Source organism: Paenibacillus sp. R-74696, from assembly GCF_055814915.1.
Genome location: NZ_JBPULM010000046.1, coordinates 461,187 through 518,857, shown reverse-complemented (window position 1 = coordinate 518,857; position 57,671 = coordinate 461,187). Strand labels below are relative to the sequence as shown.

The following is a 57,671-nucleotide window of genomic DNA, read 5'->3' as shown; positions in this document are numbered from 1 at the left end:
AAATGGAATGCGCCAAGTTTTTGCATGAACAATCAAGATAGAATAACCTTCAACTTCCGGGTGAAAGAAGGGTTTCGACTTGTTTTTCATTGTGGTTCCAAGAAAACAGCATACGAGAATAAAGGTCCCCTTTTTAAAGATGAGACCGAACTATTGGATTGGGTTACGGGTGATAGAGCAACCATACATATTACATCTGCCAGTGATTTTGAAGATAAACGAAATAAATTAATCGAAGTGGCAACCAATTGGATAGAAGCGACAAAAAATATTTGAAAACGCAGCGGGCATGAAGGGCGGAAATCATTTGATTACGGTTAAGACTCAGATTGAGATCTCTGCACCTATTCAGGTTTGTTTTGACTTAGCAAGAGATATAGACGTACACACAAAAACAGTCTGGAAACACACAAAAGAAAAAGCCATCATGGGAGCTGCCTCAGAACCGATCGGCTTAGGTCAAATCGTAACTTTTGAAGCCACTCATTTCTTAGTAAGGCAAAGGCTGACCTCGAAAATGACGAAATATCAGGAGCCTTTTTTATTTGTCGATGACATGCAAAAGGGAGCGTTTAAAAGCTTAAGGCATGTGCACGAATTCAAACAACTAGGGGATAAGACTATAATGACGGATACGCTGTATTTTGAAGCCCCATTTGGATTAATTGGAAAAGCAGTTGAAAGACTTATACTTAAAAAATATATGAAAAAGTTTTTAGAGCATCGAAATCAACAATTAAAAATATGGATCGAAGAACGTTAGGCGAAATCACTGTCAGTAACAAGGAGAAAACATGAAAACAATAAATGACCTGCAAACGAGACCATCAAGTCGCTTTGATGAATATGATCCTGATCAGGATGGAAATAAAAACACGAAATTCGCTGATTTCATTATTGATGGCAGATCGATTTATCAAATGCTCAAAAAGCATGATATGGTTCCAACTCTAGGGTGGGGTAGCGAAGAGAATCAAAGACAAATGATTGATTATTTTCTATTGAAAAAACAACATGATTATATGTATTCTAGATACCCCATACTAGTCTGCCCTTGGTGCGGGGATGAAGAATGTGGCTTTATCTCCGTTAGAATCGAAAGGGAAGATGATATTGTTATATGGAGAGACTTCAGGAAAGAGCCGGACAATCAACGTATTCAACTAGGGCCTTATTATTTCAAGTGGGATAACTATGAGAATGTCATTAATGATACTTTTGGGACTGCAGGAATTCAATAATATGAAAGCTATAAGCAAATATAAATGAATAGTAAAGGTTAGTTCTAATAAGGATTTCCGTCGTAAAATACTATATCCATGTTGCGCGGCATCAACCACTTGGTGTGCCGAGGTATTTAGCGGACATTTAATTAGAAGGCATCTTTCACAGGTTTCAGAAAGAATGTGTGAAATGAATTCTTATCTTTATGGTGAGATTATACCAAGTATAAGTATTGGTAAGTATCGTCTTGGTATTAAACTAAATGAACTTTTGAAAGAGATAGATGTTGAATATACCTTAAAGAAAAGCAGAAGTAATACGTTTACTCATGTAGTTGATATCAAGGGAATGTCATTTTTCTTTGATTTTTCAACAGAAATACTTATTCAGATTACAGTTTCATCAGGTTATAAAGGAAAATACAAAGGGTTAATTGGAATAGGATCAATTTTAATAGAATATAAGGAACAATTATTATATCAACTAGATGAAGATGATAATGACTGCGGTTTGTTTATACCTGATGTACCCGGTATATGGATACAAACTGCAAAATGGGGTGACAATAGCGCACCTATCGAATTAATTAGTGTAAACAAGATACGTAAGAATTACTGATAGCTGATCCATTTCGATCCACACATCAGCTATCAAGCAGGATTAAGATGAGGTTTTGATGAGATAATCATACCAGAATCGATTGTTTTGATATACTCGTAGGAAGGTGATTGCTATGTGCAGATACGCCATGTATGGTCCCTATAAAGATATCTATGCCTGTTTCAGCTGTAGAAAAGTATTCAAGCAAACATCTGATCAAGAACTAAGCAAAGCCGAAATAGGGAATAGGGATTATAAATGTCCGCAATGCAGCGAAATTATGAAGGATATGGGGCATGACTTTCAAGCTCCTAAAAAAGACGATATTAAGCAATGGATGAAAGTAGAAATTTTATATCGTAATGGATTTACTTATCATTCTTGTGGTTGTGGCGTAGGTTATAGACCAGCAGCTGTATCCGAAGTGGAACAATTTTTGGAGAAAAATAGAGTGTTTCAGTCCGCTGGAGAAGCGTTATTAAACCGTCTAACGATGAAGCAATAATTTATATGGAGATGAGGTAGGGACACTATTGATCAACGAATTAAAACAATGGGCGATTTAATATGACATTGAAAAGACAACTCTTGCTAGCTTTTGGATATGCTTTAACAACTATATTGAAGAAGAGCCAATATTCTTGAATAAGGGTAGTTTTATGCGTCTACCAGATTTAATCAAAATAATATATTCAAAAAGCAGAAGGTCCTATTCATACAGGGGTTTCTGCTTTTTGGTTTATATGAGGACTTTACTTGCGTTATCACGAGTCGCATATGCTATTAAAATGATTGAGAATATATTGCCTTATTTTCCAATAATATGTTATTGTGTTGAGGGGGAGACGGATGATTCCTTTGGTTGATTATGCTTGCAAATGTCGATCCTTGATTACAACGCAAGCTAGATTGGTGAAGAAGGGAGGCGTGGGATTCTTGTATCGTTAACTATGAGTAATCATGGTAACGGTTCTGTTTGTTGCACGGCCAAATAACCTTAGCGGAGGTTTAGACATGCTCGCAAAAATGAAGAAATACGGCGTTTGCAGTTTAGCTTTTTTCTTGCTGACTACCATAGTTTTTACGGGATGGAGCGCTCAGGCATCGGCAGCAACACCAATTACATCCGATTTCAGGTCATTGCAGGCTTCGCAAATCGTTTCCGAAATGGGTGCAGGATGGAACTTGGGCAATCAGCTTGAGGCGACGGTGAATGGTACACCAAGCGAGACAGCCTGGGGCAATCCGGTCATTACAGCAGCGCTGATAAAAAAGGTGAAGGCAGCAGGCTTTAAAACGATTCGCATCCCCGTCTCCTACTTGAATCATATTGGAAGCGCTCCCAACTATACGATTAATTCCGCCTGGCTGGACCGAGTGAAAACGGTCGTTGACTATGCCTACAATGAAGGTCTATATGTTGTTATTAATATTCATGGCGATGGCTATAATTCCATCCAAGGTGGATGGTTGCTGGTCAATAGCGGAAATCAGGCTTCCATCAAGGAGAAATACCAGCGTGTTTGGCAGCAAATCGCCAACAAGTTTATCAACTATGACGAGCGGCTTATTTTGGAATCGATGAATGAAGTGTTTGACGGTACTTATGGGAATCCAAATTCGGCCTACTACGCTAATCTTAACGCATACAATCAAATCTTCGTGGATACGGTCAGGAAGACTGGGGGCAATAACAGTGCCAGATGGTTGCTGATTCCAGGCTGGAATACGAATATTGACCATACCGTTGGCAATTATGGCTTTGTCCTCCCAACGGACACGTATAGGTCCTCTACAATCCCTATCTCGGAGAAAAGAATCATGATTTCCGTACACTATTATTCCCCTTGGGATTTTGCAGGCGAGGAAAACGGAAATATTACGCAATGGGGAGCCACTGCGACGAATCCTTCCAAAAGGTCTACTTGGGGACAGGAGGATTACCTGAACGCACAGCTAAGTTCCGTGTATAATAAGTTTGTGACTCAAGGCTACCCTGCTGTAATTGGCGAATTTGGCGCGATTGACAAGACTGCAAATGATTCCACAAACAATTTGTACCGCGCAGCATTCGCCAAAGCCGTTACATCAACCGCCAAGAGATACAAAATGGTTCCTGTATACTGGGATAACGGCCACAATGGCCATCACGGATTTGCGCTGTTCAATCGTTCCAACAACACCGTAACACAGCAAGGCATTATTAATGCAATTATGCAAGGCATCCAATAATTGCTCATTAGATTGCATCGATGAAATCGGCGTGTTCCTTGCAAAAAGGAGCGCGTCGTTTTTTTTAGAAATTGTTAGGATGGACGATATAACCTTTTAGACGTTAAAATGGAAAATGTACCTATCATACGGCTTTAATTATGCTGTATCCCATACTCCAATTGTATATCGAGCAAATCAAATAGATCAACAACGAAAGGGTGAGCAGCCATGTTATGCATTTCTGTCGAAAACATTCAAACGCTCAATCATAAAAATAAACGAACAAAAGAAAAGGATGGTTCTTGATTGGAAATTAAAAATAGCAGTAATGTACCTATACGATTTTTCATTAATGACGAAATTAAGCTTGAAAAAAATGCGTTGGCAGAGCTGGACCAGCTCCTGACGGTGAATGAATCGGTCGAAACACTGAAGCGGCACCAACCCGGCTATTTTTCCAATGCGGATGCCAAGATCGAAGAGGTTTCGATCACGCCGGACTTCCATAAAGGAAGCGGCATCCCGATAGGCACGACCCTCCTGACAAAAGGCTTCGTCATACCCCAAGCTGTAGGCAATGACATTAACTGCGGCATGCGGCTGTACACGACTTCGCTTCAGGAGGACGACATTCGTTCCAATCTGAAAAAAATCGAAGCGGACATTCGCCACATTTTCTTCGAAGGCGGACGCAATATCCCGATGACAAGGTCGCAGCGCGAAGCGATTTTCAAAGAAGGCTTAACGGGTGTTTTGGCATCGCAGCAAGGGAGCAGTCGCGAAGGTCTATGGGGTTTTTACGATGCGAATCAGCAAGAGCAAGACCTTGCCAGAGTAAACCGCTCTGGCTCGTTCTTTGCCGACGAAGTAGACGGACTGGATAGCTTTCTAGGCAGCCCGGGGCTTTCCTATGACAGCCAGATTGGCTCGATTGGCGGAGGGAACCATTTTGTAGAGATACAAAAGGTAGTTAATATACGCAACCATGCCTTGGCTAACGAGTGGAATATTAAGAAGGGCCAAGTGGTTGTGATGATTCATACCGGTTCCGTATCGATTGGACATCATGCAGGCCTCCATATAAAAGAAATGCTGAAAGACATTTATCCAGCATCATTAAAGCATCCAAGCAATGGCATCTATGTGCTGCCGCAATCTGAGCAGTATGCGCTGCAATGGAAGCGTTACTGGAATCTCCTTCACAATGCGGCTAATTTTGCTTTTGCGAATCGCTTGTTTTTGGGACTTATGCTGCAAAGAGCATTGCATCAAAGCTTGAAATCGTTCGATTATCAATTGCTGTACGATGCGCCGCATAATTTTGTTTGGGAAGAAACGATCGATGGCAGTGCGGGTTTTATCCACCGCAAAGGGGCCTGCACAGCGAAGTCGGCAGAACAAATGATGAATACGCCTTTTCAATATACGGGGGAGCCTGTATTCATCCCGGGATCGATGGGTGCAAAAAGCTATATTCTTGCAGGACTCGGCAATCGGGAGAGCCTGTTCAGTGCCAGCCACGGCGCGGGCAGAAGTCTTTCCCGAGGCGACTCCATCAAGGTGGATGATGCTTTATTCCGGGAGCTTATTGCCAAGTTTAATGTGGTCACGCCGATTGATCCGAATCGCAACGATATTAAATCGCGGCCGGATATTTTAAAGAAATGGGAAGAGGAATTAAAGAAGGAAGCTCCCTATGCCTACAAGGATATCAATGCCATTATTGAATCCCATGAGGAGCACGGCATGGCCCAAGTCGTAGCGGAAGTAGAACCGATTTTAACGATTAAAGGCTAACCAACCGTGTATAGCTTTAAACCCCAAAAAACCGCCTGTCGAATGTCGAAAGACAATGACAAGCGGTTTCTTGATGTTACAAGATATTGCGCGATGTTGCACGTGCCGCAAACCCAAGCTTTAAATAGCCCGGGCAATCAGTGCCGCCAGCGCTTTCGCTCCTTTAGCTGTCAGATGGACACCATCCTGTGAAAAATAGTCGTCTTTGCCAGAGCTGGCCGTGTGCCAGTCAACGAGAACCATATTTTTGCCCGCTCTGGCTGCTTTGGCTAGAGCATCGTTGACGATTTGCTCCCACGGCCGAGGGACCCTCGTGTTCACCAATATAATTTTTTTATTATTTTTAAGCAGATCAGAAATTCGCGAAAGCTGCTTGCTTGCAAAAGCGCCGTTCGTTCCGAGCTCAATAATAACGGTGTCGCCAAGTGTGCCTTGCTGCTGAAGCTGTTCAAGAATAGGTGGAGCCTCAGACATTTGCCTGCCGATTTGACCATCTACCGCTATGCTGGGAACGAGCTTTTCCAGCTCGCTCTGAATGTCGAGCATGACGGAATCTCCAATTGCGGTCACCTTCGTTTCGGAATGAGAAGGCTGTTCTGCCCCATGCTCTGGCGCCGTCTTGCCCCCGTCCCCACCCGACTCGGTCGGTTTCACTAACGGACTCGGCGTCTGCTCTGGTGCGGCTGATTCTGCTCCCGTCCCAGCACCAGAGCTTCCTTCAACACCGGGCTCCGTCCCCGGAGCTTCGGCATCTCCAGCGGCGTAATTACCCGACGCCTGCACATGTGAGAGCGGCTTATTGCCCCAGATCGAATCTAACCAGTCCATTCGAAGGGCAAACGAAAACGTGACGAATAAGCACACGCTGAAGAAGGCGATAAAGGCTCTTCGATAGGAATGGGCGGCTATCCAGGCGGGGAATTGCCTGCACTGCTTTCTAATGCTTCCGTGACGAAGGGGCTGTTCAACATATTTATAGGATACGGTGGCAAGCACAAGCATCAACACAAGCTGCAAACTTAGGCGCATCATCGAAATTTCACCCGTATCCACAGCCGGACTCGTCAAAATTATGACCGGATAATGCCACAAATAAAGTCCATAGGAACGAACGCCGATAAAACGAAGCGGCGGAATCGATAATAAACGACCGATTCGGCTGGCTGGATGCGCCGCTGTCATAATGAGCAGCATCGATACAAAGGACAGCAGCAGCATGCCTCCAAGATATAAGAAGGGCTGATACTCATTCGTATACCAAAAAGCAAGCAGCGAGATAAGCAGCGCGGTTCCGCCGATTATATCAAGCGTAAGCTTCGCTTCGTTGGAAACGCGTGGTTTGAGCTTATGAAAAGGCCATATTAGAGCGAGCGCAGCCCCGATGAGCAGGCCGAACATGCGCGTATCTGTTCCATAATAAACACGGCTCGGATCACTGTCAGGCTGGTATAGCCATGCCATAGCAGCTGCCGACAATAGTGCCAGTGCGAGTATGCCCAGCAGCAGCGCACGGCGCCGTTTCAAAAAACGAAGACCCGCTAAGAGCATAAGCGGCCACACCAAATAAAACTGTTCTTCTACAGCAAGTGACCATAAATGGCCGAGCGGCGAGGCGGGGCCAAAGCTTTCGAAATAAGAAACATTATGTAAAATAAGCCACCAATTGCTCACATATAGCAGCACACCAGGTAAGTCGGTTAAAAAGGGAGACCAATGCGGAAAAGAAAACAGCAGGGTCGCTGCCCCGGTGACCGTAATCATAAACAGCATGCCGGGAAGCAATCTTTTTGCCCGACGGATCCAAAAAGCTTTCAAATCTATTTTTCCATGTCGTTCTAGCTCATACATTAATATACTAGTGATCAAATAGCCGGATAGGACAAAAAAGATGCCTACACCGAGCAGTCCGCCCGGCATCCATCCGGGATGAAGATGGTACACAATAACCGCAATTACAGCGATTGCCCTGATTCCGTCAAGCCCAGCCCTGTACGTTTTGTTTCCCTGTTGCTCATGTGCACTTCGCGCGATATGTCCTTGTGACTGCTTGCTGTTGTCCATTTTGCCTCTTACCTGCCTATGTCTAATTTTGTTGCGCAACATTTAAATCGAATGAGGGCTGTAACCTTTATTATCATAATGATTATAGAAAAATGCAAAGGATAAATAGTTACAAATCAGTTATTTAAATTGTGTTCTTTTACCATGCAACTATTTAGGGATAAGATTCGTTTTGGTGGATGAAGGGTATTAAGAAGGCAGAGTCAAAATGTTTATTAAACCACCTACGAAGCAGGAGGACATTCATAATGAAAACATCCACACGATCGATCTCCAAAGGGAAAACCATGATGGCAGCAGCGGCTATTGCGATTGGCTTGGCAACGATATTGCCGACAGCTGGGGCAGCGGACGCTACAGCTGGACAGGATTTGTTTAGTGGAAAGCCGGCAGGCGACAGCGCCTACCATTTTAGCGATATTCAATTTTTAAATGCAACGACAGGACGGGCTGCCGGCAATGGCTTTCTCATCGGGACATCTGATTCTGGCTCCCATTGGCAGTCGATATATAAAGGGACATGGCAGTTCACACAGCTCGATTTCATCTCCAATACAACAGGCTGGGCGCTAGCAAAATCTGCGAGCAATGGGCCGAACGCTTTGCTGTATACGACGGATGGCGGAAGCAAGTTTACGAAGCTGCCTACTGGCACCCTTCAACTGCAGCGCATTCATTTTATAGATAAAAATAATGGCTTTGGTTATACGAATGCCTTTGCCTATAAAACGAAGGATGGCGGGAAAAGCTGGGCGAAAATCGCAACCCCGGCAAATACGCGCTATGCGGAGTTTGTAAATGACAAGCAGGGCTGGGCTCTAGTCATCCTGCCGGGTCTCGGCTATAACCTGTCTAGAACGACGGACGGAGGCGTGACCTGGACGACTTCCCTTCATGTGAAGGCAGAAGAGCTGAGCGGTGGCAAAATCGTTGCAGATGGCACTGGGGTATGGGCGCAATTTAATGGTGGAGCGGGCATGTCGCAGCAATCTTATTCGGTATACGCTTCGGCTAACAACGGTGCAAGCTGGCGCAAGGTCATTAGCCAGAGCACAGCGGGCGGTGGCAGCGCGCCTGGAGAAGCAAAGGGACTTGTTTCACAAGGGCCGGCATCACCGGGCGGACATCCGAGCGACCTTGAGCTGGTGGGGGGCACAGCGATTTTGAGCGCGTATTCCCCAGCGGCGCAGCGCATCGGCATTGGACGCTCCTCCAATGGCGGACAAACCTGGTTTGCGCCGTCGGATACGGTCGGTTATGCCAACACCATCTCGTTTACGAGCACCTATGTCGGGTTTATGGCGGACACTAGCCTAAATTCCCCAGCGATTTACAGCACAGTGGATGGCGGGAAAACCTGGTATACCAAACTTGAAATTCCGACTAAGCCATAGGCAGCTTTAGACTATATGCAGCATGAGCAAACTGACAATCTTTCTAACATAGCCGCCTTCAGCACGGGCTAAACGGTCGGCTGCTGTCTGGACAAAATAACCTCTTGGCAAATGGCCAAGAGGTTATTTTGGTGTGCTTCTCTTTTTGATGAAATTCCAATTCAAATATAAATTTACACATTTTAACCATAAATCTGTATTCAACAACTTATGAAAACGCTTTATCATTTGTGAAGAACGTGAACACGCATGCCAATAAAAACAAGGAGGTTTAACTTTCATGGTTTTTTTGCGCAATAAGCTTTTACGAGATGTCATGGCAAGCACGATGGTGCTGTTGCTGTGCTTCTCTGTTGTGTCCCCGGTGTTTGCAAATGATGAGCATACGATTTATACAAATGCGGAGGAAGTTGTAACAGAAGCTGCTGTATCAGAAACGGCTGACCCAACTGCTGAAGAAATGGTCACTGAAGATATAACTCTTGATGAAACAGCTCATGAAGAAGCAACAGCTTCAGCAGTCTCTGCTGGTCTGCTGCTTCATTACAACTTTGATGAAACAGCAGGCAGCACGGTGAAAGACCGCTCTCCGAACGGGAATGACGGCCTATTATCAGGAGGAGTGGCCTTCACGGCAGATGGCAAAATAAACGGAGCCGTTGATTTAAATGGAACGGATGGTTATGTTAAACTGCCCGATGGTGTGCTTTCGTCCACCCATGATATGACCATTGCCACTTGGGTGAAGGCGGACAGCTTGGGAACGTGGGCGCGAGTGTTTGATTTTGGCACCAGTACGACAAATTGGATGTTTCTGACTTTGAAAAATCATTCGGGCGTTGCCCATTTCGCGGCGCTTCCCCAAGGCAACGGTGAAAATGCTTTGGCTGGCCCGGTTTTTCCGGCCTCCAGCTCATGGCAGCATGTAGCGGTTGTCATTTCCGGCAACACGTATACGATGTTTATCAATGGCATTCAAGTGGCCACCGTAAGCAATATGCAAAATGATCCCTCCGAGCTTGGCTTTACGACGAACAATTATATTGGCAAATCCCAGTTTGCGGCTGATCCTTTTTATGATGGCAAAATAGACGATTTCCGCATCTATGACCGAGCTTTGTCTGCAAGTGAGCTTGTCTCACTGGTCGGAGAGGCGTTAAGCGATATCGAAATCATTGCGTATGATAAAAACTGGCTGGAGCTGGGCGATACGACGCAGCAGACGAAGGATCTGTCACTACCGGCGGCGGGCCCTGGAGGAACGGTCATTTCTTGGACTTCTTCTGACCCGGCAACGGTAAGTGCAGAAGGGAAGGTAACGCGTCCGGAAGCGGGACTTGGCGATAAGACGGTCATCCTTACAGCGACGATTGCCAAAGGGGCCGAGCAGGATACAAAGTCCTTTACCATCGTAGTATGGGAGCTGGATTCGGCATCCTATACCTTGAATATTAATGGCAGAGAGGCGGCTCATGAGGTGAGCCCTACGCTATACGGCATATTCTATGAGGATATCAACTATGCGGCGGATGGCGGGTTATATGGTGAATTGGTGCAAAATCGCTCCTTCGAATTCGGCACCTCTTTGTTTGCTTGGAGCAAAGTCGCATATGGCGGTGCTTTGGGCGAGCTCGCCACCGCGACCGACGAGCCGCTGAACGCCAGCAATCCGCGATTTGCGCGCCTGACGATTACGAATGCGGGCAGTGATACGGGAGCAGCGGTTGGGCTAGCGAATGCAGGCTACTCGGGCATAGCTGTTGCCAGCGGCGAAACATATAATTTCAGCGTTTATGCACGGAGCGCAAGCCCTTTGACGAAGCCGCTAGTTGCCCAGCTTAGAGGACAAGACGACGTGGTTTATGGCTCCTGTGAGGTGACGGGCCTTACAGCTGATTGGCAGAAGCTTGGCTGTGCCATTCAAACGAATGCCGCCAGCACGAACGCAAAGCTCGTCGTTATCGGAACGGAGCTGGCGGTTATCGATTTGGATATGGTGTCGCTGTTCCCGGAGAAAACTTGGCAAAACCGCACAAACGGGCTGCGCTACGATCTAGCCGAAATGCTTGACGATTTAAATCCGGGATTTCTTCGTTTTCCAGGCGGCTGTATCGTGGAGGGCGGCTCTCTTGAAAATCGCTACAGATGGAAAAATACAATCGGCGACGTAGCAGAGCGCCAACTCCAGCGGAATCAATGGGCGGCCAATTATTATCAATCGTTCGGCCTCGGCTTTCAGGAATATTTCCAGCTGTCTGAGGATATTGGCGCCGAGCCTTTGCCGATTATTTTTATCGGTCAAGTGTCCTGTCACGGCAATCCGCCGAAAGTGCCAATGAACGAGCTTGGCCCCTATATTCAAGATGCGCTCGATCTCATAGAATACGCGAATGGACCAGTTGATTCTACTTGGGGGGCAGTGCGCGCTGCGAGTGGTCATCCGGAGCCATTTAATATGAAATATCTTGGCGTTGGCAATGAATTGTGGGGCCAGGATTATTTGGACCGGTATGAAGTTTTTTATGATGCGATAAAAGCAAAATATCCCGACATTCAGCTGGTGCTGAGTGCGGGCGCTTTTCCAGAAGATTCGATGTTCCATTATGCTTATGATTGGCTTGGAAGCAATGGCAATAAAGCGGATTTGGTCGATGAGCATATGTATCAGAGCCCGCAGTGGTTTTACAATAATGTCAATCGGTATGACCATTACAGCCGCAGCGGGCCGAAGGTTTTTGTAGGCGAATATGCAGCGCACGGAACGGGCAAAAAAAACAATATGGAAAGCGCCCTCGCCGAAGCGGCATTTATGACGGGGCTTGAACGCAATTCGGATGTTGTGGCGATGTCTTCGTTCGCGCCATTATTTGCAAGGCAAGGCAACACGCAGTGGACGACCGATTTAATCTGGTTTGACAACAGCCAGGCGTATGGGACACCGAACTATTACGTGCAGCAGTTGTTCAGCCGCCATGTCGGTCAGCAGCTTATGCCGTCCCAGCTTCAGAAAAATAAAAGCTATAGCAGCAGCACCGTCCAAGGCTCGATTGCACTCGGCTCTTGGAACACAGCTGTAGAGTATGATGAGGTAACGGTTACGGCTAACGACGGTACGATTTTGCTGCAAAATGATTTCAGCGATCCGTTGACGCTTTCGCAGTGGAGCAGCTTCAAGGGCGCTTGGTCGATTGACAGCGGCGTGCTCAAGCAAACCTCGTCCAGTACAACGGATGCGCGGCTTCTATTGAAGGAAGGCCAGCAATGGAGCAATTACACGCTGCAATTGAAAGCGAAGAAGGCGGCGGGCTCCGAAGGCTTCCTGATCGGATTTGGCGCTAAGGATACCGACAATTATTATTGGTGGAACCTTGGCGGCTGGAACAATACGTTGACCGTCATTGAGCAGGCGGTTGGCGGCACCAAGTCGAACCTCAGCAATTCCTTGAACAGCGGAGTTGAAGCCAATCGTTGGTATGATATTAAAATCGAATTGCAGGGCTCGCTCATCCGCTGTTATTTGGATGGCGTTTTGGTGCATGAGGTCGATCGGGACCCCGGCCCACTGTACAGCGTGACAACGAAGGATGACAAGACAGGTGATCTGATCGTCAAGGTCGTGAATATTGGCGGCAGCGAGCAAACCTCAATCGTAAATGTGGATGCTGATTATATCGACGGCAGCGCTACCGTGATGGAGCTGAAAGCGGCATCGGCGGCGGAGGAAAACTCGTTTGCCACACCGGAAAACGTATTGCCGGAGGTGAAGGAGGTTACCGGATTAGGCCAATCCTTTACGTACGATTTCCCCGCCTATTCGGTCACTGTTTTAAGACTGAGAACGGCGCCTGGAGCGGTCATAACAGCAATAGATCCTATACAGGTCAGAGCGGCTGTAGGAGCAGTACCATTGCTTCCAGCTTCCGTTTCCGTCAGCAGGAGCGATGGCAGCGAGCAAAATGCAAATGTGCAATGGGGAAAAATAGATGAGGAGCAAGTGAGCAAAACAGGCCTTTTCAAGGTGAAAGGCGAGGTGGCCGGCACCTACTTGACGGCGGAGGCAACCGTCATTGTTTCGAAGGTGGATGGGGGTCCAACACCGACTCCTACGCCGACACCGACGCCTGAGCCGTCTGCAAGTGCGACACCAGAGCCGACGCCAAGCAGTACAACGCCGCAGCCGACCGCGAGTGCGACACCGAATCCGACATCTAGCCCTTCGGGCGGTTCGAGCTCATCGCAGCCTACTGCTACGCCTAAGGGATCGGAAGGCGGCAAGCAGTTGGTGGAGTTGGATGAAAATACGGTGAAGGCCGCGCTGGAAAGCGCCATTGATGGGAAAATCAAGCTGAAAATCAATTCAAATGCAGAGGCAAATGAATGGCTAGTAAAAATCCCACTCACGCGATTATTGGAAGCTGCAAGCACAGAGAAAGCTGAGTGGCTCGAAATCGATACGGGCTTTGCCATCGTAACGTTATCCTTGAAATGGCTTGAAAATAATAAAGCCACAGCTCTAAAAAGCTTGAGCCTTACGATTACGAAAGCGGATATTTCCAAGCTGCCTGCTGAGACGCAGCAGCAATTGACTGGCGCAGTCGTTTATGACTTTCAGCTGGAAGTGGATGGGGTGAAGGTCAGCGATTTTGACGGGCGAGAGGATATTGTTGTAGCTATTCCATATTCATTGCAGCCTGGTGAAAATCCGTATCAAATCATTATTTGCTATATTACGGATAGTGGAGCGCTGGAAGCTGTGAAAAATAGCAAATATGATTCATTAAGCGGTAGCGTGGTGTTTAAGTCCAAGCATTTCAGCAAATATGCTGTCGTGTACAAGAAAGTCGGCTTCAAGGATGTAACGAAAGCATGGCAGCAGCAAGCGATTGGTGCGTTGGCTGCCCGCGATATCATCAGCGGGACTGGCGAAAGACAATTTAAACCGGAAGCTGCGGTGACGAGAGCGGAGTTTATCTCCATGCTGATGAATGGACTGGATTTGACGGAGGCGAATGCTCTAACACCGCTGAGTGATGTCCGGCAAGGGACATGGTATTATGACGCCGTGGCCACAGCCTATAAGCTCGGAATCGTTAAAGGAAAATCAGACGGCAGCTTTGGTGTGTATGACAAAATCACGAGACAAGATATGGCGGTCATGGCCTATCAGGCTGCAAAATATGCGGAGCTCGAGTTAGCTAAGGAAGCAGCAGCACCATTTTCAGACGAGAATGCAATTTCGGTATACGCCAAAAAAGGTATTGCTGCCATGCAAGCGGCTGGAATGGTGAGCGGCATGGGCCAAAATGAATTTGCCCCTCAAGCCCAAGCAACACGGGCACAGGCTGCTGTAATGATCTACAAGCTTCTGGGCTTGCAAGTCGAATAACGAAAAAAGGATTTCCGTCCCCTGCTGGAATGCAGTTGGAATGGAGATCCTTTTTTTGCTGCTCTATAGTGCTGCTTGCAGCGGCTGCTAAATGCCGCCTATTTTTCGGCCTGCGCGGAATTGCTTGTACCAGAAATATACGGTGCAGCCTACGCAATAGCCGAGCAGGGCGGCGCTAGCGGCTGCCAGCAGCATAATGGAGAACGCATACGCTGCAATGTCCCAGCCAAACGCTGCGGATGCCAGCGCTAAAGTAAGGAACAGCACAGCCAGCACATTGTTGAAACGCTGCAGCTCAGCCGCTTGCGTCTCCGTGCCTGATCCTTTGAAAATCAGCTTCGCGATCCGTACAAAAAGATTAAGCTTCCCCGCGGAAGCAAGGCCAGCCACTTGAATGATCCATAATATCCCCAATAGCAAGGGCTGATTAAGGACAAAGGAGAGAAGAACAAAAGTAACGATTCCAACCTGGTTCGCTTTAACATAGCGCATAGGCACTTCACGCATCATCGTTCACCTCTAATTCCAATTTACTTACTTGGTATTATTGTATGTGCTAGTTGAAATTTGAGCAACACAAATATTTTGTAGCGTCATCTAAAGGAAACAAGCTTTAAACTGGGCTATAAAGGTGCTATATTTTAGCTACTATAAAGCGAGCGCAGAGGTGACGAATGCCGATTATAAAGACTGAGCTATACATCAAGGCGCCCGCCCAGCTATGCTTTGATCTGGCCCGCAGCATTGATATCCATGCGGAATCGACTTCACAGACGAGAGAACGCGCGATTGGCGGCGTGACGCAGGGGTTAATTGAGCTAGGACAGTCTGTGACGTGGGAGGCTGTGCATTTTGGCATTAAGCAGCGGCTGACAGCGCGCATTTCCGTCATGGAGGCTCCGCATTATTTTTGTGGACGAGCAGGTTAGCGGGGCGTTTAAGCATTTTACACATTCCCATGAATTTATCATCTCTGGCGACGGAACCTTAATGATTGATACGTTTGATTATGCCTCGCCCTTGGGAGTGCTGGGAAAGCTTGCAGATTTGCTGTTTCTGGAGCGCTATATGCGGGTATTTTTGACAAGACGCAACCTTTATATTAAAAATGTCGCCGAGCAGCGCGCAGTAGCGGTGAAATGAATATAGAAATAACACTCGAAATAATGCTTGCAAAACAGATGCAAAACGCTTGAAAAAACATTTGAAAAAAAGATTTTACTTTTGCATTGCTGTGTGTTAAATTAACTTATGACCAATTGACCGAAAATGAAATATAGTCAATTTTGATCATTAAGCTGAACAATGAACGTTTGAAACGCTTTTTGCAAGGGAGGTAATGGGGATGGCGGTTGATCGCAAAACATTGATTTTAGAAGCGGCGGCGCAGTCGTTTGCACAGTTTGGCTATAAAGCGACGACGATGGATCTCGTATCCAAAATCGCAAATGTAGGCAAAGGGACGATTTACACCTTTTTCAAGACGAAGGAAGAGCTGTTTGAGGAAATTCTCGGCAAAGCCTTTGCAGAGCTGCAAAGCATTATGAACGAGGGAACGGAGCAGGACGCGGCGTTCGTCGACAATTTGTTTAATGTGCTTGATTCGATTCTCGATTTCCGCTCTGACCATGAGCTGGCGGTGAAGCTCTCCCAGGAGGTTCGAGACATTGGAACGGTGCAGGCGCTGGAGGGTATTCGCCGAATGGAGCAGTTCGCGCTGGACTTTCTTAAGCAGCAGCTGGAGCGGGCGATTGACAATGGCGAGGTGAAGCCTTGCAATCCTGAGATTGCCGCGTTTATGATTTTTCGGCTGTACATCGGATTGACGTCCGATTGGAATAAGCTGAGCGCGCCGCTGAGCAAGGATGAGATTAAACAAAATATGCTTTCCTTTATCACATATGGCATTGTAGCCGAGCCAGTAAAGTAATGGGCAAAGTCAAAGCAAGACGGCGATGCCTATTTTTTTGGGAGAAATTGACCAATAAACCGAAATGGTCATTGGTTCAATATATGAGCAGCATAGATCAGCATATTGAAAAAGGACGTGTTCGCGATGGGTGTATTTCAAGTGTTTTGGAAGGAAATTAAGCTGCTTGGCAAGAAGCCGATGGTGCTGCTGACGTTAGCGGGTGTTGCCCTGCTTCCGATGCTGTACAGCAGTTTTCTAGTAGAAGGCTCATGGGACCCTTACGGACAGACGAGCAAGCTGCCGGTAGCGGTTGTTAATCTTGACCAAGGGGCAGACTATGAAGGCAAGCAGTTGCATATTGGCGAGGATTTCGTCGATGAGCTGGGGAAAAATACTGACTTTAGCTGGTCATTCGTTACGCAGGATCAGGCAAAGACCGGCATGAGCAATAATCATTATTATATGACGATTACGATTCCTGAGCATTTTTCGCAGGATGCATCGACGCTGACGGAGGCTGAGCCGAAGCAGGCGGAAATTATTTTTGAGCCGAATAGCGATTATAACTTTGTAGGCGCACAAATCGGCAGCAGCGCAATGAAAGAACTGAAGTCGAAGCTGTCCGTGCAAATAACAGAAGCCTATACGCGCAGCATGTTTGAGCAAATCGATAAAATTTCCGATGGGCTTGGTAAAGCAGGCTCAGGTGCAACGGAGCTTCAAGATGGGGCAGGCAAGCTAGAGGGCGGCATTACGACGCTGAAAAAGAATCTGAACAAGCTGGCGAGCGGCACAGCGGACGTTCAGATAGGTGTGAAGCAGCTCGCGAGCGGCGCGGGCGACCTTGCCAAAGGCGCAGGTGCGCTGAAGTCGGGAACCGCGACTTTGTCGAGCGGGCTCAGTGAGCTGTCTGCGGCCGCTGCCAAGCTGGATGCAGGGGCAAGCAGCGCGCAGGATGGCGCTGCTAAGCTTGAAGCTGGCTTGCAAGCGGCAAGCGTTGGAAGTGGGAAGCTGTCCGCTGGCTTGACGGCTTCGGAGAAGGCCAGCGCGCAGGTTGCGGCCGGCGCAAGCCAGGTCGCTGACGGTTTGGCGCAGCTCGTAGCGAGCAGCCCGGAGCTGCAAAGCAATGAGCAGCTGGCAAAGCTGCTGGCGGCTAGCCGCCAAGTGGCGTCCGGCAGCGAGCAGCTGCATGACGGACAGAAGCAATTGCTAACCGGCAGCACAGAGCTTGCGAAAGGACAGAAGCAGCTGCTGGATGGAGCAGCTAAGCTTAGCAGCGGACAGCAGGAGCTGGCTAAAGGGCTGCATACCTTCAGCACCAAAATGAAGGAAGCTGCGGCAGGCGGCGAGAAAACAGCAGAAGGTGCCTCAAGCCTTCAAGCAGGCGCTGCAAAGCTGCAAACGGGACTTGGAAAGCTGAACGGCGGCGTTAGTGAACTGGCCGACGGCTCGAAAAAACTTGACGATGGCGCAGGCCAACTGGCCGATGGCTCCGTGAAGCTGGTTGACGGATCGGGCGAGCTTGCGAGCCAATTAAATGAAGCGGCTAGTAAATCGTCAGACGTGCAATCAGGAGACAGCACGGTTAGCATGTTCGCTGCTCCAGTCAAAGTGACAGAAAACACCGATCATAAGCTAAGCCATTATGGACTGGGCATTACGCCATATTTCCTGTCACTGGCGCTATTTATGGGAGCGCTCGTGTTTACTACGGTGTTCTCTTTGAGAGAGTCTGGCATTGCCAGTGCTACACCTATGCAGCGTTTTGTCAGCCGGACGCTGACGTTTACGATGGTCAGTCTCGTGCAGTCGGTCATTGCCGACACGGTTCTGCTATACGTCCTCAAGCTCGAAGTTCACAGCAAGCCATTATTTTTCTTATTCACAATTATAACAAGCCTGACCTTCACTTGGATCGTACAAATGCTCGTCACATGGCTTGATAACCCGGGCCGCTTTGCGGTCATCGTGCTGATGATTTTGCAGCTTACTTCAAGCGCAGGAACGTTTCCACTGGAGATGCTGCCGGACTGGATGCAGAAGGTAAATCCTTGGCTGCCGATGACACACAGCATTATCGGCTTCAAAGCGATTGTAGCAAGTGGAGATTATGGGGTAATGCGCGAGCAAATGTTGATTTTAGGCATCTTTGCGATTATTGCGCTCGCCTTGACCTTCCTGTATTTCTTTCGCCAGACTGGCAAAAATGAACAATTACAAGCCATTACCGCATAATGAAGCAGCAGAATAAATGAAGAAGAATAATCGGAAGGAACCTCCTCTTTCATTCAACTCGCAAATGCGTTAATATAATCTTAACAATTATCGTTAAGGAAGCGGCCATCACGTGTTGATGGCTTCTTTTTTTTAAATATAAGCATTTATAAGTTACACATTTATCATATTAACGTGGAATGCGAGAGAGTGAGTGAGGCTTATGCAGCAACTGATGTTTGGAGAAAATAAGCAGCGGTCGCCTTTTTTTCTTGTTTATGCAGCGCTGCTGCTCAAGCTGGCGTTATTTCGCTATTTTATTTTTGATACGATTGCAATGAGAGATGTGGCGATGGACGGCCTAGGCTTGCTAGGCGTGTTATTGTTGTTCGAGCTGGTTGCCCCCGGCAAACGCAAAGGTGCTCTTTTTTTACTCGTTAATGCGCTGCTGTCGCTGCTGCTGTTTGCCTCGACGGTTTATTTTGATTATTATGGCTCGGTGCCGACGTACAATGTGCTTAAGTCGATTAATCAAGTCGGTCAAGTGCGGGCAAGTGTTCAGTCGTTAATTCAACCTGTCTATTTCGCTTATTTTCTTGATGTGGCGATTTGGCTGGCGGTGTATGCAGTAAGGCGTTTTCGAACACGAAAAGTATATGAATACAAACGTATGGGAAGAGTGTCGGTGCTGCTTGTCGTGCTAATCGTCAGTACATCGTTTTTCAGCCGCCAGGTTTATATGGATCAAACGATTGTAAATGAGCTGGAGCGGGCGAAAAATCTCGGGTTTATCGGCTTTCAGGCATCTGCGGCTTGGCAGGCTGGCAGTGAAGCCATCGAGACCGAAACCGGCAGCTTGCCAGAAACGATTACTGAAATTAATGAGCTGCAAGCAAGCTATCCTTATGCTGATACGGGAGCTAATAAGGATGTACAAGCCAAGCAAGCGGAGAAACAACCTGTTCAATTTGGTAAGGCAGCAGGTAAAAATTTAATTGTCCTGCAAATGGAGGCCTTCCAAAACTTTCCGATCCACCTTAAGGTGGACGGCCAGGAAATTACGCCGACCATTAATCAGCTGGCGGATGAGGGCTATTATTTTCCTCATGTGTATCAGCAAATTGGCCAGGGCAACACATCGGATGCCGAGTTTATGTCGAATACATCGATTTATCCGGTCGGCAGCGAAGCGATGTCAAAAGGGTACGGGGACCGTGCGTTCCCAAGCCTTCCGAAGCTATTGCAGGAGCAAGGCTATGATACTGCCACCTTCCATATTAATAACGTGACGTTCTGGGATCGCGACAAGCTGTACCCGGCGCTTGGTTTTAATGCTTATTATGATAAGCCCTATTATACGAATGACCAATTTAATGATTTTGGCGCCTCGGATGAGGAGCTTTACCGGGTTGGAGTCCAAAAGCTTACCGAGATGAAGCAGCCGTTTTACGCGCAGTTCGTTACAACGTCCAGCCACTTTCCCTTTAAGGTGCCGGCTGACCGCGTAACACTAACGCTGCCGGATTCGCTTGCAGGCACTCAGCTGGGCGACTATTTGACGGCAATCCATTATACCGATTACGCCATTGGCACATTGATCAGCAAGCTTAAGGAGCAGGGATTGTGGGACAATACGGTGCTGGTTATGTACGGCGACCACTTCGGCCTGCAGCCTGACAAAATCGATCCAGAGCAATTTAAGACAGAGCTTGGCATGACGTATGATGCACGGCTCAGCCGCTTCAATATTCCGTTTATCGTTCATATGCCGGGCGGTGTCAAAGGCGGCAAAGGGCAGGTAGTAGAGCAGGTTGGCGGACAGCTGGATATGATGCCGACGATTGCTAATTTGCTTGGTCTTCAGCCGGAGCTGTCGGGTGCTACACTGTTTGGCCATGATCTGCTGAACATCAATCGGAATGTGCTGGGGATGCGTTATTATTTGCCGAGCGGATCATTTTTCAATAATGATATTTTGTTCGTTCCCGGCAAAGGCTTTGATGACGGCACCGCTGTATCGCTTGATACGATGGAGCCAGTTCCCAATTTTGAGCAGTACCGCAGAGACTATGATTATATTATGAAGCTCATGAGCTTATCTGATAAATACGTGCGAATGCTGCCAAAGCGTGAGCTTGAGGCAAATTAATGATAATAGATGAGTGAGATAATTACTATTTTATTGTAAAAAAGCTCCGCCTATTGGCGGAGCTTTTCACAATTACTATTCGAATTTTTCCACTTTTCAATGGCTTCGCTAACTTCTTTATCGCGTTGTTCGTCTTTCGGTCCAGGTATAGTCGGGGAGACTTCATAAACATTGAAACGAGTGTCTGCTATATCTATGCGTCCTCTGCGGGAGCTTCTTACAAAGTTGCTGCCGTTCATTTGAAATCCACCACCTTTAATTTAAGTATAACCTAATAAGGTTAAACCCAGCAACGTTAGGAATAAACATACGACTGCTGCCCATAGAAACAGCACCATATTCATTGACGTAATGATGAATAAGTCCACTTTTTGCTTCAAAAGCTACAAATCCGTCACCACCTTGCTCAATATGTCGCTGAGCAGCATAAGCAAATAGATGGTGGGCCACGAATTTATATTTTTCTTTTGCTCCACGATTATGTGGTGCCTTTTCAATTAAGTGTATTTGGTCGCATTCCTTTTACATCATCTATACTCATTTTTGTTATGTATATTGGAATACGGTAGCCTGTCTCGTTTTCTATAAGCATAAAACCACCTCAAGAACTATCATACCATCAAAAATAGTGGGATTCAGGAAGAATTATCTGAATTACATCATGAAAAGCACCTCCAGCGCTGCGCTGTATTGCCGCAGCTGGAGGTGCTTTTTTCAAAATATAGGAAAGCATATGATTTCGCCATACTTTCTCTATTTTTCGGACTGAAACGCGCCGCGCCGCCAGAGGACGGCGGAAGCCGTTTCACCTTGGCTTTTTTGAAAAAGAAAACGGCAGAACAGGCAGGCGGCTACTCCCGCGAAAAGCCTTCCTCTTCCAAATATTCGACAGCCTCTTCGTAAGTTTCGAAGGCCATCTCCAAATTAACTCCCTCGTAGATCATCCAAGTATCTTCCTCAAACCGTACTTGAAGCGTCTGCGAATCCTCGTTAACCCATTGCTGATCGGAATTAGCCCGTTGTCTTCTGCGCTGTGCTCTCGTCAGCGGCACTTCAGGCTTGAACGATAGCGATTTGATCGCTTCGGCAATTAATGTGCGAAGCGCAGGCTCATCCAGGCTGCGAATATTGACGAGGCCCTTGTCGTCGATGTCATAGCCTTCCAGCAGGGCGGCATAAACGAAGCCATTGCCGTTCGGATGCAGGTGGTAAACGACATTTTTGCGGTCGTACACGCTGTCTGCATATTGAAAATTAACGCGTCCAAGCGATACATCGCTGCGCTCCAGCTCGGGAAAGGACGTAATGATTTCAAGCTTTTGTTCAAAGGTTAGCATAATTTCCTCCATCGTTGAATCCAGTTTACTTTAGCGTAAAGGGCGCTGGCTACAGATGCGCCTTGTTGACCTGTTCGTTGCGTACCATTTGCTCCAGCTTGTCGACGAGAGCTTGATGCTCAGGCGGCAGCTTCCGCAAGCCGAATAACCGTTTGGCTTTGTTTTGCTTCAGCGTCTTCAGCATATACAGCTTCTCCCGATAGGTGAACATGGGTACCAACCTCCAATCCAATTGCACCGTAAGTTCCTCCATTATATAGGCTTCACCGTCAGGATGAAAGCTATAACCTGAACAATGGAGCTTTTTTGCGAGGGGTAAGGCGGCGCGGGCGGCTTTTCTTCTTTTTTATCCGAGCCAAGCATAAGCTTGAAGACAGAGTGGGACGATCCTTAGGGCGGGAGGCGATAGAAGCATGGCAAGATGGGGGAGAAAATGGGGACTGCTTCAGCTGTTGAACCGCAATCGAAAGCTATCCTGGCCTGGACTGCCGCTGCGGCGGGTGAAGACGGTCAATTGGAGCAGCCGTGGAAACTCAAGCGGAAATGCAGGAAGCCGCAGCGGCACAAGCTGGGGCAATGGCAAGCGATCTGGCGCAAGTGTTAGCCGGCCCAAGAGCTGGGGCAGTGGCAAGCTTGCCAGCGCAAGCATGAGCTGGCCTAAAAGCTGGGGCAGAGGGAGCCGTTCTAGTCCCACCGCTAGTCGCCCCAAAAGCTGGGGAGTGAGCAAGCCGCTGTTCGGTAAGGGCAGCAGCCATAGCGGTTTTGTGGCAAAATCGCAGTCTGGGCGCACTGCAGCCCGCCAAGCGACCTATGATGCTTTTCAGCCTGGACAGTCACAGTCTTCTGGCGGAGGAAGCTGGGGCTCGCGGCCAAAGTCGCCAAGGCGGAAGCTGAAAATATGGACTGCCATTATTGTGCTGACACTGCTCATTGGCGGCATTCAGTCTTTTTTATACGTAGATAAGCATTTGCGCGAGCCGCTTACAAAGGTTGCCCAATTGCGAATCAAGCAGGTAGCAACGCAAGCGATTAATAAAGCGACGACGGAGCAGGTGGCGAGCCAATCCGAGTTTGAGAAGCTGGTAGATTGGAAAATGAACAGTAACGGCAAAGTGTCAGGCTTTATGCTGAACTACAATGAGCATACGAAAATTAGGGCGCAGACCATTGAAACGGTGCAATCGACGCTTGCGGATCTTAAGGAAATTCCCGAGCATATCCCGATTGGCAATGCGCTGGGCAGTCCGCTTATCGCGTCGTATGGTCCCCGTGTTCCCGTGAAATTTGAGCCGGTCGGCGCTGTTAAAGTAGATCTCAGCACACGGCAGCAAAATGCGGGCATTAATATGATTTTGATTGAGGTGTACATTCATATCGTCGCGGAGGTTGCAATTATTATCCCATTCGAAACGGAGCCGCAAATGGTGGAGACGGAAATTCCGATTTCCTATTTGCTCGTCGTTGGCGACGTCCCGATGTATTATTACGACAACAAAGGCAATCCAGTAGGCAACTCTGCCCCTGGCGCCCCTAATATTGCATTGCCTTTATCAAAAGGAACCGGAGTGACGCAGCCATCGGACGGCAGCATGCTGGAGGAGCAGCTCGAAGCGCCGACACTGCCTGCGCCGAGTGCGGAGAATGAGAGCGAGCATTAAAAATAAGGAAAGCCACTGATGTAATCACCAGCATCAGTGGCTCATTAGGGATTCATGTTGTTTCATTGTTAAGCAAAAATTACATGTACAGCATGAAGAAATTTAAGTCATGCCCGTTTTGCTTCAAGTAGTTGTAAAGCTGCGAGCGATGGTGGAACGTATGGGTAACGACCTCAATAAGCCATTTGACCTGAACCATGCCATGCTCCAAATAATAAGCTTTAGATGATTGATTCAGCAGCTCCTCCTCGCTTAAGGAAAGGATATACTGCTTGAATGTTTCAAGGTTGGTTTGAAAACGCTGAATCAGCTCGTCTGGGCTCGTGATGCCAGCGGCTCCATTTTCAACCTCTGCAACTTCATGCTCTGTCTTCTCCTGCAAAATGGCAAGATCGCTCGCCGGAATAGCTACCAAATGATGAACGAGCTCAAGCAGGGAACGCATATTGTCCTGCGGGCGAAAGCCCCATTCGGATGGCTGGATTTGGGCAATTAAGGAACAGCTTGTCCGAACGGACAGCTCTAATTCCTCCAGTAAATGATCTCTAACTGTAAATGTTCCTGACATCATGTATCGTCTCCTTGTTTGGTCGATTATTTATTCATGTTGTTCATAGCGGGCAGCGAGCTGGCACACTCGTTGATAGATCGCTTTTCGCAGTGCAGGCGGCTGCGTCACTTCGGCATCCATGCCGATATAGGTGAAAAATTGAACGGCCCAGTCCCATTCGGACATGGGCAAATCCATTTCAAGCTGCCACAGCTGGCTATCGACCTGCTTGACCAGTTGCCCGAAATGAGGGTCCTGCTCGGCGAGTAATGCTCCCCGATACGTTAATTGAGCAGCGATGTGAACGAGCTTCATTGCACCGGGCTCCGCCGATATAGCCTTGTCCAAGTAGGCTGAGGCCGCTGGCGGCGGCTCGATGGGCTCCAATTCCACAAAACGGTCAACGCGGAATGTGCGCTGCTCTTCATGCAGTAAGGAATAAGCCTCACAATACCAGAAGCCATGCGCTGTGTAGAGCCGGAGGGGCAGCAGCTCAAGCGATCTTTGATGCTGCTCGGAGCGATAGAAGGCGCGAATCCAGATCGATGTTCCTGCATATTGCAGCAGCTTCTCTAGTAGCGGCGTTTTGTAGCTCCGTTCGGGAATCGAAATTTCTAAACGATCCAAGATCGGCTCTATATGCTGCAAAATATGCTCCGGCATGGTGGCCCGAATTTTATCAATAGCTGTAAAACGTGCTTGGTTAAAAGGGGTGTCGGCCATTTTGGTCATGGCATTCAGGGAAAATAACACAGCGAGTGCTTCCTGCGAATCGAAATGCAGCGGCGGCAGCTTATAGCCATCCATTAGTCGGAAGCCTCCAGCAGGTCCCGATAGGGCATACAACGGTATTCCCATCTCGGCTAGCGCCTGCATATCGCGAAGAATCGTTCGTTTGGATACCTCCAGCTTGCTGGCCAAAGCCTGCGCTGTCTCGGGCCGCTGCTGCAAGGCCATCATAATGGCAATGAGGCGATCATTCCTTTTCAAACGGAGCCTCCCTCCCTTTTTAACCCAGTATAGCATGCCATTAGTGACAACATGTTTGTCATCATTAAATCAGGCTACCAATAAAAATAAAGCGAAAATTATGCTGCCGCCTATGAAAAAAACCGCTAGCTGCCGGCCAGCGGCCAGCAATTAGCGGTACGGATTTTCTCGGAATGAAACGCGCTGTGCCGCCAAGGAAGGCGCCAGCCGTTTCACCTTGCTCGTCGCAGTTCTTCGCGCTCCCATGCCTTCAGCAGCGGGTACGGATCAAAGGACCATTCGATGAGTCCGCGGTCGCGGTATATGCCGTAGTGAAGATGGGGCGGGAATTTGCCCTGGGTTCCCGGCTTGCCATAGCCTGAGCTTCCGACCCAGCCAATCACTTGTCCCGGCTTGACTACCGTTCCAGCGGTCAGCGATTTGTCGAAACCGGATAGGTGCGCGTAATAATGGTAATAATTGTTGAGATCACGGATGCCAATGCGCCAGCCGCCGAACGGGTTCCAGCCCTTCACCTCGATAATGCCGTAGCAGGTGCTTTTGACCGAGAGGCCGTAGCCGGCGAACAGATCGGTGCCTTCGTGGCTGCGTCTGCCGCCCCAGCTGCGGGCGTTTCCCCAAGTGCTTTTATACGAATAGTTATGCCCGACAGGCAGCGGAAAAGCATGCTCAAACAGATCCAGCCGCCCAAACGCTTCATAAATACGCGCAAACTGCTGAATGCGCTGGACAGAGCGGCTGTTATGATAATATTCCCATAGCCCGATGGCCAAATCATCCGCGGTCGTTCCATGCTGCAAAATTTTGCTTGCTATCGCATACAGCAAATCGGAATCGTTGGTGCGTTCCGCTTGCCCGTCGCCATCACCGTCCCGGCCAATGCCGTTGAACCAGCGAATGGAAAGCGGTGATATGTCGGCTTTATTCGGATTCAGCAGGCCGCTCCATTGATCCTGCTCAATAAAGACGCCAACGGTTTGGCCTAGAAGCGGCCGCGATTTCGGGCGTGCGCTGGACAGGGTGCGCTCATATTGATCGATAGCGGCAAGCTGCGGCCAGGGAATGCCCGTCATCAAGCTTAACTTGTCATATAACGTTTGCCTGTTGGCGAACACTTCGGCAGCTTGGGGTGTGGACTGGGCTGGCAAAAGGCTTTCATCCTTATGCTCAGCAGGCCGGGATGCCGAATGGGCATGCCCCAAGTGCCCGGTTATGAGGCAGGCGGAAAGTGTGAGTGCTGCTGCAAATCGCACGGTCTGTTTCAAGCTGTCCATCCTTTCTGTAGCTGTATGGCTTGATGGTTAGGTTTTGCAAATCATTGGTTTTTATGCGAAGCATGTACACTCGTTATCCATCGTAAATCTGTATAGCTTTTATCTGAATTTCGAATGAATCTAATGTGTGATAACGTGCTACATAGGGAAGAAACATGCTATAATAGCGAAAGTGATACGGCCAGGACTTATTTTGAAATGCAGCCATTGTTGCGTTTAAGGGTAGGGCCTTGTTAAATGGAGTGAAAGCAGGGATGCCGGATGAAACCAACCAAACAAACAGAAAAACTGCCGAAGCCGGATTGGCTTCGCATTAAATTAACGACTGACGGCAATTATGCCGAAATTAAAGACATGATGCGCACCAAGACGCTGCATACGGTATGCGAGGAAGCGCGCTGTCCAAATATTTATGAATGCTGGGCGAATCGTACAGCAACCTTTATGATATTAGGTGACATTTGTACGCGGGCTTGCCGCTTCTGTGCGGTGAAGACGGGTATGCCAACGGAGCTTGATACACAGGAGCCGGAACGCGTTGCTGAAGCAGCGGAGCAGATGGGTTTGCGCCACTGCGTCGTAACGTCCGTTGCACGCGATGATTTGAAGGATGGCGGCGCATCTATTTTCGCCGGAACGATTCAAGCGATTCGCGAGCGCGTTATGTTTTGCCGCGTCGAAGTGCTCATTCCGGATTTCCTAGGCAATGAAGCCGCGCTTCAAGTGGTAATGGACGCGAAGCCTGATATTTTGAACCATAATATTGAAACGGTTGAGCGCCTTTCTGACCGCGTGCGTGCCCGGGCCAAATATGCCCGTTCACTGGAGCTGCTTAAACGCGCGAAAGCGATGAATCCGAAAATTCCGACGAAGTCGAGCATTATGCTAGGCCTTGGCGAGACGTTTGAAGAAATTTTGAAAACGATGGATGATTTGCGTGCGGTGGATTGCAACATTTTGACTTTAGGCCAATACTTGCAGCCAACGCCAAACCATCTGCCGCTAGTTCGTTACGTGCATCCCGATGAATTTGCCGCTTTGAAGGAAGAAGGATTGAAGCGTGGATTCCGGCATGTTGAGTCCGGCCCGCTCGTTCGCAGCTCCTATCATGCGCATGAGCAGACGGATTCCGCTGTTGCCGCTGAAGAGCGCGAGCTGAGCAGCGTATAAGGCTTGAACTGAAGCTTCGAGAGGTGGGAAGTCGTCTTGATTCAAATCGGTGGTAAAATATATGAGCTTGTTCATGAGAACAGAAATGGCTGGAATCAAGAGGCCTTTCGTGCCCGCTACAGCGAGGTGCTGGAGCGGTATGATTATATCGTTGGCGACTGGGGCTATAGCCAGTTGCGCCTGAAAGGTTTTTTCAAAGACAATCATATGAAGTCAACTCGTGATACGATGTTCTCCTATGCGTCGGATTACATTAATGAATATTGCAACTTCGGCTGCCCTTACTTTGTGCTGGAGAAGACCGGAAGCGTGAAGCAGTCTCCCGAGCTTGAGGAAGTGGACGAGGAGGATGCACTGACGGCTGATCTCAACGACAAGCTGTTCATGGCGCTGGAGGAAGCTTTTCAGACGGCTGGGCAGGAGGAGGATGGCCTCGTGCAGACGAATGCTCCGGCAGCCAAGTCTCCTGGTGAACCACGTGCTCTGAATCAGGGTCAGAAGCAAAGCCAGCAAAGTCAAAGCCATACTTCGCGCGGCAGCTCCGGCAATCGCAGCGAGGATTCTGCGCAGCGCAGCGGTGGCAAGCAGCGTGAGCGCCGCAGCTACCGGCCGAATGGCGGCAGTAGCGGGGGCGTAGAGCGTGCAGATCGCAGCGGCGGCAAGAAGCCGCCAAGAGGACTTGCGGCAAGCAAGGAAATCGCCGCTTCCGCTGAAAGCAATGAAGGGGCGCCGGCTCAGCCGCAGCGCCAGAAATCGCCTTATCGCGGCAAAAACCGCCCGCCGAAACCGAATCATTCCGAGCCAACAACGGAATAAGCAGGCCCATATACAGGTGTAGGTTTAATAAAGCAGGAATGCTGGAGTTCATCCAGGTTCCTGCTTTTTTTTTTGCAAATATAAGAATTTATAAGTTGTAGCTTATAAATAGGACTTATATTTCTCGGACTGAAACGCGCTGCGCCGCCAAAGGACGGCGACAGCCGTTTCACCTTGGAGGGGCAGCAATTGGTAAAATCGGACAAAATGCTACATGGACGGTCGCAGGCGTTGTCGATATCATTGATAATGAAAATCAATTAAAAATTCCAGGAGGTGCTTCAAACGGGAATGGCTTACGCGAATAAGGCAGCAATAGGCGAACTGGCAAGCTCACAGGCTTTTCAGAGGGCGAGAAGGCGGGTGTTCACCCAACTGATTGAAGCGCTCGTATTTGAAAGTCTCCCCGTTTTCACATGCACAGAGCAGCGGGATGGCCAGCTGGAAATACTTATTTTCGGTCGCGATGATCAAGAGCGGCCGGTCCATTATAGCTGCCAAGGCAGAAAAATGCTAAGTTTTGGGAAAATAAAGCTGACGAACAGCATCATAAATCGCCTTCAGGATGGAAGGCAGGAAGAGGCGCAGGATATTGCCCTCTTTCTGGAGGAAATGGCCCGCTCGCTTGCTGAGGCACCTAGCCAGATCAGCGCCTTTGCCGCAGAGCTGGAGCAGACGCTGCTGAAGGAAGCCGCTGCCTTGCAGTGGGTAAGCGAGGAGGAGAGCAATAAGCGGGGCGGCAGCCGCAGCTACGACGAGCTTGAGGGAGATGTGCTGGAAGGGCACCCGTACCATCCATGCTTCAAGTCGAGAATCGGATTTTCGATGGCTGATAACGAGGCGTACAGTCCGGAATTTCATCCGCAGTTTCGGCTGCTCTGGCTCGCCGTCTGGCAGGAGGATGTGGAAATGACGTCGTCCGAAGGGATAGATGGACGCGGGCTTATCCTTGCAGATGTTGGCGCGGAGCTGCTCACGCAGTGGGATCAGCGATTGGAGCAGAAAGGCAGCGAGCCAAAGGATTATGTATATATGCCTGTACATCCATGGCAGTGGCGGGAGGTGCTCTCCGGTTTATTTTTCAAGGAGATCGCTTCAGGAAAAATCGTCGTATTAGGCGAAAGCCGTCACCTCTACTCGCCACAACAGTCCATTCGTACTTTAGCTAACCGCACAGAGCTTAAGGGGCTGTCGATTAAATTGCCGCTAAGCATTCGCAATACATCATCGATGCGGACAATTAGTCCGCGGCATGCGAGGAATGGTCCGAGATCTTCGGCCCGTCTTGCGGCTATGGTGGCGGGGGATCGGTATTTGAGCGAAACGCTGCGGCTGATTTTATTGCAGGAGCGGCTCGGTGTTTCTTATCGTTATGAACGGCTTCCACAGTCCGTGCGCGGGCGAGCAGAAGGAACCCTTTGCGCCTTATGGCGGGACAGCGTCCATCTTTATGCAGATCAGGGTGAGCAGGCGGTTCCATTTACGGCACTATGCCATGTTAGGCAGGGCGGGCAGCCCTTTATCGCGCCATGGGTGCAAGCGTCGGGAGTAGAGGTATGGCTTCACCAATTGCTCAGCGTTGTTTTGCGTCCGCTGCTCCACTTGTTGTTCGCTCATGGGGCCGCAGTTGAAGCGCATGCGCAAAATCTCGTGCTGCTGCATCGCAGCGGCGTACCGTCGCGGCTCGCCGTAAAGGACTTTTCCGGCGGCGTATTATTTTATAACGGAGAAAATGCGAACCCTGCGGCATTACCGGAAACGGATGTTAAGCATGAGGTTCGGGACGTGGTGCATAACGCTTTGTTTTTTGTGAATTTGGCGGAGCTGGCTTTGTTTTTGAATACGCATTATTCATTCGCGGAGCAGCATTTCTGGCAGGCGGTTGCGGATGCGATCGGCCAGTATGAACGGGATTTTCCGCAGCTGGCAGAGCAGTTTCAGGCCTATAATCTGTTTGAAAATCAAGTTTTCGTCGGGCTGCTTGCTGCCCGCAGGCTGCGAGGAGATGGCGGAGAGCGGGATCACTGGATTGCGAATGCCTTGGCTGGCTACCGTGACAGTAATCGCAAAGCTGACCGTGAAGCTCGCCGTGACCAATCGGACTGCATAGAGGAGGAGAACAAGAAATGAAGGCACTTGAGCTGACGCAGCCCGAGGCGGGGATAGTGGAGATTGTCCATTCGGAGGCTTATCCGCCAGCGCGGCGGCGTGTATTCCGCCAGCTGCTGGAGGCGCTGCTGTATGAGCAGATGATTGCTTACGACAGCGTTATCGCTGCTGATGGAGCAGAGGAGATAACGATTACAGGAATGGATGCCGAGGGGCGTCTCGTCTATTATCGCTGTGCATTCAGGCGCAAGCTGAGCTTCGGCAAGCTTCGCTTAACCGATCAGCCGCTGTTTAGGCAGGCAGCTGAGCATCAGGATGGAATCGGGCAGGAAGCCGAGGATATTGCGTTATTTTTGCAGGAAATCGTTTCTGCGATGGTGGAGGAGCCGCGGTACCTAGAGCGCTTCACGCAGGAGATCGAGCAGACGCTGATCAAGGAAGCGGCTGCCCGCAGTCACCGCCTGCTGCATCCGGTTAGGGGCAGCCGGGAGCTGGCGGATTTGGAGGGCGACGTTATTGAGGCGCATCCGTATCATCCGTGCTTCAAATCGCGAATCGGCTTTCAATTGGAGGATAATGCGCAGTATGGCCCGGAATTTCATGGACGGTTTCAGCTGGTGTGGCTAGCGGTCCATAAGGAGGATCTGATTTTCGCCGTATCCCAAGATCGTTCATGGGCGGAGCATATTGCCCGTGAGCTTGGCGAGGAGACTGTTGCAAGGTTTGTACAAAAGCTGGAGCAGCAAGGGCTTGCGGCGGCGGAATTTACGTTCGTCCCGGTTCATCCCTGGCAGTGGCGGGAGAAAATCGCTCCCCTATATTTCCGGTTCATGGCCAGCGGGCGTATCGTTGTGCTCGGCGAAGAAGGAGATCATTATTCTCCGCAGCAGTCGATCCGTTCGTTGTCCAATCGCAATAATCGGCTCAAAAATAATGTCAAAACCGCGATCAGCATCGTCAATACATCCGCTGTACGCCTTCTCGGAACGCATCATGTAACGAATGCGCCGATTTTATCGGATTGGCTTGAAAGCATTGTGGCTGGTGACCGCTATTTGCGCGATGAGCTTAAGCTCGTGCTGCTCAAGGAGCATGCGGGCGTCTCCTTCCGCTACAATTTATTGCCAGACCTTGTACGGGCCGCCGGCTATGGAACGCTTGGCGCTATATGGCGCGAGAGCGTCTATGTCCACTTGGAGGAGGGCGAGGAAGCAGCACCGTTCACCGTTTTATGCCATATTGGCGCAGACGGCAAGCCGTTTATCGACAGCTGGGTGCAGCGCGAAGGACTTCGAAGCTGGCTGGATAAGCTGCTTTCAATCAGCATGCTGCCGCTCATTCATCTGCTGTTCGAGCATGGCATTGCAATGGAATCGCATGGTCAAAACTTAGTGCTCATTCACAAGCAAGGTGTGCCTTCGCGAATTGCGCTTCGGGATTTGCCTGGCGGTGTGCGTTTCCATACTCGCGATGGCGAGCAGGAATCGAGACCTGAGCATTTACTGGACTCCGATCCGCTGCATCCTAATAGCTACAGCACGTCGCCTATGGAAACGAATAATGTTCAGAAGATTCGCAATTTTCTGATGGATTCTTTTTTGCAAATTATGCTGGCTGACCTTTGTCTCGTTCTGGAGGAGCATTACGGGCTTCCGGAAACAGCGTTTTGGCAAGCCGCTGCGGGGCCGATCCAAAGCTATTTGAGCACATTCGGTCTGCATAAGGCAGAGCGCTATGATCTATTTGCTGAAACGATAGAGGTCGGGCAGCTAACGAGGCGCAGGCTGTTCGGCGAGCATGTGATCCGCAATCATGCTGTCGCCAATCCGCTATACCATATGAGAGAAACGGGAGTGTGAACAAGATGAATGTGAAAACGGTGCACAAGCAAGAGGCAGGAGTGACCTCCGTAGTAGATTGTGTGGGCGGAACACCGCTCGTTCGGCTGAAAAGAATTTTTCCAGACTCAAGCGTCCGGCTGTTCGCCAAGCTGGAGATGATGAATCCGGGCGGCAGCATGAAGGATCGATCTGCGCTGTATATGATTGAGCAGGGCTTCGAGAGCGGCTTAATCGGGCCGAATACGCATTTAATCGAAAGCACCTCCGGCAATCTCGGCATCGGGCTGGCAATGGTTGCGAAGATCAAGGGACTGAAGCTAACCTGTGTCGTCGATCCGAAAATATCAAAAACAAATTTGCAAATTATTAAAAGCTTAGGTGCCAACATTGATATGGTGACCGTCAAGGATGAACAGGGCGGCTATCTCAAAACGCGGATTCAGCGGGTCAATGAGCTGCTGGGCCAAATTCAGGATTCCTACTGGATCAATCAATACGCCAATGAGTGGAACTGGAAAGCCTACTATTCTACTGCGGCGAGTGAAATTATAGAGCAAATTGATGAAAAAATAGACTATTTGGTTTGTGCGGTCAGCACGACTGGCAGTATTTTGGGCTTTGCCCGGCGGCTGCGCGAGACAAATCCGCATATGAAAGTAATTGCAGTGGATGCGGCAGGCTCCGTTATTTTCGGCGGTCCGCCGGGAACGAGAGAAATTCCTGGCATTGGCGCAAGCCGCGTGCCGGAGCTGCTCAGCAGGGATGAAATCGACGAGGTCATCTATGTGCGCGATTTGGAATCGGTAGCCGGCTGCCAGCAGCTGCTTGGACAAGAGGGGATTTTTGCTGGGGGCTCTACAGGGTCAATTATTGCTGCATTGGGCAAGCTGCTGCCGTCTATTTCTCCGTCCTCGACGATTGTTACCGTATTCCCCGATCGTGGGGACCGTTACATGGATACGATTTATAACGACGATTGGGTTAGTATGCTTGAACAAACAGGAGGAGCATTAGTATGAATAAAATGCTGTATTTGAATCGTGAGGATATTCGCCGGGCGGGAGGCGATTCGTCAGAGCTGTATGTGCAGGCGGTCAGCCATGCGCTTGCGCTGCATGCGGAAGGGGATTTCGTACAGCCGCTGAAGCCGTATCTGCGCGTCAATGAACAGAGCGGCCATATTGCCGACCGAATTATCGCCATGCCCGCACATTTGGGTGGAAACGAGCCGGTATCCGGTATTAAATGGATCGGAAGCAAGCATGACAATCCATCCCGGCTTGGAGCGGAGCGGGCCAGCGGCGTCATTGTACTGAACGATCCACAGAGCAATTATCCGGTAGCGATACTGGAGGCGAGCTTGATTAGCGGCATGCGCACTGCAGCCGTTACCGTTATTGGCGCCCGTTATTTGGCGAAAAAGCAATTTGCCGCTTTAAGCTGCATCGGCTGTGGCGCAATTGCCGGCATGCAGATGCAGGCGATGCTTGAACAGTTTCCAGCTATTAAGACGCTGCAGCTTTATGATTTGAACGCAGCGGCGGCGGAGCGTTTCGCTCAGCGCCTTCGCGAGCGCTTCAACCATGTGGATATTACGGTTGCGGGGAGTGCAGAAGAGGCTGTGCGCAGCGGCGAAGTGATCGTCACCTGCACGGTCGCCGACCAGCCGTATATTCCGTTCGATTGGCTGCAAAAAGGCGCTTTCGTCAGCAATATTTCGATTATGGATTTGCAAAAGGATGTTTTTCTCCGCGCGGACAAAATCGTCGTTGACGATTGGCAGCAGGCGAACCGGGAGAAAAAAATTATTCATCAGCTTGTCACGGAGGGCAATTATTCGCGCGAGCAGCTGTATGGCGAGCTGGGCGAGCTGGTTACTGGCCGGAAGCCAGGACGCGAGAACGATGAGGAAATCATCGTGCTCAATCCAATGGGCATGGCTATTGAGGACATTGCTAGCGCCGCGGAAATTTATCGGAAGGCGAGAGAGGCGGGCATTGGCAGCGAGCTGGAATTGTTTGGCGCTGAGCAAGCTGCGCCATCTGCAGGGTGATGCTATGAGTGAACGGAAAACAATCGCGGCTCCGCCGGCAATAGCGGAGCAAGCACATGTGGAGCGGCTGCTCAATGCGTATATGCGGGAAGCGGGACATTTTCGCCCGCTTCTTCATGCGGAGCAGCAGCTGCCAACGGAGCTACAGGCAGCTGTCGCTCGTGAAGGAGGCCTTGGGGCATTTATGCTGGAGCTGCCCCATTCCAGCGGGGCAATTGTCGGTTCTATTCGCTGGCTATCAGCGATGGGCCATCACAAATATGGCGACTCGCTGTGGCTGGTGGAGGGAACAGGAAGGGCGGCTCGTCATGCCCCGTTCAGCAGGCTGGCTGGTGCAGCTGGGCTAGCAGCGATTATTGTGGCCGAGCTCGCGCTTGCGAGCGGAAGCCGAGATGCAAGCAAAGAAGAAGCATTTCTAGCGCAAATTGCTAGCTCATTAAGCAATATGAGCCATTTCTTAGAGGAGTCAGGCAGTGGCGGAATCCAGCTTGCGAGGACGTATGGTAGCGGGCGAATAAGGCTGGCAGAGCAGTCGATGCTGCAGGGCCATCCGTTCCATCCTGCTCCGAAAAGCTCGCAGGGATTTACGGCGGACGATAAAGTCCGCTACGCTCCGGAGCTTGGCGCTGGGTTTACGCTGCATTATTTTGCCGCTGAGCCGGAGCTCGTGCAGCAGCAGTGGATTGGAGATCAAGCAGTGGGCGAGAATAGCGATTCGGTTACCCCTGAGAAGGTTCGCCTAGCCGCACTGAAGCTGCTGCCTGCTGCTCGCCAGCACTACGTTCTTATGCCGGTCCATCCTTGGCAGGCGGAGTACTTGCTCCGCTTACCTGTGGTCGAGCGGCTCATGGAGCAAGGCGGACTTGTGCATTTGGGCCCGCTAGGAAATGAAGTGGTGCCGACCTCATCTGTGCGCACCGTTTGGGATGTTCAAAGCCCTTATATGATCAAGCTGCCGCTGCAAGTGCGTATTACTCATTTTGTGAGAAATAATCCAACAGAGCAGCTGGTCAGAACCATTGAGGCCAGCCGAATTCTCGCACAGCTGGAGCAAAGCAGCCCGTTTGGAGAAACGTTCACTATTATCCTTGAAGAAGGGTATCAGACGATTAATTTGCTGGAGGATGTGCCATCTGAATCACTAGAGGTTGGTATAAGCGCAACAGAAGCGGCGGAACTCGCCGCAAGCTTCGGTGTCGTATTCCGCCGCAACCCTGCTTATGTGGCGCCAGGGAATGAACCTGAAGAAGCGGCAAGCCCGCTAGTAGTCGCTGCGCTGCTTGAGGAGGGAGCGGAACCGAAGTCTGCGCCGATAGGCGCCTTCATCCAGCTTGCCGCAGATGCCCGGCAGGCGGCCCCTGATCTTTCCTTTGCCCAGCAATGGCTGGAGCGGTATGTTGAAATATCACTGGTACCGCTGATTTGGCTATTTGCAGAGCATGGAGTCAGCATGGAAGCCCATGTGCAAAACTCGCTAGTTGCATTAGAGCGGGGCTGGCCGGCACGTTTTTACGTCCGTGATTTGGAAGGGACTAGCCTTAGCGAAGAGCGGCATGGACAGCCAGCTTCCGGGAGGAAGTCCAGTTACGCAGCACGCGGGAACAGCTCTACTAGGCAGACTGCCTTTACACTGCCGCAGGGCCATCCGGCACTTTATGCAGACAAGCAAGCATGGGATCGATTTAAATATTATGTGCTGGTCAACCATTTCGGTCATCTCATTCATGCCATCGCTTATTCGCTGGATGTGGAGGAATTGGCGCTGTGGCGCACCGTTAATCATACACTTCGCCGTTCTTCATGGCTGAGCGGGGCTGAACCGTATATGACCGATTTATTTCAGACGCCTCAGCTGCCGGCCAAAGCGAATTTGTCCAGCTGGTTCAGCCAGCGGGGCGAAAATCCGTCCTATGTAACGCTGCCCAATCCGCTTTATGCGGTGGCAGAGCGCAGGGACGAGCCGATTGCTGCCTCCGTGCTGAAGCGGGTAATGTCGGATAAGCAGGAGCATGCCGATCAGCCCTATTGCGCTTATTTGTACCATTTGGCTGAGCTCCGACAGCATATTAGCCGCCTGACCGCCAGCCTGCCGAACTTCTGCCAGCTGTTTTATGCGCTGAAGGCAAACTCCGAGGCACCTATTATAGGAGCGCTCGCTCCTTATGTTCATGGGTTTGAGACGGCTTCCGCAGGCGAAATCCGCAAAGCGCGCGAGGTGGATGCTAGCATTCCGGTTATTTATGGAGGTCCCGTCAAAACCGATGAGGCGCTGATGGAGGCTATGGAGCGAAAGGTTCGCCATATTCATGTGGAAAGCAGGCATGAGCTGCTGCGATTGAATGACCTTGCCGCTCGGCGCGGGGAAATCATGCCGGTGCTGCTGCGCGTAAATGTAAGCATCCCTTTGCCGGATGCAAAGCTCGTAATGGCGGGACGGAAATCGCAGTTCGGCAATGATGAGCAGCAAATTCCCGAACTGCTGGAGCTGTCTCGCACGTTAAGCCATATCAAAATCGATGGTTTTCATTTCCATTCGCTATCGAATAATTTGAGCGTAGATCGGCATTTGGAGCTGCTCGCCTTTTATTGCCGCCGCGCTGCAGAGTGGACGCAGCAGTTCCATCTGAACATCGCTTACATCAATGTAGGCGGTGGAATTGGCGTCAATTATGCAGATTTGCTGCGCCAATTCGAGTGGGAACGGTTCACGGACGGGCTGCGGGAGCAGATTGCTCCGCTATGTGCGCCTGGCGTCAAGCTCGTATTTGAATGCGGCCGCTATATTGTCGCTTCTTGCGGCTATTACGCGGCGGAGGTGGCCGAGGTGAAAAATAATCATGGCAGCCGCTTCGCCCTGCTGCGCGGCGGTACGCACCATTTCAGGCTGCCGGCATCCTGGCAGCACAGCCATCCGTTCCGCATTATAGCGGTGGATAGCTGGCCCTATTCCTTCGAACGTCCGCAGCTGTCTGATAGCCGGGTAACGATAGCTGGCGAGCTGTGTACGCCTAAAGATGTGCTGGCGCGTGACAGCTATATCGAGCGGGTGCGTGTCGGGGACATTGTGTTATTTCCTTATGCAGGTGCTTACGGCTGGGCGATATCCCATCATCAGTTTTTGAGCCACGCGCAGCCGCAGCACATTTACCTTGATTAAAGAAACGGAGCTGAAAACGATGACCCAGACGAAAAAGCAGCTGCATCTGAATTTATTTCTGATGAGCACCGGCCATCATGAGGCTTCATGGCGGCATCCCGACAGTAGCCCGGAGAGGGCAGTCGATGTGCATTATTATGTAAAGCTGGCGCAGACCGCGGAGCGGGGCAAGCTGGATTCGATTTTTCTCGCCGATTCCTATGGCCTGCCGCCTACGATTCAATACAAGGTGCTTCAAGGGCTAGAGCCGTTTACGCTGCTGTCCGCGCTTGCGATGGCAACGAAGCATATCGGGCTCATTGGCACTGCCTCGACCACTTATAATGAGCCGTTTCATATTGCCCGCAAATTCGCCTCCCTGGATCTCATCAGTGGAGGTCGGGCCGGCTGGAATATTGTGACCTCTACCGGCAATACAACGGCTTTCAATTTCCGCGACGAGCAGCTTCCTGAGCATTCGATGCGCTATCGCCGGGCCGAGGAGTTTTTGCAGGTCGTCAAATCGCTATGGGACAGCTGGGAGGATGATGCACTCATCATCGACAAGCAGTCCGGCGTATATGCGAATCCCGAGCGAATAAAGCGGATTGATCATAAGGGTGAGCATTATGCGGTTCGCGGTCCGCTGAACTTGCCGCGCATGCCTCAGGGGCACCCGCTGCTTGTGCAGGCAGGCGCTTCGGATACGGGCAAGGAATTTGCCGCGATGGCGGCGGAGGCCGTATTTACAGCACAAAATACGCTGCAGGGCGGGCGCGACTTTTACAGCGATTTGAAATCGAGAATGGCTAAATACGGCCGCAGTACGGATAGCCTTTGCATTTTGCCAGGCTTCTGCGCCATCATTGGCGATACGGAAGCAGAGGCGAAGGAAAAGGAGCAGGAGCTGCATGAGCTGGTGCAAATCGATTATGGACTATATAGGCTGTCTAATTTATTTGGGATAGACCTTTCTGCCTATCCTTTGGATGGTCCGCTGCCCTATGCCGACTTGCCGCAAACCGAGCAAATCAATTCGCAGAAGGGCCGGCATCAAATGTTTATTGAAATGGCGCAGCAGGAAAAGCTCAGCATTCGCCAGCTCATGATGCGCACCGCTTCTTCACGCGGTCACTTCTCCATGGCAGGAACGCCGATACAAATAGCTGATGCGATGGAGCGCTGGGCAGTCGCAGGAGCAGCCGATGGCTTTAATTTAATGCCGCCTTCACTGCCGTCAGGGCTGGATGACTTTGTAGACAAGGTCATTCCTGAGCTGCAAAATCGCGGCTTGTTCCGCACCGATTATACCGGCAGCACACTTCGGGAGCATTACGGGCGCAGCGTAGAGGCACGGCCTGGCGTCCACGCGTGAAGGGGAAAGGGGCGCCAGCCGGAGCAGGTGGCGCAGACAAGGCAGCGGTTAACTGGCGGCTGAATCTCACCATTTTATGGCTCGGCAATTTTCTTGTTACGGGCAGCGCGACGATGGTCATCCCCTTTCTCCCGCTGTTCCTTGAGGATTTGGGTGTAAGCTCGGTCAGTGAGGCGGGGTTTTGGGCAGGAGCGATATTCGCCGCCCATTATGTGACCTTATTCATTTGCCAACCCATCTGGGGAAGAATAGCCGACCGCTATGGGAGAAAAATGATGCTGCTGCGAGCAGGCTTCGGCATGGCCATCGTCATTGCGATGATGGGCTTCGCTGAGGCGCCATGGCAGCTGCTGCTGCTTCGTTTGCTCAATGGCGCTTTTGCTGGGTTTTCACCTTCGGCAACTGCCATTGTATCGACGAATACGCCGAGCAGCCGAATGGGCTTTGCCATGGGCACGCTGCATTCCGGCAACATTTCCGGTACGGTCATGGGGCCGCTTATTGGCGGTTTGCTGGCGGAATGGCTTGGGCTGCGGAGTGTTTTTTTCATTACAGGCACGGTGATGTTTATGGCGGCACTGTTGACTGCTATCGTCGTGAAGGATCATTTTGTGAAAAAAGATCACCACTCCGAGCAAAATGTGTCCACGATCGGCGGCTTTCTCGTGTTATGTCGGGTTCGGCAAATTCCCGCGCTGCTGGCGGTCAGCGTCATGATTCAGTTTGCGCTGACCGGATCTCTGCCGTTTATTCCGCTGTTCGTCAAGGAGCTGCATGGCGAGGCGGGCATGCTGGCTTTATATGTAGGGCTGGTCAGCTCGGTTACGGGCGTGTCCAATATGATTTTTGCGCCGCTGCTCGGCAGGCGCTCTGACCGAACAGGCCCGCACCGCATTTTGAGCTACTCGATGCTCGGCGCATGCGTAGTCGTACTGCTGCATTATTTTGTCGCTTATTATTGGCAGCTGCTGCTGCTGCGGTTTTTGCTGGGCATGTTCATTGGCGGGCTCATTCCGACGGTTCGAACGCTCATTAAGCAGTATGTGCCGAAGGGGATGGAGACGCGGGCATACAGCTTTGATACGAGCGCAGTCAGCCTGGGGGCTGTTCTTGGGCCCATCGTGTCTGGGGCAGCTTATGGCTACGTAGGCATAAGGGGAGTTTTTCTCATGTCTGCCTTTCTCATGCTGCTCAATGCCGGCTGGAGCTACAAAATGCTTGGAGGCAGCAGCAAATCCAGAAGCGATGCTAGAGCAAATCCCGAAACTCCTTCTGACACGATTGCCACTCCTGAAAATAACGCTGCTACGCCCCAACCTGCGGGCGAAGCATTCAAAAAGCCTATGCAGCCGCGCTAGCGCGGCCGCATAGGCTTTTTTTGAAATATAGAGAAAGGATACCCTAGCGCTATCCCATCTCTATATTTCTCTTAATGAAACGCGCCGCGCCGCCAAAGGACGGCGATAGCCGTTTCACCTTGTTAAAAAACTAGGCATGATGCTGTCCATCCGTATAGAGGAGCAGCGAATCCATAATCGTTTTGCGGCCAATCGGCGTCCAGCACATGGCATACCAATTTGGGATGAAGCGTACACGGCCGCTCTGGACAGCCTCATGCTTTTTCCAGAAGGGGCTGCTTTGCATTCGCTGCAAAATTTGGTCGCTGCTCGGTCCATGATGAAGCTTCTGAACGAACAAATAATCCGATTGAATGGACAGGCGGCTAAGCTGCTCCGGCTGCATTTCGACCTTGTGGTCAATGGCTGGAGAAGAGCTACCCGCCGTTAGTCCGAGCTCGGTGAACAGCAGCTCGTTGAGCGGATGGTCCGGCGCTCCCTGAATGCGGACGGCGTTGTGCGTAACCCGCATTAACGTCAGGCTCCCGCTGCCGACGGAGCGGCCGAGCTGCTTGCGGGCGTCGTCGGTTTGCTGCGCCAGCTCGCTGAGCATCGTCTGCTCGGTTCGCTCGCAGCCGATCATCTCCGCAATTTTGTGCAAGGCGATACGCCAGTCGGCATGATGCTCCAGACAAGCGGTGGAGGCAATTTGTTTAAGCGGCTCCTCGTAGTTATGATGATAGCGATCGATGAGAATCAAGTCCGGTTTAAGCAGCATCAGCGTCTGCATATGACCGGTCACTTTGCGCAGATGCTCGGCTTCTCCCATGCCGGGATAACGGAAGCAGTTCATGCTGGCTATCGGAAAAATGCCGAGCGAGCGCAAGCTGTCGTCAAAGCTGGAGCAGGCGACGACAGCGATTTTTAATTGATGACGCTTCATATAGAGATTGGGAGAAATACCAACCGCTGCTTTAAATACCCGGCTGAAATAAAATTCGCTGCCAAAGCCAATCCGCTCGGAGACACCTCGGACAGACGCCCCATTCAGCGAGAGCTGGGCCTTCGCCTCCTTGACCCGAAGCTCTGCTAAATATTCAAAGGGAGTGACGCCCATTACCTTCTTAAACTTGCGCGAGTAGGAGGTTGGCGTCAGCATGGCGACACTGGCAAGCTGCTCCAGATTGATTTTTTCATGCAGATGTTTATGAAGGTAGTTGATGCTATCCTGCATGCCCTTCTCAGATGTTGGAATGCGATTAAGCTCCAGCAGCTCTAGCAGGACTGTGCTGTAAAGCTCCTGAAATTGCAGTTGAATCATCAGCTCGCGTTCAGGCTTGCTTTCGAACTTATCGGATTGTGAGGCTGTCTCATATAGGCGTGCGATGCGTTCGGAGATTTGCTGCTGGCTGTGCAGCTTGATGCCGCTGCCAAACAGCTCAGCTGGCAGCTCGGGAAGCTGTACCTTCCGGCTTTCACGCTGTTTGGCGATACCAACGGCATCCAGCATCAGCACATAATATTCAAAGTCTCCGCGACCTGCTTGGAAGCGTATGGACATGCCGGGAAGCAGCAGAAGCGGCTCAAGCGCTTCGAGCTTTCGCTCATAGCCGTTCATAGATAGGAGTCCGGAGCCTCGGGTAAGAAAGATGAGCATCGGAGCGGGTGCCGTCCGCTGAATAGAAGTGTGAGCTGGTTTGCTGTATTTGTGAATGGAAGATAAAAAAACCATTGTACGTTTCATTTTGGCGTCTCCAGTCTATTAGTCTGGTAAGAGGCATCGGTTGCTGCAAGGTGAAACGGCTGTCGCTGTCCTTTGGCGGCGCGGCGCGTTTCAGTCCGAGAAATATAAGCCCGTTATAAGAGTGAAACTTATAAATGCTTATATTTAAAAATAAGAAAAATGGGATCCTGTATATTGTAAATGAAAATCATTATCATAGTCAATTATGAAAATAGGTTATTGTCAACTATGGGGTAGATGATAAAATCTTATATGGAATCGGACAAAAAGATCAATGTACAAAAAGCGCCAAACGTTTTATGATTCTCGTTGAGAATAGTTCTCATAAAAATGGTCGTTAAAGGCCAAAGATACATACAGGGAGGGTTTTTCAATGTTATTCAAGTTACAAATCAATGGGCAGGCGCGTGCGGTACTGGTGCTGCTGCTGATGCTCGTCGTATCAGGCTGCGGAGCTGCGGCAAATGGAACTGGCGGTGCATCGCCTGGGCAAAGCAGTGCTAGTCCAGCTGAGGGAGAAAGCGCCCAGCCAACCGCTGAAGCAAACGCTGCTGAATCGACAGAAAATCGTACTTTCAAGCATGTGATGGGAGAAACAGTCGTTCCGCCTAATCCGCAGAAAGTGGTTGTATTGGATAATGGGGCACTTGATAATATACTTGCACTTGGCGTGAAGCCGGTTGGCGCGCCATCGATCATTTCGGTGGATGATGGCTTCGCCACTTATTTGACAGGAACAGATGGCATTACGAATATCGGAACAGTGGAGCAGCCGAGCTTGGAGACGATTGCCTCGTTGAAGCCAGATGTCATTATCGGCATCAAGGATACCCATGAGGCTATCTATGAACAGCTTTCACAAATTGCGCCAACTGTATTTACTGAGGTAGGCGGCGCACAATGGGAGGCGAATCTGGCTGTGCACGCAGCTATTGTTGGCAAAGAAGCAGAGGGCAAGAAGCTGATTGAGCAATTTGATGCGCGCATTACAGATCTTCATGCGAAGCTGGGCGAAAGCTTGAATACGACGGAGGTTTCGCTGCTTCGTCCAAGGAAGGACCGCGTTTCCGTTTACTTGAAGCCTTCGTTCACTGGCGGTGTAGTAGAGCGTGCAGGCATTAAGCGCCCAGCTGTACAAAGCGGCGATGACGATTTTAACTTTAATGCGACAGAGGAACAAATTGCCGATCTGGACGGCGATGTCATTATTTTGTTCGGACGCGAGAGCGAGCAGGAATATTTTGAGCAAAAAATTAAAAGCAATCCGCTATGGAATACGCTCAAAGGCGTGCAAAATGATCGCGTCTACGTAGCAAGCTGGGAAGTTTGGCTCAGCGGGCATGGCATACAGGCCGTCAATCTTATGATTGACGATTTGGCTAAGTTCCTGGTCAAAGCGTAATCAGCGCTTGCGTTCAAGGGATTGGAAGCGTGGTGAGTAGGCAGAGTGTCCCTGCTGCGGCAGAGCTGGCGCTCTGCCGCCACGCTTTTAGGGAGGAACGGATTTGAATATTCGGCTTATGGGCATTGTGCTCGGTATTGTATTTGTCATCCTTGGCCTTGCAGCCAGCATCGCTGTAGGAAAATCAATGGTTCCGCTTCATACGGTCATCGATGCGTTTACCTCATTTGACGGCTCAAGGGAGCATCTGATCGTTCGCACGGTCCGGGTGCCGCGTGCGCTAATGGCAATGATGGTCGGAGCATCGCTCGGGATGGCGGGAAGCATTATGCAGGCGATTAGCCGTAATCCGCTGGCGGGCCCCGAGATGCTCGGAAGCAACTATGGGGCGGCGCTGCTGCTCGTCATTTCCATGTTTGTATTTGGATTTACGTCTTCGCTTGTCCATATGTGGGCGGCACTGCTCGGAGCTGGGCTTGCCTGTCTCGTAGTATTTATGCTTGGCTCGCTGGGCCGGGGAGGCCTTACGTCCATTAAGCTGATTTTGGCGGGCGCCACAATCAATATGCTGCTTGCCTCCATGGTGCAGGGCATTCTTATTTTCAGCGAGGAGTCGCTGGATGAAATGCGCTTCTGGATGGCGGGTTCATTAACCGGCGGCAGTATGGAAATGTTCGTGCGCGTGCTGCCATACATGCTGGTCGGGATCACGGGCGCTCTGGTGCTCAGCCGGCAAATTAATTTGCTTAGTCTCGGCGATGAGGTTGCTCAGGGGCTGGGGCTGAAAATCGGCCTAATGAAGACGGCGGCGCTGTTCATCGTCATGTTCCTTATGGGAGGCTCTGTCGCTATTGCCGGGCCAATCGGCTTCATTGGTCTTGCGGTTCCGCATATCGTCAGATTTATGGTCGGACTGGATTATCGCTGGATTATTCCTTATTCTGCACTGTTTGGAGCGGGGTTGCTGCTGCTGGCGGATATCGCCGCTCGCTTTATTTTTCCCTATCAGGAGCTTCCGGCAGGTGTAGTGACGGCGATGGCAGGCGCTCCCTTCCTCATTTATTTGGCTCAAAGGAGGGAGAAGCGATAATGTCCCGTTTCACTTTATCCGCCTCCGCCCCTTTGTGGCCCGTCATAGTTGTCCTGATTGCCGCCAATTTTATCGTTCTCTCCATGAGCATTATGATCGGAGAATATCCTGTACCGCTGTCACAAGCGTGGAAAACGGTCATAGGCATCGGCGAGCCTGAATATGAGTTTGTCGTCAATCAGCTGCGCTTTCCAAGGTCGCTGGTAGCCTTTTTAGTCGGCTGCGGGCTGGCGCTGTCAGGTGCCATTTTACAAGGGATTACCCGCAATCCGCTGGCTGCCCCAGGTGTTATTGGCATTAACGGAGGTGCTGCCTTAATGGCGGTTACCGCCATTATTGCCCTGCCATCGGTGCCGATTGCGCTGCTGCCTTTTATTGCGTTTAGCGGGGCGCTTGGAGCGGCTGCGCTTACGTATTTTCTTGCTTGGCGACGTGGAGCTGCACCTATGCGGCTGCTGCTTGTCGGCGTAGGGGTGGGCGCGGCCTCACACGCATATATTACCTTTTGGATGACGACGCGTCACGTTCAGAACATTAAGCAGGCGATGATCTGGCTGATGGGAAGTACATATGGAAGAACGTGGGATCATTTTTGGCCGCTGCTTCCGTGGCTGCTCATTTTGTTTCCGGCAGCGCTTCTTATGTCGCGGACCTTGGATATTTTGAAGCTTGGCGATGAGCTATCCATCGGGCTTGGCAGCTCGGTTGAGCGTTCACGCGGCCTATTATTGCTCATCAGCGTAAGCTTGGCTGGCGCCTCTGTCGCGATGGCCGGAACCATTGGGTTTATTGGCTTGATGGGACCCCATATTGCGAGGCAATTGGTAGGCCAGACGAGCCGCAGGCTGCTAAGCGTATCGGCTTTAGTTGGTGGCTTGATCGTGATGTCTGCCGACCTGCTGGGACGTGCGCTGCTGCCGCCTATTGAAATCCCTACAGGCATTATAACGACAGCTATTGGAGCGCCCTATTTAATCTATTTGCTGTACCGCAATCGCAATCGTCCATAACTGGACACAAGGAGGAGAAAACGATGCATACGGACAAGTCCGCTCTGCCGAATACGGTATCGCAACTCATAAAGGAAAGGCGTACGGTGAGGGTTTTCAAGGAAGATGTGGTGTCCGTGGAGACATTGACGGAGCTGCTCGATGTAGCGGTCTGGGCCCCTAATCATAATTTGCGCGAGCCTTGGCGTTTTATCGTGTATGAAGGGGAAGGGCGCAAAATTTTCGCAGATGCGGTGCTGTCCACCTTCTCGCCGGAGGAGCTGGCAAAGTATGGCGAGCACCGGATGAAGGAATATATGCATACCCCGCTGCATTTATTGGTCGTGCTCAAGGAGGACCCGCGTCAAAAGCAGTGGGATGAGGATTTTTCGGCCGTATGCTGTCTCATTCAAAATCTTCAGCTTGCCGCCTGGGAGCAGGGAATTGGCATGGTGTGGAAGTCGAATCCTTACATGTATAATCCGAAATTTCGCGATGAGTCTGGGGTAGGGGTACAGCCGGGTGAAAAAATTGTCGCCGTGCTCCATATTGGCTATCCGCGAGTGATTCCCCATGCTGCCCCGCGCACCCCAGCGCGTGAGCTTCTTACAATTGTTAACAAATAATTAACATTAAATTTAGTTTAATTTTCTATAAAATCCGAAGACTCTTGGAATCTAATGATTCTAAGAGTTTTTTAATAATTTTAATATAGAAAAATAGGGCAAAAATGTACATGGATTAACTTTAAGTATTTCGTTAAAATCGTAAATGAAAATCGTTATCAATATTAGAACGCAGAGTCGCCATCCTGTTCCAGGGTGACCCTATATCCTTTTGAGGAGTGGTAGAAGATGAGTTATGGCAAAAAGAAGATGTATTTGAACTTGTTTCTGCGAAATACAGGGCATCACGAAGCGTCATGGCGCCATCCGGGCAGCGACCCGAATGGGGTGACGGATATCGACTATTATATAAAGCTGGCGAAAATTGCCGAAGCGGGTAAGCTGGATTCGCTATTTCTCGCCGATTCCTATGGCCTGCCGCCAACGATGCAGTTTCTGGTGCAGCAGGCGCTGGAGCCGTTCACACTGCTATCGGCACTCGCGATTGCGACAAGCCGCATCGGATTGATCGGGACGGCTTCGACAACCTATAATGAGCCCTTCCATGTGGCCCGCAAATTCAATTCGCTGGATCATATTAGCCGGGGCCGGGCGGGCTTTAACATTGTAACCTCGACGGGCAATGCGACGGCCTTCAACTTTGGCGCGGCTCCGCTGCCGGAGCATACCGACCGTTATGAGCGGGCTGGCGAGTTTATGGAGGTGGCGAAAGGGCTGTGGGACAGCTGGGAAGAGGACGCGGTCGTTGCCGATAAGGCGCAGGGACTTTATGTGGACCCGGATAAGCTGCATGAAATCAACCATGTTGGCCGCCATTTCCATGTAAAGGGGCCGCTGAATTTGCCAAGGTCGCCGCAAGGACATCCCGTGCTGGTACAAGCGGGAGCATCGGATACCGGCAGAGAGTTTGCCTCTCGTATGGCGGAGGCTGTTTTTACCGCGCAAAATACGCTTGAGGATGGACGGAGCTTTTATGCGGATGTGAAAGGACGGATGGCGAAATATGGCCGCTCGCCAGAGCAAATTAAAATTTTGCCGGGCTTTTGTCCGGTCATCGGCGATACATCGGCGGAGGCGAAGGAGAAGGAGCGCGAGCTGAATGAGCTGACCCAGCCGGAATACGGGGTGTACCGTTTATCCAATTTGCTGAAGATGGATTTGCGCGGTTATCCGCTCGATGGTCCGCTGCCTTTCGCAGAGCTGGCGAAAAATCATGAAATCAATTCGCAAAAAGCGCGGCATCAGCTGTATCTGGAGCTGGCGCAGCGGGAAAACCTGACGATCCGGCAGCTTATATTGCGGACAGCAACGTCGCGTGGACATTATTCGATGTCAGGCACGCCGATTGAAATTGCCGATGAGATGGAGCGCTGGATTGTTCAGGGGGCAGCAGATGGCTTTAATTTGATGCCGCCTTACTTCCCGAGCGGACTAGAGGAATTTGTCGATAAGGTCATTCCCGAGCTGCAAAATCGCGATCTGTTCCGCACCGATTATGAAGGCACGACGCTGCGGGAGCATTACGGGCTGGAGCGGCCAGAGCGCTCTTCGTCCAGGCAGTCGGTTATTTCTGCCCAATAAAAGGGCAGTGGAAGGGGAGGAAGGAATGAAGGCGACCGACAGGCAGCTTCACCTGAATGTGTTTCTTATGGGCAATGGCCATCATGAGGCCGCTTGGCGGCTGCCGGGAAGCAGCCCGCAGGATGTTACAAATGCCAGCTATTACGTCAAGCTGCTGCAAACGGCGGAGCGTGGCAAGCTCGATTCCTTATTTTTGGCTGATTCGTATGCGCTGCCCCCGACTATCAGGTACAAGGTGCTGCAAAGCTTGGAGCCGTTTACGCTGCTTTCTGCGCTTGCTATGCTGACTAGTCGGATTGGATTAATCGGTACGGCTTCGACGACTTACAGCCATCCTTATCATGTGGCGCGACAGTTTGCTTCGCTTGATTTTATTAGCGGCGGCCGTGCCGCTTGGAACATTGTGACATCAACCAATGATGCAACTGCCCACAACTTTGCTGATGAGAAGCTTCCGGAGCATGGGGAGCGCTATAAGCGCGCTGCCGAGTTTTTAGAAGTGGTGCAGCGGCTGTGGGACAGCTGGGAGGACGATGCGCTTGTGCAGGATAAGGCGAGCGGCATTTACGCTGATCCTGGCAGCATACACGAGATACGCCATGAAGGCAGCTATTTTTCGGTGCGGGGCGCACTGAATTTGCCGAGACCCCCGCAAGGGCAGCCTGTACGGGTGCAGGCCGGCGCTTCGGAGACGGGCAAGGAATTCGCGGCGCATGCAGCGGAGGTCGTGTTTACGGCGCAAAACAGCTTCGCGGACGGCTGCCTCTTTTATACGGATTTGAAATCGCGAATGAAGAAATATGGAAGGCAGCAGGATGAGCTGAAAATATTGCCGGGCTTTTGCCCGATTATCGGCGATACGGAAGCTGAGGCTAGGGATAGGGAGGCCGCGCTTCATGACCACATCCAATTTGATTACGGTCTGCTGCGTCTCTCTAATTTGTTCAGCACCGACATGACCGGGTTTGAGCTGGATGGACCGGTACCCGTCGATTTTCTGGCGCAGCAAAGCGAAGTGAATGGCCACCGCGGACGCTACCAGCTTTATGTGGAGCTTGCCCGCCGGGAAAAGCTGACGATGCGTCAGCTGATTATCAAAACGGCCGCCTCGCGCGGACATTATTCGATGGTAGGCACGCCAGTGCAAATTGCCGATGAAATGGAAAAATGGTGGCGCGGCGGAGCGGCAGACGGCTTTAATGTCATGCCTCCATACTTGCCGGAGGGGCTGGAGCTGTTCGTGGACAAGGTGGTGCCGGAGCTGCAAAACCGCGGTATTTTTCGCAGTGAATATACAGGAACAACTTTAAGGGAGCATTACGGCCTGCAGCGCCCTGCCAGCATCTATGGGCGGACGGGGCAAATGGCAGCCAAGAGATAACGGCAGTGATGCCCTAACATGCTATGTCGAAAGGAATGAAGGAATGATTTCAGCGAAGCGGAGCATGCATATTAATTTATTTCTGATGAACACCGGGCATCATGAGGCGTCATGGCGCCATCCGGCAACAGATCCCCGCCGCATTACCGATTTGAATTATTATCGTGAGCTTGGACGAATTGCTGAACGGGGAAAGCTGGACTCGTTGTTTCTCGCGGACACCTTAGTGCTGCCTCCGACAGTTGAGCATAAAGTGCTGCATGGGCTGGAGCCGTTCACACTGCTGTCAGCCATTGCCGCCGTTACCGATAAGATTGGGCTGATTGGCACAGCCTCAACCACCTTTAACGATCCCTTCCATATTGCCCGCAAATTTGCCTCGCTGGACTGGATCAGCGCAGGACGGGCTGGCTGGAACATTGTGACAACGGCAAGCGAAAGCGCAGCTTATAACTTTACGGATGCGGCTTTGCCGCCGCATGACAAGCGCTATCGCAAGGCAGGCGAATTCGTAGAGGTAGTGAAGGCGCTGTGGGACAGCTGGGAGGATGATGCGCTTGTTGCCGATAAGGAAAGCGGCTTATACGCCGATATGGCGAAAATCCATCCGCTGAATCATAAGGGCGAGTATTTCGCGGTGAGCGGCCCGCTTAATATGCCGCGCTCCCCTCAAGGCCACCCGCTGCTCGTACAGGCGGGGTCATCCGAGGATGGCAAATCATTCGCCGCAAGGGTGGCGGAAGCGGTATTCACTGCTCAGCCTACCTTCGAGAGTGGACAGGCCTTCTACGCAGACATCAAGTCGCGTATGCAGGAGTTTGGGCGGAGCCCGGACGAGCTATGCATTTTGCCGGGTTTTTTCCCTATTATCGGCGATACGCTAGCTGAGGCGCAGGACAAGCAGCGTGAGCTGGATGAATTGACGATTGTTGCATATGGGCTGAAGCGGCTGTCGACACTGTTCAAGATCGATTTGACGGATTGTCCACTTGATGAGCCAGTACCACTCCATCTGCTGCCGCGTCATGAGGAAATCAACGGCAATCGAGGGCGCTTTGAGCTCGTTGAAGGCATGGCCCGCAAGGAAAAGCTGACGCTCAGGCAGTTGATTATGCGCACCGCAGGATCACGCGGACATGCATCGCTTACGGGTACGCCGCTGCAAATTGCGGACGAGCTGGAGCGGTGGTTTGTCGGCAGGGCGGCGGACGGTTTTAATTTAATGCCTTCGCATATGCCAGATGGGCTGAGCGATTTCGTCGACAAGGTCATTCCCGAGCTGCAAAATAGGGGCTTGTTCCGTACCGAATATACGGGAAATACATTAAGAGAGCATTACGGGTTTAGCCGTCCTGCCAGCAGGCATAAACTGGAGGCTCATATATGATGGGCGGCAGAAGCGAGAATCGCCAGCTGTACATGAGCGTTGCAATAGATGGCCTTGATTACCTGGAGTGCGTGCAGCTGGCGGAAGCGGCAGAGCGTGCTTGTCTGCACGCTATCCTTGTTCCGGACAGCAGCATGAGTCCGAAGCCGCTGGACGCAACGGGACTTATCGGTCAAAGGGGCTCGGCCAATGGTTATGCCGCGTCTTCTGCCGTGCTGGAGCCATTTACTTTGCTGGCCGCCTTGTCGGCTTCGACGAGTACGATTGGCCTCATTGCGGAAATCCATACCGCCTTCCATGAACCTTTTCACGCGGCGCGCAAGCTGGCTGCACTGGATTATATGAGCGGCGGCAGGGCAGGCTGTCTGGTGCTGCCGGGGCAGGAAAATGCCGCTGCTAATTTCGCTCGAACCGATCAGCGGCAAATGCGCCTGCCCTGCTACGAGGCTGCCGCCGCTGCGGAGTTTGGTGAAGCCTTGCGGCAATTGTGGGACAGCTGGGATGACGATGCGCTTATGTATGATAAGCAGGCAGGGCTGCAATTTGATGAAGCGAAGGTGCGCGAGGTCCATTATGCAGGACGCTATTACAGTACGCGTGGTCCGCTGAATATTGCTCGTCCCCCGCAAGGCTACCCGCCACTGGTAGCTCGAATCAGGGAGCAGGCGGACAAGCTTGCTGCAGCCAGCGGGGCAGACGTCATCATTATTGAGGCGCAATCGCTGGAGGAAGCAGCCGAGCTAGGATGCGAGCTGCGAGAGCTGCTGCGCCAGCAGGGAAGGCAGCCGGAGCAATGCCGGATTTTGGCCAGTATGACGCCGGTTGTACAAAGCAGTGCCAACAACCATGCGGAATGCTCGCTGCGAATGGGTGGCGGCTTTGAAGGCGGGGCAATAGAGGTTCAGCATTCCCGTGAGGGAAATGTACAGCAATTAGCGGAATGGATGCGGAAGTGGCAGCTTTCAGGGGCAGTTGACGGTTTTCATATGGAACTGCTGCCGCATGCCGCGCTTGACAGCTTCAGGTATGTTGAAGAACGGCTCATTCCAGAGCTGCAGAAAAGAGGGATATTTCGCCAGGCAGCGATTGATGGCGGGACGCTGCGGGATCAACTGGCGCTTCCAAGGCCGATTAATTCATTTCACGCCATGCGGTAAAGGGGGACGTTGCAACTGAATGAGGACAATCGCAAAATACGCTTAAATGTATTTGTACACGGAACGGGTCATCATGAGGCAGCTTGGCGGCATCCCGGCATGCAGCCGCGCCAGACGCTGGATATCGGCTATTATCGCCATCTTGCGGAGGTGGCCGAGCGCGGAATGATGGATTCTATTTTTGTCAGCGATGCCTATTTTGGAAAAATCAATAAGCTGGAAGCGACTACGCTGCTGGGGGCGCTGGCTGCTGCTACAAGGTATATCGGCCTCATTGCCACGGTTGGTACAACCTACTATGAGCCGTATCATCTCGCCCGGCAAGCGGCAACGCTTGATCATATAAGCGGCGGCAGGGCAGGCTGGAATATTGTGACGGGAAGCGCCGATGAGACGGCCTTTAATTTTGGCCGAGCAGCCCATCCTGAGCATGGACAGCGCTACCAGCTGGCGAAGGAATTTGTTGAGGTTGCGAAGCAGCTGTGGGACGGCTGTGAGGAAGGAATCGCTGTTCATGCCGCTGGCTCTACTAACGGTGTTGGGGCTGCTCGACATTATGCGGTGAAAGGGCCGCTCCATGCTCCTCGTCTGCCCCAGGGTTATCCGGTGCTCGTCCAGGCGGGCTCCTCGGAAAGCGGTAAAGCGATGGGCGCGGAAATGGCCGACGTTATTTTTACAGCCCAGCAAACCTTTGAAGCAGCCCGAACTTTTTATACAGACGTCAAAGGTCGTCTTCCGGCATACGGAAGAAAGGCTGGCGAGCTGTTGATCATGCCCGGGCTATGTCCGATCGTAGCGGATACGCTTGGGGAAGCCCGGGAGCTCGAAGAAGAGCTGAATCAGCTCGTTCATATGGAGGATGCGCTGAGGCGATTATCGCGGCGCTTTGCCGCAGATTTGTCCGCGTACCCGCTCGATGGGCCGGTACCGCTGCATTTGGCAAAATCGTCTGGCGAAATTAATTCGCTGAAAAGCCGCCAATCGCTGCTGCTTGAGCTCATCGAAGAGGAGCAGATGACGATTCGCCAGTTTGTCCATCGTTTTGCGAATGGGCGCGGTCACTATGCTTTTACGGGAACGGCAGTGCAGCTTGCAGATGAAATGGAAAAATGGTTTCACGGCGGAGCGGCGGATGGGTTTAATGTGATGCCGCAAATTTTCCCGAGCGGGCTGGAGGCTTTTGTGGAAAAAGTCATTCCTGAGCTGCAAAATAGAGGGCTGTTTCGAACAGCCTATGAAGGAGCATCATTGCGTGAGCGTTTGGGGCTTAAGGCGCCAGCTCCGCACTGCAAGGTCTAAGGTTAATTAGCCAGAGGAGTGAGCGCTATGGGAGAAACATCGTTGAATGGATCGAAGAGACTGATTGAGAAGACGATACACTACATGCAAACTCATTTTCATGACAAAATCGATATGGTTACGTTATCCTCAATGGCGGGACTGACTACAAGCTCATACTCCCGGCTGTTTAAACAAACGATGAAGGAGCCGCCAATCAAATATTTAACGAGATTGCGCATTGAGCGGGCCAAGCGCCTGCTTTACCATAATGCAGGTCCGGTTAAGGAAGTGTCTGCCGCAGTTGGCTTTGGCGATGAATTTTATTTTAGCCGCATCTTCCACCGTATGGTGGGCATACCGCCATCCCGTTATGGCAAGCAGAAGGAGATGGGCAAGGAAGAAGGCAGCGTGATGAACGAGGAGCTGTTTAAATAAAAATAAAGAAGCTGCCCTGCAGGCTAATCGCCTGAGGGGCAGCTTCTTTATTCGGCGCTTGCTCGGATTTAAACTTCGTGCATATCCACGAAGGCATCGCGGACGCGATTCCAGAACGGGAATGGGCGATAGCGGGCGAAGCTGACCTTGCGGCTGGACACATTGCAGCGTATGGATAAAATGTCGCTGCGCAATATGCTGAGCTGGTCGATGGTCAGCAGCATCCGCTGGTTTTTCTTCGAGATAATGTCGCAGTGGTGATGCTGCGGCAGCAGCAGCGAAGAGCCTAGCGTCCGGAAAACGCGATTGTTAATGGAAGCAATCTCGGCAATTTGTATCGAGGCAATGGACGGATGGACGATAGCGCCCCCGACGCTTTTATTATAGGCGGTACTGCCTGAAGGCGTCGAAATAACGATACCATCGCCACGGAACATTTCGAAGGGCTCATCATTGACATTGATTTGAGCGACGAGCGTGCCGTCTACCCCTTTAAGCGTGAACTCGTTCAGCGCCATATAATGAAATTTTCCCTCGGTCGTCTCGACCTCGATTTCCGCGAGCGGATAGCGGACGATGCTAAGCTCCTTCTCGGCCATTAAAGCGACGAGCTCGGGCAGCTCATTTTTTTGCCAGTCGGCATAAAAGCCCAAATGTCCGGTATGTACCCCTACAAAGGCGACATCCATAATGCGATCAACATATTTGTGAAAAGCCTGCAGCAGCGTGCCGTCTCCACCTATGGATACGACAATTTCAGGCGCGTCGTCATTTCGGTGGAAGCCGCGCTCCGCCGCGAGCGTATGGAACTGTTCCGCCAGTGACTGGGATATGGAATCGCCTCTGTCGATAACGGCATATTTCAAGGAATGCAGCCCCTTTTCAAATCTTCTGGTTACGTTCCCTTAAATGATATCGGAATACAGCCGTAAATTCAATGTGCGCAGCACATTTCATCCGATAAATCTGGGTATTAGGGCCCGAGCCATCCCCATAACGCATAAACGAGCCCAAATGCGATAAAACCGTGCAGCAGCCTTGCGAGCATAAGCGGCTTGTAGCGCATATCGGTTTTGCTGACGAGGCTGGCCACCTGGGCGTGGACGGATAAGCCTCCCCATGACAGCACCCAGGCTGCAATTGCCGTTTGATGCAGCAGGCCTGTGCCAGCTTCACCTGCGGCGCGGGCGCCGAGCGTTACTTCGAACAGGCCGAAGATGGCGGCATCAGCGAGGGCGGGCGGAAGCCCAACAAGCTCGAACAGCTGCCGCAGCATGTCAGCAAGCACGGTAATCAGGCCAGCTGATGTCAGCATCTCCATAATGACGGAGAAAAAAACAACGAGGCCGCCGACGACGATCATTAGCCGCAGCGCGGATTGAATCGCCTCCTGCAGCAGCTGGCCGAGGCCTCGTCCGTCGAGCAGGCGTGCCTCATGCATCGCCTTCAGCGCTTCCGCAAGGCGAGAACGGCGCAGTGAGCGTGGGTGCTGCAAGTGCTGTGAGTGCTGTGAGTGTTGTGAGTATTGTGAGTATTGTGAGTGCTGTGAGTGTTGTGAGTATTGTGAGTGCTGTGAGTGCTGCGAAGATGTTGTCGTATGCAGCGGCTGATGGCCTGCCGAGCCGGGCTTTGTGCTGGAATCGGACAGGCTGCTGCTGCGCCGTGCTTCGGTAATCGGCGCATGCGGGTCGTGGAAGCGCATGAGCAGGCCGATGATGAGCGCGCCGCCATAATGAGCGGCGGCTAGCACAGGCGCCAAAGCAACATTGTGGAAGAAGCCGACGGATACGGCACCGATTAGGAAGATGGGATCGGATGTCGTCGTAAAGGCGACAAGCCGTTCTCCCTCTGTACGGTTGATGAGCTGCTGCTCATAGAGCTTGGCTGTCAGTCTGGCTCCAACCGGGTAGCCGGATATATAGCCCATTGCCACAACGAAGCTGCCAATACCCGGAAGCTTGAACAGCGGGCGCATGAGCGGGTCCAGCAGCTTGCCGAAAAAATGGACGATGCCAAAGCCAAGCAGCAGCTCGGAAATGACGAAGAAGGGGAAAAGGGCAGGAAACAGCACCTGCCACCATATCGATAAGCCTCGCAGGGCAGATTCCAGCGCTTCATTTGGAAATACGGCCATTAACAGGGTAAGGAACACAGCGGCTAATCCTGTTAAGGCAGCGGGATGCGAGAGCGTGCGCAGCATGGTCAAGTCCTCCCCTCAAAATGGCGCTTCACAGTCAAAGGGACTTGTCCCGGTAAATAGGCAAGTAGCCCGTAGGCCCGGCAGAAGTCCTTTTATCATCTTTATGCAGAAACTAGGACATCCATCACTTGCAAAGGAGGAAAAGCCTATAAAAATATTTTTAGTCCCAGAAAGAAAACGCTTGCAAAAAGGGTAGACGCGGGATTATTTTATGGTACAATGGAATTACCTTTGAATGCTTGGAGTGATGAGAATGAGTATAATCGCTGGCATCCTCGTCTGTGCTTTCGTCTATGTAATTAGGGAATCGCTTACAGCACCAGGAGAAGAGGACTACGAAGGCTACCACTAAAATAAACCTTATACTTTCACAAAGCCCGCATATGGATATGCGGGCCTTTTTTCATATAACGGTTTATAATGCTTACGCCAAATAACGTTCAACTTCAAGCGAAGCAAGCAGTAAGGGACCTATGCCCATATAATGGTCAGAAACGACCGCCTCGGAAATATAGTACTCGAAGGAGCCATTGCGATCCTTGCTGAGTCCCGCGCCATGGCAAATTTGGTGAAGGTGGACACCTTGGCTATCCTCTGTGACCAAATGGCGAATAATGCCTTCATACCCTTTCAGCATGGCACCACGCAAGCCGGGCTCCAGATAGCGAAGACGCAAGCCTTTAGCCATTGCGTAGACGAACATGATTGAACCTGACGCCTCCAAATAATTGCCTCTCCGCTTTCCTTGATCTAGCACTTGATACCATAAGCCGCTGTCTTTATCCTGTACGTCAACTAGCGCAAGGCACATCCGCTGAAAAATGCCGATAATCGTACCGCGTTTCGGGTGATCAATCGGGAAATGCTCCAGACAATCGACCAATGCCATGGCATACCAGCCCATCGCCCGGCTCCAAAAATGTGAAGACAGGCCTGTATTCGAATCCGCCCATTCCTGCTCCCCAGATTCATCCCAGCCATGATAGAGCAGCCCGGTGCGCTTGTCGCGGGTTTTGCGCTCGACAAGCAGCAGTTGATGTGCAACCTCATTCAGCAGCTCCGGACGGTCAAATACTTTCGCATATTCCGCCAGAAACGGGGAGGCCATATACAGCCCATCGAGCCACATTTGGAAGGGGTAAACCTTTTTATGCCAGAAGCCGCCCTCGGAGGTGCGGGGCTGGCTAATCAATTGGGAAGCCAATGTATCGGCGGCCTTCGAATAGCGTTTTTCACCCGTGCTCTCATATTGAAAAAATAAGTTTTTACCCTGGTTGATCTGATCCAGGTTGTATTCCTCCAGCGTATAGGTGCCAATCGTTCCGTCTGCTGCGATGTAGTGGTCCATATGAAGCTGCATGAAATGATAGTACCTTTTTTCGTCCAGTTGAATGCCCGCACGGGCCATCGCCATCAGCAGCATGCCCGGTACATAGGCCCAGCGCTCCAGTGGATAATGGTGAAAGCCGTCTGAGCCGCATTGGCTCATTAGGGTATCAGCTATCTTGCCCGCCCATCCTGTCAGACTAACCTGTTGTTGTTCCGTCATCGTTACGATCCCCTCCTGTATGTGTCGTTCACACCAGCAGCTGTTTTCGCAGCCAGGCGTAAGCAGCTGTTCCGTGGATTTCATGTCCGCCATCAAAAAAGACAGCTTGCACAGCATCTGGCGCTCCAGCTGTGCTGTAAATGCTGCGCAGCTCCGCATATGCCTGACGTGCAGGCTCACGCGGGAATAAGTGGTCAACCGCCCCTGATTCCAAAAACAGCCCGCGCGGCGCAATCAGCCCGAGCAGCTCAG

General features: G+C 50.9%; 45 protein-coding genes and 1 pseudogene (2 of these 46 cut by a window edge). 33 read left to right on the top strand and 13 right to left on the bottom strand.

Going from position 1 to position 57,671, the window contains the following annotated elements:
- The 7 genes from ACSR9A_RS26755 to ACSR9A_RS26725 form a co-directional block, all read left to right on the top strand.
- Window positions 1-276 carry the 3' portion of a DUF1801 domain-containing protein gene (locus ACSR9A_RS26755; protein ID WP_473761035.1) on the top strand. Its footprint begins 165 nt before the window's first position, so 276 of the gene's 441 nt are visible here — the last part of the coding sequence; the start codon falls outside the window, past its left edge; its stop codon occupies window positions 274-276.
- 31 nt (window positions 277-307) lie between these two features.
- Window positions 308-763: an SRPBCC family protein gene (locus tag ACSR9A_RS26750; protein WP_473761032.1), complete on the top strand. Its 456-nt coding sequence runs from the start codon at window positions 308-310 to the stop codon at window positions 761-763.
- A 31-nt stretch (window positions 764-794) separates the two neighbouring features.
- The gene (locus ACSR9A_RS26745) at window positions 795-1,241 is read left to right on the top strand and encodes an oxidoreductase (RefSeq protein WP_473761030.1); all 447 of its coding nucleotides are present in this window, start codon (window positions 795-797) and stop codon (window positions 1,239-1,241) included.
- Window positions 1,242-1,413: 172 nt separating this feature from the next.
- On the top strand, window positions 1,414-1,842 hold the full coding sequence (locus ACSR9A_RS26740; protein WP_341279144.1) for a hypothetical protein: 429 nt from the start codon (window positions 1,414-1,416) through the stop codon (window positions 1,840-1,842).
- 115 nt (window positions 1,843-1,957) lie between these two features.
- The gene (locus ACSR9A_RS26735; RefSeq protein ID WP_473761027.1) at window positions 1,958-2,329 is read left to right on the top strand and encodes a hypothetical protein; all 372 of its coding nucleotides are present in this window, start codon (window positions 1,958-1,960) and stop codon (window positions 2,327-2,329) included.
- A gap of 509 nt (window positions 2,330-2,838) precedes the next feature.
- Window positions 2,839-4,056 carry a glycoside hydrolase family 5 protein gene (locus ACSR9A_RS26730; RefSeq protein ID WP_473761024.1) on the top strand — a complete coding sequence of 406 codons (1,218 nt, stop codon included), beginning with the start codon at window positions 2,839-2,841 and terminating at the stop codon, window positions 4,054-4,056.
- A 288-nt stretch (window positions 4,057-4,344) separates the two neighbouring features.
- Entirely contained in the window at window positions 4,345-5,835 is a 1,491-nt protein-coding gene (locus ACSR9A_RS26725) for an RtcB family protein (protein WP_473761023.1), read from the top strand.
- A 120-nt stretch (window positions 5,836-5,955) separates the two neighbouring features.
- Here the strand turns inward: ACSR9A_RS26725 and ACSR9A_RS26720 are convergent, their stop codons facing one another.
- Complete coding sequence (locus ACSR9A_RS26720) at window positions 5,956-7,896, bottom strand: acyltransferase family protein (RefSeq protein WP_473761020.1); 1,941 nt, start codon at window positions 7,894-7,896, stop codon at window positions 5,956-5,958.
- Between the two features lie 248 nt (window positions 7,897-8,144).
- Here ACSR9A_RS26720 and ACSR9A_RS26715 point away from each other — a divergent pair, with 248 nt between their 5' ends.
- Both ACSR9A_RS26715 and ACSR9A_RS26710 read left to right on the top strand, forming a co-directional pair.
- Window positions 8,145-9,290 carry a WD40/YVTN/BNR-like repeat-containing protein gene (locus tag ACSR9A_RS26715; protein ID WP_473761018.1) on the top strand — a complete coding sequence of 382 codons (1,146 nt, stop codon included), beginning with the start codon at window positions 8,145-8,147 and terminating at the stop codon, window positions 9,288-9,290.
- A 280-nt stretch (window positions 9,291-9,570) separates the two neighbouring features.
- Window positions 9,571-14,676 (top strand): S-layer homology domain-containing protein, encoded by a 5,106-nt coding sequence (locus ACSR9A_RS26710; protein ID WP_473761016.1) that lies wholly within the window; start codon window positions 9,571-9,573, stop codon window positions 14,674-14,676.
- An 87-nt stretch (window positions 14,677-14,763) separates the two neighbouring features.
- On the opposite strand, the gene ACSR9A_RS26705 is transcribed toward ACSR9A_RS26710, so the two are convergent.
- Entirely contained in the window at window positions 14,764-15,186 is a 423-nt protein-coding gene (locus ACSR9A_RS26705; RefSeq protein ID WP_473761014.1) for a DUF4395 domain-containing protein, read from the bottom strand.
- 164 nt (window positions 15,187-15,350) lie between these two features.
- Between ACSR9A_RS26705 and ACSR9A_RS26700 the strand changes: the two are divergent.
- From ACSR9A_RS26700 to ACSR9A_RS26685, 4 genes and pseudogenes are all read left to right on the top strand, one after another.
- Window positions 15,351-15,819 (top strand): annotated as a pseudogene (locus tag ACSR9A_RS26700) (SRPBCC family protein).
- Window positions 15,820-16,021: 202 nt separating this feature from the next.
- Window positions 16,022-16,606, top strand: coding sequence for a TetR/AcrR family transcriptional regulator (locus ACSR9A_RS26695; RefSeq protein ID WP_473761012.1), 585 nt, complete (start codon window positions 16,022-16,024; stop codon window positions 16,604-16,606).
- A gap of 126 nt (window positions 16,607-16,732) precedes the next feature.
- Window positions 16,733-18,823, top strand: coding sequence for a YhgE/Pip family protein (locus tag ACSR9A_RS26690; protein ID WP_473761011.1), 2,091 nt, complete (start codon window positions 16,733-16,735; stop codon window positions 18,821-18,823).
- A gap of 202 nt (window positions 18,824-19,025) precedes the next feature.
- Window positions 19,026-20,951 (top strand): LTA synthase family protein, encoded by a 1,926-nt coding sequence (locus tag ACSR9A_RS26685; RefSeq protein ID WP_473761008.1) that lies wholly within the window; start codon window positions 19,026-19,028, stop codon window positions 20,949-20,951.
- A gap of 50 nt (window positions 20,952-21,001) precedes the next feature.
- Here ACSR9A_RS26685 and ACSR9A_RS26680 read toward each other — a convergent pair whose 3' ends face one another.
- The 3 genes from ACSR9A_RS26680 to ACSR9A_RS26670 all read right to left on the bottom strand — a co-directional run bounded on the left by ACSR9A_RS26680 (window position 21,002) and on the right by ACSR9A_RS26670 (window position 22,526).
- The gene (locus ACSR9A_RS26680; protein ID WP_473761007.1) at window positions 21,002-21,190 is read right to left on the bottom strand and encodes a hypothetical protein; all 189 of its coding nucleotides are present in this window, start codon (window positions 21,188-21,190) and stop codon (window positions 21,002-21,004) included.
- A gap of 612 nt (window positions 21,191-21,802) precedes the next feature.
- On the bottom strand, window positions 21,803-22,288 hold the full coding sequence (locus ACSR9A_RS26675; protein ID WP_473761005.1) for a hypothetical protein: 486 nt from the start codon (window positions 22,286-22,288) through the stop codon (window positions 21,803-21,805).
- Window positions 22,289-22,337: 49 nt separating this feature from the next.
- Entirely contained in the window at window positions 22,338-22,526 is a 189-nt protein-coding gene (locus ACSR9A_RS26670; RefSeq protein WP_156182362.1) for a hypothetical protein, read from the bottom strand.
- A 175-nt stretch (window positions 22,527-22,701) separates the two neighbouring features.
- Here ACSR9A_RS26670 and yunB point away from each other — a divergent pair, with 175 nt between their 5' ends.
- Window positions 22,702-23,946 carry a sporulation protein YunB gene (gene yunB, locus ACSR9A_RS26665; RefSeq protein ID WP_473761004.1) on the top strand — a complete coding sequence of 415 codons (1,245 nt, stop codon included), beginning with the start codon at window positions 22,702-22,704 and terminating at the stop codon, window positions 23,944-23,946.
- Window positions 23,947-24,025: 79 nt separating this feature from the next.
- Here yunB and ACSR9A_RS26660 read toward each other — a convergent pair whose 3' ends face one another.
- From ACSR9A_RS26660 to ACSR9A_RS26650, 3 genes are all read right to left on the bottom strand, one after another.
- A complete protein-coding gene (locus tag ACSR9A_RS26660) occupies window positions 24,026-24,514 on the bottom strand; it encodes a DinB family protein (protein ID WP_473761266.1) in 489 nt (162 codons plus the stop codon).
- 30 nt (window positions 24,515-24,544) lie between these two features.
- Entirely contained in the window at window positions 24,545-25,486 is a 942-nt protein-coding gene (locus ACSR9A_RS26655) for a helix-turn-helix transcriptional regulator (RefSeq protein WP_473761002.1), read from the bottom strand.
- A 212-nt stretch (window positions 25,487-25,698) separates the two neighbouring features.
- Window positions 25,699-26,760 carry a M23 family metallopeptidase gene (locus ACSR9A_RS26650; RefSeq protein ID WP_473761001.1) on the bottom strand — a complete coding sequence of 354 codons (1,062 nt, stop codon included), beginning with the start codon at window positions 26,758-26,760 and terminating at the stop codon, window positions 25,699-25,701.
- 261 nt (window positions 26,761-27,021) lie between these two features.
- On the opposite strand from ACSR9A_RS26650, the gene lipA reads away from it, so the two are divergent.
- The 9 genes from lipA (at window position 27,022) to ACSR9A_RS26605 (ending at window position 40,618) form a co-directional block, all read left to right on the top strand.
- A complete protein-coding gene (gene lipA, locus ACSR9A_RS26645; protein ID WP_099519069.1) occupies window positions 27,022-27,930 on the top strand; it encodes a lipoyl synthase in 909 nt (302 codons plus the stop codon).
- Between the two features lie 36 nt (window positions 27,931-27,966).
- Entirely contained in the window at window positions 27,967-28,746 is a 780-nt protein-coding gene (locus tag ACSR9A_RS26640; protein ID WP_473760999.1) for a YutD family protein, read from the top strand.
- A gap of 291 nt (window positions 28,747-29,037) precedes the next feature.
- Complete coding sequence (locus ACSR9A_RS26635; RefSeq protein ID WP_473760998.1) at window positions 29,038-30,876, top strand: IucA/IucC family protein; 1,839 nt, start codon at window positions 29,038-29,040, stop codon at window positions 30,874-30,876.
- Window positions 30,873-32,714 (top strand): IucA/IucC family protein, encoded by a 1,842-nt coding sequence (locus tag ACSR9A_RS26630; protein WP_473760996.1) that lies wholly within the window; start codon window positions 30,873-30,875, stop codon window positions 32,712-32,714. The genes ACSR9A_RS26635 and ACSR9A_RS26630 overlap by 4 nt, the downstream gene beginning before the upstream one ends.
- A gap of 5 nt (window positions 32,715-32,719) precedes the next feature.
- Window positions 32,720-33,715: a 2,3-diaminopropionate biosynthesis protein SbnA gene (gene sbnA / locus ACSR9A_RS26625; RefSeq protein WP_473760993.1), complete on the top strand. Its 996-nt coding sequence runs from the start codon at window positions 32,720-32,722 to the stop codon at window positions 33,713-33,715.
- Window positions 33,712-34,749 carry a 2,3-diaminopropionate biosynthesis protein SbnB gene (sbnB, locus tag ACSR9A_RS26620; RefSeq protein ID WP_473760991.1) on the top strand — a complete coding sequence of 346 codons (1,038 nt, stop codon included), beginning with the start codon at window positions 33,712-33,714 and terminating at the stop codon, window positions 34,747-34,749. Before sbnA ends, sbnB begins: the two co-directional genes overlap by 4 nt.
- The gene (locus ACSR9A_RS26615) at window positions 34,694-37,906 is read left to right on the top strand and encodes an IucA/IucC family protein (RefSeq protein WP_473760988.1); all 3,213 of its coding nucleotides are present in this window, start codon (window positions 34,694-34,696) and stop codon (window positions 37,904-37,906) included. The genes sbnB and ACSR9A_RS26615 overlap by 56 nt, the downstream gene beginning before the upstream one ends.
- 19 nt (window positions 37,907-37,925) lie before the next feature.
- Window positions 37,926-39,260, top strand: coding sequence for an LLM class flavin-dependent oxidoreductase (locus ACSR9A_RS26610; RefSeq protein ID WP_473760985.1), 1,335 nt, complete (start codon window positions 37,926-37,928; stop codon window positions 39,258-39,260).
- Window positions 39,257-40,618 (top strand): MFS transporter, encoded by a 1,362-nt coding sequence (locus tag ACSR9A_RS26605; protein ID WP_473760982.1) that lies wholly within the window; start codon window positions 39,257-39,259, stop codon window positions 40,616-40,618. Before ACSR9A_RS26610 ends, ACSR9A_RS26605 begins: the two co-directional genes overlap by 4 nt.
- Window positions 40,619-40,748: 130 nt before the next feature.
- On the opposite strand, the gene ACSR9A_RS26600 is transcribed toward ACSR9A_RS26605, so the two are convergent.
- Window positions 40,749-42,341: a helix-turn-helix domain-containing protein gene (locus ACSR9A_RS26600; protein ID WP_473760980.1), complete on the bottom strand. Its 1,593-nt coding sequence runs from the start codon at window positions 42,339-42,341 to the stop codon at window positions 40,749-40,751.
- Window positions 42,342-42,714: 373 nt separating this feature from the next.
- Here ACSR9A_RS26600 and ACSR9A_RS26595 point away from each other — a divergent pair, with 373 nt between their 5' ends.
- From ACSR9A_RS26595 to ACSR9A_RS26550, 10 genes are all read left to right on the top strand, one after another.
- Window positions 42,715-43,743 carry an ABC transporter substrate-binding protein gene (locus ACSR9A_RS26595; protein WP_473760977.1) on the top strand — a complete coding sequence of 343 codons (1,029 nt, stop codon included), beginning with the start codon at window positions 42,715-42,717 and terminating at the stop codon, window positions 43,741-43,743.
- A 103-nt stretch (window positions 43,744-43,846) separates the two neighbouring features.
- Window positions 43,847-44,833: a FecCD family ABC transporter permease gene (locus ACSR9A_RS26590; RefSeq protein ID WP_473760974.1), complete on the top strand. Its 987-nt coding sequence runs from the start codon at window positions 43,847-43,849 to the stop codon at window positions 44,831-44,833.
- Window positions 44,833-45,843 carry a FecCD family ABC transporter permease gene (locus ACSR9A_RS26585; RefSeq protein WP_473760971.1) on the top strand — a complete coding sequence of 337 codons (1,011 nt, stop codon included), beginning with the start codon at window positions 44,833-44,835 and terminating at the stop codon, window positions 45,841-45,843. Before ACSR9A_RS26590 ends, ACSR9A_RS26585 begins: the two co-directional genes overlap by 1 nt.
- A 23-nt stretch (window positions 45,844-45,866) precedes the next feature.
- Window positions 45,867-46,448 carry a nitroreductase family protein gene (locus ACSR9A_RS26580; RefSeq protein ID WP_473760968.1) on the top strand — a complete coding sequence of 194 codons (582 nt, stop codon included), beginning with the start codon at window positions 45,867-45,869 and terminating at the stop codon, window positions 46,446-46,448.
- 228 nt (window positions 46,449-46,676) lie between these two features.
- Entirely contained in the window at window positions 46,677-48,029 is a 1,353-nt protein-coding gene (locus ACSR9A_RS26575; protein ID WP_473760966.1) for an LLM class flavin-dependent oxidoreductase, read from the top strand.
- 25 nt (window positions 48,030-48,054) lie between these two features.
- Window positions 48,055-49,410 (top strand): LLM class flavin-dependent oxidoreductase, encoded by a 1,356-nt coding sequence (locus tag ACSR9A_RS26570; protein WP_473760964.1) that lies wholly within the window; start codon window positions 48,055-48,057, stop codon window positions 49,408-49,410.
- Between the two features lie 43 nt (window positions 49,411-49,453).
- Complete coding sequence (locus ACSR9A_RS26565; RefSeq protein WP_473760961.1) at window positions 49,454-50,797, top strand: LLM class flavin-dependent oxidoreductase; 1,344 nt, start codon at window positions 49,454-49,456, stop codon at window positions 50,795-50,797.
- A complete protein-coding gene (locus ACSR9A_RS26560; protein WP_473760959.1) occupies window positions 50,794-51,954 on the top strand; it encodes an LLM class flavin-dependent oxidoreductase in 1,161 nt (386 codons plus the stop codon). The genes ACSR9A_RS26565 and ACSR9A_RS26560 overlap by 4 nt, the downstream gene beginning before the upstream one ends.
- 15 nt (window positions 51,955-51,969) lie before the next feature.
- Window positions 51,970-53,253: an LLM class flavin-dependent oxidoreductase gene (locus ACSR9A_RS26555; protein WP_473761264.1), complete on the top strand. Its 1,284-nt coding sequence runs from the start codon at window positions 51,970-51,972 to the stop codon at window positions 53,251-53,253.
- A gap of 27 nt (window positions 53,254-53,280) precedes the next feature.
- Window positions 53,281-53,670, top strand: a complete 390-nt coding sequence (locus ACSR9A_RS26550) for a helix-turn-helix domain-containing protein (RefSeq protein WP_473760957.1) — start codon at window positions 53,281-53,283, stop codon at window positions 53,668-53,670.
- A 68-nt stretch (window positions 53,671-53,738) separates the two neighbouring features.
- Here ACSR9A_RS26550 and ACSR9A_RS26545 read toward each other — a convergent pair whose 3' ends face one another.
- From ACSR9A_RS26545 to ACSR9A_RS26530, 4 genes are all read right to left on the bottom strand, one after another.
- Window positions 53,739-54,536 carry an NAD kinase gene (locus ACSR9A_RS26545; RefSeq protein ID WP_473760956.1) on the bottom strand — a complete coding sequence of 266 codons (798 nt, stop codon included), beginning with the start codon at window positions 54,534-54,536 and terminating at the stop codon, window positions 53,739-53,741.
- A gap of 107 nt (window positions 54,537-54,643) precedes the next feature.
- Window positions 54,644-55,870 (bottom strand): nucleoside recognition domain-containing protein, encoded by a 1,227-nt coding sequence (locus ACSR9A_RS26540; protein WP_473760955.1) that lies wholly within the window; start codon window positions 55,868-55,870, stop codon window positions 54,644-54,646.
- A 424-nt stretch (window positions 55,871-56,294) separates the two neighbouring features.
- Window positions 56,295-57,419, bottom strand: coding sequence for a glycoside hydrolase family 88/105 protein (locus tag ACSR9A_RS26535; RefSeq protein WP_473760953.1), 1,125 nt, complete (start codon window positions 57,417-57,419; stop codon window positions 56,295-56,297).
- Window positions 57,420-57,447: 28 nt separating this feature from the next.
- Window positions 57,448-57,671 carry the 3' portion of a dienelactone hydrolase family protein gene (locus ACSR9A_RS26530; protein WP_473760950.1) on the bottom strand. The gene runs 811 nt beyond the window's last position, so the window shows 224 of its 1,035 coding nt (coding positions 812-1,035); its start codon lies off the right edge, out of view; the stop codon is at window positions 57,448-57,450.

Bases quoted from the DNA above. Each gene is read 5' to 3' on its own strand.
- ACSR9A_RS26745 (WP_473761030.1), top strand. From the start codon at position 795: ATGAAAACAATAAATGACCTGCAAACGAGACCATCAAGTCGCTTTGAT.
- ACSR9A_RS26740 (WP_341279144.1), top strand. From the start codon at position 1,414: ATGAATTCTTATCTTTATGGTGAGATTATACCAAGTATAAGTATTGGT.
- ACSR9A_RS26735 (WP_473761027.1), top strand. From the start codon at position 1,958: ATGTGCAGATACGCCATGTATGGTCCCTATAAAGATATCTATGCCTGT.
- ACSR9A_RS26730 (WP_473761024.1), top strand. From the start codon at position 2,839: ATGCTCGCAAAAATGAAGAAATACGGCGTTTGCAGTTTAGCTTTTTTC.
- ACSR9A_RS26720 (WP_473761020.1), bottom strand. From the start codon at position 7,896: ATGGACAACAGCAAGCAGTCACAAGGACATATCGCGCGAAGTGCACAT.
- ACSR9A_RS26715 (WP_473761018.1), top strand. From the start codon at position 8,145: ATGAAAACATCCACACGATCGATCTCCAAAGGGAAAACCATGATGGCA.
- ACSR9A_RS26710 (WP_473761016.1), top strand. From the start codon at position 9,571: ATGGTTTTTTTGCGCAATAAGCTTTTACGAGATGTCATGGCAAGCACG.
- ACSR9A_RS26705 (WP_473761014.1), bottom strand. From the start codon at position 15,186: ATGATGCGTGAAGTGCCTATGCGCTATGTTAAAGCGAACCAGGTTGGA.
- ACSR9A_RS26695 (WP_473761012.1), top strand. From the start codon at position 16,022: ATGGCGGTTGATCGCAAAACATTGATTTTAGAAGCGGCGGCGCAGTCG.
- ACSR9A_RS26690 (WP_473761011.1), top strand. From the start codon at position 16,733: ATGGGTGTATTTCAAGTGTTTTGGAAGGAAATTAAGCTGCTTGGCAAG.
- ACSR9A_RS26685 (WP_473761008.1), top strand. From the start codon at position 19,026: ATGCAGCAACTGATGTTTGGAGAAAATAAGCAGCGGTCGCCTTTTTTT.
- ACSR9A_RS26680 (WP_473761007.1), bottom strand. From the start codon at position 21,190: ATGAACGGCAGCAACTTTGTAAGAAGCTCCCGCAGAGGACGCATAGAT.
- ACSR9A_RS26675 (WP_473761005.1), bottom strand. From the start codon at position 22,288: ATGCTAACCTTTGAACAAAAGCTTGAAATCATTACGTCCTTTCCCGAG.
- yunB (WP_473761004.1), top strand. From the start codon at position 22,702: ATGGCAAGATGGGGGAGAAAATGGGGACTGCTTCAGCTGTTGAACCGC.
- ACSR9A_RS26660 (WP_473761266.1), bottom strand. From the start codon at position 24,514: ATGTCAGGAACATTTACAGTTAGAGATCATTTACTGGAGGAATTAGAG.
- ACSR9A_RS26650 (WP_473761001.1), bottom strand. From the start codon at position 26,760: ATGGACAGCTTGAAACAGACCGTGCGATTTGCAGCAGCACTCACACTT.
- lipA (WP_099519069.1), top strand. From the start codon at position 27,022: ATGAAACCAACCAAACAAACAGAAAAACTGCCGAAGCCGGATTGGCTT.
- ACSR9A_RS26635 (WP_473760998.1), top strand. From the start codon at position 29,038: ATGGCTTACGCGAATAAGGCAGCAATAGGCGAACTGGCAAGCTCACAG.
- ACSR9A_RS26630 (WP_473760996.1), top strand. From the start codon at position 30,873: ATGAAGGCACTTGAGCTGACGCAGCCCGAGGCGGGGATAGTGGAGATT.
- sbnA (WP_473760993.1), top strand. From the start codon at position 32,720: ATGAATGTGAAAACGGTGCACAAGCAAGAGGCAGGAGTGACCTCCGTA.
- sbnB (WP_473760991.1), top strand. From the start codon at position 33,712: ATGAATAAAATGCTGTATTTGAATCGTGAGGATATTCGCCGGGCGGGA.
- ACSR9A_RS26610 (WP_473760985.1), top strand. From the start codon at position 37,926: ATGACCCAGACGAAAAAGCAGCTGCATCTGAATTTATTTCTGATGAGC.
- ACSR9A_RS26600 (WP_473760980.1), bottom strand. From the start codon at position 42,341: ATGAAACGTACAATGGTTTTTTTATCTTCCATTCACAAATACAGCAAA.
- ACSR9A_RS26595 (WP_473760977.1), top strand. From the start codon at position 42,715: ATGTTATTCAAGTTACAAATCAATGGGCAGGCGCGTGCGGTACTGGTG.
- ACSR9A_RS26585 (WP_473760971.1), top strand. From the start codon at position 44,833: ATGTCCCGTTTCACTTTATCCGCCTCCGCCCCTTTGTGGCCCGTCATA.
- ACSR9A_RS26580 (WP_473760968.1), top strand. From the start codon at position 45,867: ATGCATACGGACAAGTCCGCTCTGCCGAATACGGTATCGCAACTCATA.
- ACSR9A_RS26575 (WP_473760966.1), top strand. From the start codon at position 46,677: ATGAGTTATGGCAAAAAGAAGATGTATTTGAACTTGTTTCTGCGAAAT.
- ACSR9A_RS26570 (WP_473760964.1), top strand. From the start codon at position 48,055: ATGAAGGCGACCGACAGGCAGCTTCACCTGAATGTGTTTCTTATGGGC.
- ACSR9A_RS26565 (WP_473760961.1), top strand. From the start codon at position 49,454: ATGATTTCAGCGAAGCGGAGCATGCATATTAATTTATTTCTGATGAAC.
- ACSR9A_RS26560 (WP_473760959.1), top strand. From the start codon at position 50,794: ATGATGGGCGGCAGAAGCGAGAATCGCCAGCTGTACATGAGCGTTGCA.
- ACSR9A_RS26550 (WP_473760957.1), top strand. From the start codon at position 53,281: ATGGGAGAAACATCGTTGAATGGATCGAAGAGACTGATTGAGAAGACG.
- ACSR9A_RS26540 (WP_473760955.1), bottom strand. From the start codon at position 55,870: ATGCTGCGCACGCTCTCGCATCCCGCTGCCTTAACAGGATTAGCCGCT.
- ACSR9A_RS26535 (WP_473760953.1), bottom strand. From the start codon at position 57,419: ATGACGGAACAACAACAGGTTAGTCTGACAGGATGGGCGGGCAAGATA.